This window comes from Nocardia sp. alder85J (assembly GCF_020176955.2).
GTDB lineage: Bacteria > Actinomycetota > Actinomycetes > Mycobacteriales > Mycobacteriaceae > Nocardia.
Genome location: NZ_JAIUCZ020000009.1, coordinates 396,742 through 439,661 on the forward strand (window position 1 = coordinate 396,742; position 42,920 = coordinate 439,661).

At 69.8% G+C, this 42,920-nt stretch carries 41 protein-coding genes, 1 tRNA gene and 1 pseudogene; 21 read left to right on the top strand and 22 right to left on the bottom strand.

Features of this window, described 5'->3' with window-relative positions; translation table 11 throughout:
* Nucleotides 1–65: 65 nt before the first annotated feature.
* On the top strand, nucleotides 66–1,277 hold the full coding sequence (locus LBW94_RS32145; RefSeq protein ID WP_225062046.1) for a hypothetical protein: 1,212 nt from the start codon (nucleotides 66–68) through the stop codon (nucleotides 1,275–1,277).
* 72 nt (nucleotides 1,278–1,349) lie between these two features.
* Here the strand turns inward: LBW94_RS32145 and LBW94_RS32150 are convergent, their stop codons facing one another.
* Nucleotides 1,350–2,156 (bottom strand): serine hydrolase, encoded by an 807-nt coding sequence (locus LBW94_RS32150; RefSeq protein ID WP_225062045.1) that lies wholly within the window; start codon nucleotides 2,154–2,156, stop codon nucleotides 1,350–1,352.
* Nucleotides 2,157–2,477: 321 nt separating this feature from the next.
* On the opposite strand from LBW94_RS32150, the gene LBW94_RS32155 reads away from it, so the two are divergent.
* Nucleotides 2,478–5,963: a serine/threonine-protein kinase gene (locus tag LBW94_RS32155; protein ID WP_225062055.1), complete on the top strand. Its 3,486-nt coding sequence runs from the start codon at nucleotides 2,478–2,480 to the stop codon at nucleotides 5,961–5,963.
* A 126-nt stretch (nucleotides 5,964–6,089) separates the two neighbouring features.
* Here LBW94_RS32155 and speB read toward each other — a convergent pair whose 3' ends face one another.
* Genes speB through LBW94_RS32195 form a run of 8 tightly spaced genes read right to left on the bottom strand, consistent with a single transcriptional unit; the run spans nucleotide 6,090 to nucleotide 13,202 of the window.
* Entirely contained in the window at nucleotides 6,090–7,028 is a 939-nt protein-coding gene (speB, locus tag LBW94_RS32160) for an agmatinase (RefSeq protein ID WP_225062044.1), read from the bottom strand.
* Between the two features lie 34 nt (nucleotides 7,029–7,062).
* Complete coding sequence (locus LBW94_RS32165; protein ID WP_225062043.1) at nucleotides 7,063–7,809, bottom strand: class II aldolase/adducin family protein; 747 nt, start codon at nucleotides 7,807–7,809, stop codon at nucleotides 7,063–7,065.
* Nucleotides 7,806–8,990: an aromatic ring-hydroxylating oxygenase subunit alpha gene (locus LBW94_RS32170; RefSeq protein WP_225062042.1), complete on the bottom strand. Its 1,185-nt coding sequence runs from the start codon at nucleotides 8,988–8,990 to the stop codon at nucleotides 7,806–7,808. The genes LBW94_RS32165 and LBW94_RS32170 overlap by 4 nt, the downstream gene beginning before the upstream one ends.
* The gene (locus LBW94_RS32175; RefSeq protein WP_225062041.1) at nucleotides 8,987–9,871 is read right to left on the bottom strand and encodes a sugar phosphate isomerase/epimerase family protein; all 885 of its coding nucleotides are present in this window, start codon (nucleotides 9,869–9,871) and stop codon (nucleotides 8,987–8,989) included. Before LBW94_RS32175 ends, LBW94_RS32170 begins: the two co-directional genes overlap by 4 nt.
* Entirely contained in the window at nucleotides 9,868–10,821 is a 954-nt protein-coding gene (locus tag LBW94_RS32180) for a C-terminal binding protein (RefSeq protein ID WP_225062040.1), read from the bottom strand. Before LBW94_RS32180 ends, LBW94_RS32175 begins: the two co-directional genes overlap by 4 nt.
* Nucleotides 10,822–10,833: 12 nt before the next feature.
* On the bottom strand, nucleotides 10,834–11,646 hold the full coding sequence (locus LBW94_RS32185) for an amino acid ABC transporter ATP-binding protein (protein WP_225062039.1): 813 nt from the start codon (nucleotides 11,644–11,646) through the stop codon (nucleotides 10,834–10,836).
* Nucleotides 11,643–12,365, bottom strand: coding sequence for an amino acid ABC transporter permease (locus LBW94_RS32190; protein WP_225062038.1), 723 nt, complete (start codon nucleotides 12,363–12,365; stop codon nucleotides 11,643–11,645). Before LBW94_RS32190 ends, LBW94_RS32185 begins: the two co-directional genes overlap by 4 nt.
* Nucleotides 12,366–12,368: 3 nt before the next feature.
* Nucleotides 12,369–13,202 (bottom strand): transporter substrate-binding domain-containing protein, encoded by an 834-nt coding sequence (locus LBW94_RS32195; protein WP_225062037.1) that lies wholly within the window; start codon nucleotides 13,200–13,202, stop codon nucleotides 12,369–12,371.
* Nucleotides 13,203–13,452: 250 nt separating this feature from the next.
* Between LBW94_RS32195 and LBW94_RS32200 the strand changes: the two genes are divergently transcribed.
* From LBW94_RS32200 to LBW94_RS32210, 3 genes are read left to right on the top strand one after another with little or no spacing between them, the layout of a single operon-like run.
* On the top strand, nucleotides 13,453–14,361 hold the full coding sequence (locus tag LBW94_RS32200) for an Lrp/AsnC family transcriptional regulator (RefSeq protein ID WP_225062036.1): 909 nt from the start codon (nucleotides 13,453–13,455) through the stop codon (nucleotides 14,359–14,361).
* A gap of 45 nt (nucleotides 14,362–14,406) precedes the next feature.
* The gene (locus LBW94_RS32205; RefSeq protein ID WP_225062035.1) at nucleotides 14,407–15,066 is read left to right on the top strand and encodes an ATP-binding cassette domain-containing protein; all 660 of its coding nucleotides are present in this window, start codon (nucleotides 14,407–14,409) and stop codon (nucleotides 15,064–15,066) included.
* Entirely contained in the window at nucleotides 15,063–15,866 is an 804-nt protein-coding gene (locus tag LBW94_RS32210; protein WP_225062034.1) for an ABC transporter permease, read from the top strand. The genes LBW94_RS32205 and LBW94_RS32210 overlap by 4 nt, the downstream gene beginning before the upstream one ends.
* Before the next feature lie 240 nt (nucleotides 15,867–16,106).
* Here the strand turns inward: LBW94_RS32210 and LBW94_RS32215 are convergent, their stop codons facing one another.
* Nucleotides 16,107–16,541, bottom strand: a complete 435-nt coding sequence (locus LBW94_RS32215; RefSeq protein ID WP_225062033.1) for a DoxX family protein — start codon at nucleotides 16,539–16,541, stop codon at nucleotides 16,107–16,109.
* Between the two features lie 100 nt (nucleotides 16,542–16,641).
* Between LBW94_RS32215 and LBW94_RS32220 the strand changes: the two genes are divergently transcribed.
* The 3 genes from LBW94_RS32220 (at nucleotide 16,642) to LBW94_RS32230 (ending at nucleotide 19,339) form a co-directional block, all read left to right on the top strand.
* The gene (locus LBW94_RS32220; RefSeq protein ID WP_225062032.1) at nucleotides 16,642–17,202 is read left to right on the top strand and encodes a TetR/AcrR family transcriptional regulator; all 561 of its coding nucleotides are present in this window, start codon (nucleotides 16,642–16,644) and stop codon (nucleotides 17,200–17,202) included.
* 266 nt (nucleotides 17,203–17,468) lie between these two features.
* Complete coding sequence (locus tag LBW94_RS32225) at nucleotides 17,469–18,344, top strand: AraC family transcriptional regulator ligand-binding domain-containing protein (protein WP_225062031.1); 876 nt, start codon at nucleotides 17,469–17,471, stop codon at nucleotides 18,342–18,344.
* Entirely contained in the window at nucleotides 18,341–19,339 is a 999-nt protein-coding gene (locus LBW94_RS32230) for an AraC family transcriptional regulator ligand-binding domain-containing protein (RefSeq protein WP_225062030.1), read from the top strand. The genes LBW94_RS32225 and LBW94_RS32230 overlap by 4 nt, the downstream gene beginning before the upstream one ends.
* A 316-nt stretch (nucleotides 19,340–19,655) precedes the next feature.
* Here LBW94_RS32230 and LBW94_RS32235 read toward each other — a convergent pair whose 3' ends face one another.
* From LBW94_RS32235 to LBW94_RS32245, 3 genes are all read right to left on the bottom strand, one after another.
* Nucleotides 19,656–19,850, bottom strand: coding sequence for a hypothetical protein (locus LBW94_RS32235; RefSeq protein ID WP_225062029.1), 195 nt, complete (start codon nucleotides 19,848–19,850; stop codon nucleotides 19,656–19,658).
* Nucleotides 19,851–20,536: 686 nt separating this feature from the next.
* Nucleotides 20,537–21,262: a PAS and ANTAR domain-containing protein gene (locus tag LBW94_RS32240; protein ID WP_225062028.1), complete on the bottom strand. Its 726-nt coding sequence runs from the start codon at nucleotides 21,260–21,262 to the stop codon at nucleotides 20,537–20,539.
* Nucleotides 21,263–21,438: 176 nt separating this feature from the next.
* Nucleotides 21,439–22,143, bottom strand: a complete 705-nt coding sequence (locus LBW94_RS32245; protein ID WP_225062027.1) for a GAF and ANTAR domain-containing protein — start codon at nucleotides 22,141–22,143, stop codon at nucleotides 21,439–21,441.
* Nucleotides 22,144–22,415: 272 nt separating this feature from the next.
* Between LBW94_RS32245 and LBW94_RS32250 the strand changes: the two genes are divergently transcribed.
* Complete coding sequence (locus tag LBW94_RS32250) at nucleotides 22,416–23,288, top strand: LuxR C-terminal-related transcriptional regulator (protein WP_225062026.1); 873 nt, start codon at nucleotides 22,416–22,418, stop codon at nucleotides 23,286–23,288.
* Between the two features lie 30 nt (nucleotides 23,289–23,318).
* Here LBW94_RS32250 and LBW94_RS32255 read toward each other — a convergent pair whose 3' ends face one another.
* Nucleotides 23,319–23,861, bottom strand: coding sequence for a YceI family protein (locus LBW94_RS32255; protein ID WP_225062025.1), 543 nt, complete (start codon nucleotides 23,859–23,861; stop codon nucleotides 23,319–23,321).
* A gap of 101 nt (nucleotides 23,862–23,962) precedes the next feature.
* On the opposite strand from LBW94_RS32255, the gene LBW94_RS32260 reads away from it, so the two are divergent.
* Entirely contained in the window at nucleotides 23,963–24,784 is an 822-nt protein-coding gene (locus LBW94_RS32260) for a helix-turn-helix transcriptional regulator (RefSeq protein ID WP_225062024.1), read from the top strand.
* A gap of 49 nt (nucleotides 24,785–24,833) precedes the next feature.
* Here the strand turns inward: LBW94_RS32260 and LBW94_RS32265 are convergent, their stop codons facing one another.
* Nucleotides 24,834–25,082, bottom strand: coding sequence for a hypothetical protein (locus LBW94_RS32265; protein WP_225062023.1), 249 nt, complete (start codon nucleotides 25,080–25,082; stop codon nucleotides 24,834–24,836).
* Between the two features lie 292 nt (nucleotides 25,083–25,374).
* Between LBW94_RS32265 and LBW94_RS32270 the strand changes: the two genes are divergently transcribed.
* Genes LBW94_RS32270 through LBW94_RS32280 form a run of 3 tightly spaced genes read left to right on the top strand, consistent with a single transcriptional unit; the run spans nucleotide 25,375 to nucleotide 26,875 of the window.
* A complete protein-coding gene (locus LBW94_RS32270; RefSeq protein WP_225062022.1) occupies nucleotides 25,375–25,737 on the top strand; it encodes an Asp23/Gls24 family envelope stress response protein in 363 nt (120 codons plus the stop codon).
* Nucleotides 25,734–26,300 carry a DUF6286 domain-containing protein gene (locus LBW94_RS32275; RefSeq protein WP_225062021.1) on the top strand — a complete coding sequence of 189 codons (567 nt, stop codon included), beginning with the start codon at nucleotides 25,734–25,736 and terminating at the stop codon, nucleotides 26,298–26,300. The genes LBW94_RS32270 and LBW94_RS32275 overlap by 4 nt, the downstream gene beginning before the upstream one ends.
* Complete coding sequence (locus LBW94_RS32280; RefSeq protein WP_225062020.1) at nucleotides 26,297–26,875, top strand: alkaline shock response membrane anchor protein AmaP; 579 nt, start codon at nucleotides 26,297–26,299, stop codon at nucleotides 26,873–26,875. The genes LBW94_RS32275 and LBW94_RS32280 overlap by 4 nt, the downstream gene beginning before the upstream one ends.
* Here the strand turns inward: LBW94_RS32280 and LBW94_RS32285 are convergent.
* Both LBW94_RS32285 and LBW94_RS32290 read right to left on the bottom strand, forming a co-directional pair.
* Nucleotides 26,856–28,145, bottom strand: a complete 1,290-nt coding sequence (locus LBW94_RS32285; RefSeq protein ID WP_225062019.1) for a D-arabinono-1,4-lactone oxidase — start codon at nucleotides 28,143–28,145, stop codon at nucleotides 26,856–26,858. The genes LBW94_RS32280 and LBW94_RS32285 overlap by 20 nt on opposite strands.
* A gap of 103 nt (nucleotides 28,146–28,248) precedes the next feature.
* Nucleotides 28,249–28,923 carry a TetR/AcrR family transcriptional regulator gene (locus tag LBW94_RS32290; protein ID WP_225062018.1) on the bottom strand — a complete coding sequence of 225 codons (675 nt, stop codon included), beginning with the start codon at nucleotides 28,921–28,923 and terminating at the stop codon, nucleotides 28,249–28,251.
* A 130-nt stretch (nucleotides 28,924–29,053) separates the two neighbouring features.
* Between LBW94_RS32290 and LBW94_RS32295 the strand changes: the two genes are divergently transcribed.
* A complete protein-coding gene (locus LBW94_RS32295; RefSeq protein WP_225062017.1) occupies nucleotides 29,054–30,583 on the top strand; it encodes an MFS transporter in 1,530 nt (509 codons plus the stop codon).
* A 67-nt stretch (nucleotides 30,584–30,650) separates the two neighbouring features.
* Here LBW94_RS32295 and LBW94_RS32300 read toward each other — a convergent pair whose 3' ends face one another.
* Entirely contained in the window at nucleotides 30,651–31,325 is a 675-nt protein-coding gene (locus tag LBW94_RS32300) for a TetR/AcrR family transcriptional regulator (protein ID WP_225062016.1), read from the bottom strand.
* A 372-nt stretch (nucleotides 31,326–31,697) separates the two neighbouring features.
* Between LBW94_RS32300 and pgm the strand changes: the two genes are divergently transcribed.
* The 3 genes from pgm (at nucleotide 31,698) to LBW94_RS32315 (ending at nucleotide 34,812) form a co-directional block, all read left to right on the top strand.
* Complete coding sequence (pgm, locus tag LBW94_RS32305; protein WP_225062015.1) at nucleotides 31,698–33,332, top strand: phosphoglucomutase (alpha-D-glucose-1,6-bisphosphate-dependent); 1,635 nt, start codon at nucleotides 31,698–31,700, stop codon at nucleotides 33,330–33,332.
* 108 nt (nucleotides 33,333–33,440) lie between these two features.
* On the top strand, nucleotides 33,441–34,079 hold the full coding sequence (locus LBW94_RS32310) for a rhomboid family intramembrane serine protease (protein ID WP_225062014.1): 639 nt from the start codon (nucleotides 33,441–33,443) through the stop codon (nucleotides 34,077–34,079).
* On the top strand, nucleotides 34,072–34,812 hold the full coding sequence (locus LBW94_RS32315; protein WP_225062013.1) for a DsbA family protein: 741 nt from the start codon (nucleotides 34,072–34,074) through the stop codon (nucleotides 34,810–34,812). The genes LBW94_RS32310 and LBW94_RS32315 overlap by 8 nt, the downstream gene beginning before the upstream one ends.
* A gap of 82 nt (nucleotides 34,813–34,894) precedes the next feature.
* Here the strand turns inward: LBW94_RS32315 and LBW94_RS32320 are convergent, their stop codons facing one another.
* Both LBW94_RS32320 and LBW94_RS32325 read right to left on the bottom strand, forming a co-directional pair.
* On the bottom strand, nucleotides 34,895–35,194 hold the full coding sequence (locus tag LBW94_RS32320; protein ID WP_225062012.1) for a hypothetical protein: 300 nt from the start codon (nucleotides 35,192–35,194) through the stop codon (nucleotides 34,895–34,897).
* A complete protein-coding gene (locus LBW94_RS32325) occupies nucleotides 35,191–36,546 on the bottom strand; it encodes a DUF222 domain-containing protein (RefSeq protein ID WP_225062011.1) in 1,356 nt (451 codons plus the stop codon). Before LBW94_RS32325 ends, LBW94_RS32320 begins: the two co-directional genes overlap by 4 nt.
* A 135-nt stretch (nucleotides 36,547–36,681) precedes the next feature.
* On the opposite strand from LBW94_RS32325, the gene LBW94_RS32330 reads away from it, so the two are divergent.
* The 3 genes from LBW94_RS32330 (at nucleotide 36,682) to LBW94_RS32340 (ending at nucleotide 39,374) form a co-directional block, all read left to right on the top strand.
* A tRNA-Ala gene (locus LBW94_RS32330) sits at nucleotides 36,682–36,754 on the top strand.
* Between the two features lie 248 nt (nucleotides 36,755–37,002).
* Nucleotides 37,003–38,553, top strand: coding sequence for an IS21 family transposase (istA, locus tag LBW94_RS32335; protein WP_225062762.1), 1,551 nt, complete (start codon nucleotides 37,003–37,005; stop codon nucleotides 38,551–38,553).
* Nucleotides 38,550–39,374, top strand: coding sequence for an ATP-binding protein (locus LBW94_RS32340; protein WP_225062761.1), 825 nt, complete (start codon nucleotides 38,550–38,552; stop codon nucleotides 39,372–39,374). Before istA ends, LBW94_RS32340 begins: the two co-directional genes overlap by 4 nt.
* 135 nt (nucleotides 39,375–39,509) lie before the next feature.
* On the opposite strand, the gene LBW94_RS32345 is transcribed toward LBW94_RS32340, so the two are convergent.
* Nucleotides 39,510–40,049: a site-specific integrase gene (locus tag LBW94_RS32345; protein WP_225062792.1), complete on the bottom strand. Its 540-nt coding sequence runs from the start codon at nucleotides 40,047–40,049 to the stop codon at nucleotides 39,510–39,512.
* A 114-nt stretch (nucleotides 40,050–40,163) separates the two neighbouring features.
* On the opposite strand from LBW94_RS32345, the pseudogene LBW94_RS32350 reads away from it, so the two are divergent.
* A pseudogene (locus tag LBW94_RS32350) lies at nucleotides 40,164–40,973 on the top strand (IS256 family transposase); the annotation flags it as partial.
* A 17-nt stretch (nucleotides 40,974–40,990) separates the two neighbouring features.
* Here LBW94_RS32350 and LBW94_RS32355 read toward each other — a convergent pair.
* On the bottom strand, nucleotides 40,991–42,920 hold a 1,930-nt coding region (locus tag LBW94_RS32355), incomplete at its 5' end, for an ISAzo13 family transposase (protein WP_266272670.1).

The following is a 42,920-nucleotide window of genomic DNA, read 5'->3' on the forward strand; positions in this document are numbered from 1 at the left end:
TAGTCCGTGCCGTTACCACCCGTGATGACTTGGCTGACATCGAATCTCACCAGCCTGGAGGCTAGATGACCATCGAGCACCCCGTCGGGGACGAGGTTACGCATCTGGCGCGGCGGGTCGAGAAGGCCCGCGGGCGGCTCGCGTACCAGTTCGACCCCGCTCTCACCGAGGCCCTGTCCGAGGACGAACTGTCCGCCGAACGCCAACTCGCGGAGAAGATCCGCGTGGAGGAGCGCGAACAGCGCTGGCGGCATGTGCAGGCGCTGTCGGAGGCGTCGAACCACGCACGGAAGACGTCCCAGGAGATCGCCAAGGCCGATATGCGCGATCTCCTGATCGCGCGCAAGGCCATCGCCGCACAGCGGCGGGAATCCAGCCCACACGCGAAACTGGCCTCGCTGTACCGGCATCGGTCGATGTCGCTGCGCGCGCTCGCCGGCGTGGTGGCGGCCGGCATGCTGTGGTCGGCGGTGAACGTGCAGCACAACATCGCGCCCGGCGGGCCCAGCGATCCGCTGTACTGGTTCAGCTACCTGCTCGAGGCGATGATCAGCGTCTGCCTCGTGATCATCATGGTCGGCACCAACAAGGTCGCCGAGTGGGGCATCATCGACAGCCGCAGGCAGGTGGCCTTCGCCGAAGGTGCGCTGCTGGCGCTCACCGTCGGCCTCAACACCTATCCGTACATGAAGCACGGCGACTGGTACGACGTGTCCGTGCACGCGGTGGCCCCGGTGATGATCGGTGTGGCCCTGCTGATCCACCACGCCGCCAGCTCGCGGTACGGCCTCGCCATCGCGCGCGCGACCGAGCAGGTTCGCGACATGCCGGATCCGGCCGACCAGATCCGCCGCTCGATGCCGACCTTCGTGAGCTTCCTGCGGCCCAACGGCGGTTCGGACCCTGCTGCCCAGGAGCGTCCATTAGCGGCGCTACCAGCTGAGGCGACGCCCGCCGAACCCGCCGCCAAGGTGCGCAGCACCCGCAACGACAGCGCGCGGAACTCGGCCCTGCTCGACATGGACGACGAGCCCAACACGGACTCGATCTTCGCCGTCGCGCCGGCGCGCGACACCTCCGGCAAGACCAACGGCAACGGCAACGGCAAGTCCAACGGCGCCAGGCCGAGCAAGCCCGTCGACGACGGCAACCCGTCGACCGACTCGTTCAACATCTACGACACCGGGCAGTTCCGGATCGCGGATTCACTCGAACAGGAACTGGCGGAGCTGCGGGCCGAGCGCCGCAAGGCACGCAAGAACCGCGACGACGACTGAGCGCAAGCGGCACACAACGAGATCCGGCCCGGACCGCAGTGGTCCGGGCCGGATCTCGTCGTTTCCGGTTCCTCAGCGATCCAATCCGAGTACGGTGCGCAGTACCGAGACTCCGGAGGTCAGCGCCGCACCACCGGCGTTCCAGCCGATATCGGCCGGCTGTGAGGTCAGCACCACCACGATGTAGCGCAACGGCTCACCCGGCCGGGCCGCGATCAATCCGGTCGAGTTGAGCGTGGTGGACGAATTCAGCGCCATCCAGCCCGGTTTCACCGCCCAGGCCACGCCGGGCAGCGCGGCCGGGATGCCGAAGAACTGATCGGTGCCGTCGGCGGAGATCTCGTTCACGTGCTCGAGCGCGTCCATGATCACCTGGCGCTCCGCCTCCGGGGCGGTGCTGTCGATGTAGCGGTAGATCGCCACGACATCCCTGGGCGTGGTGCGGGTCTCGCCCCACTGGCCGGGATCGTCGGGCGGCACGGTGCCGGGCAGGCCGATCTGCTGCGCCATCCTGGTGACGATGTCGACCCCGCCGTCGGCGACCCACAGCTCGTCGGCGATGCCGTCGTCGCTGGCGGTCAGCATGTCCCGGACCTGCTGGGTGACTTCGGGATCCGCCTGCGGACTCGCAGGATCGTGACGCTCCATCGCGTCCAGCGCGATCAGCAGCTTCACCACGGAGGCGGTGTAGAACTGCTGATCCGGGTCCAGGCTTGCCAATTCGGCACCGGTGCTGGTGTCGACGACCTCGATGCCGACCTGGCTGCCCGGCGCGGCCAGGTCGATCGCGGATTGCATCTGACCGGCGACCGCAGTCGCCGAGTCGATCAGCAGCCCGGGCGAGGATGTCGTGACCGGAACCACGGTGGGAGGCGCCATGGTCGGCATGAGACCCACGGGATGCGCATCCGCAACCTGAGTCGTCGCCAGAGCCGAAACCCCCACCACCGCACACCAACACGCCAGCCAACGCACCGGGCGCCGACGGATCGGAATCGCGTTCATACCTCTATAGGAACCTTTTCTGACTGTGGAATTCTCGAGGAATGGATAGTAACCGCCTGTCAACCCGTAGCGACAGTCGGAAAGCCTCGATCCGAAGGACACACGGGCGCGACACACCCGGAAAACCGTGGGGCCCATGATCGTCGCGACCGGAATATCCTTGAAGTACTGGTCGAAGGTTGCATCGAGGTGGTCGTGACACACAGCGATCCGCTCTCCACGGAACGTGACCTGATCACGGGGGTCACGGCCGAGCTGCGTGCTGCCGGATTCACGGCGGCGGTCGAGATCGGCAGCGGCGGTTTCGGCGTCGTGTTCCGGTGTCACCAGCCCACGCTCGGCCGTACGGTCGCGGTCAAACTCCTCACCGCCGCACTGGAGCCGGACAACCTCGAGCGATTCGTGCGCGAACAGTTGGCGATGGGCAAGCTGTCCGGTCATCCCAACATCGTCAGCGCCTTCGAGGTCGGCACCAGCGCCTCCGGGCGGCCCTTCCTCGTCATGCCGTACCACCCGCGCGGATCGCTGGAGGCGCACATCCAGGAACTCGGCCCGGTCGGCTGGGCGGAGGCGGTGCACATCGGCGTGAAGATCGCCGGGGCGCTGGAAACCGCGCATCGGGGCGGCACCCTGCACCGGGATGTGAAGCCGGGCAACATCCTGCTCGACGACTACGGGGAGCCGCAGCTGGCGGACTTCGGCATCGCGCGGCTGGCAGGCGGTTTCGTGACCACCGCGGGCACGGTCACCGGGTCGCCGGCGTTCACCGCGCCGGAGGTGCTGCAAGGGCAGCCGCCGGATGCCACCGCGGATGTGTACGGCCTGGCCGCGACGCTGTTCTGTGCCGCCACCGGACACGCGGTCTTCGAGCGGCGCAGCGGGGAGCAGCTGGTGGCCCAGTTCCTGCGCATCACCCGGATGCCGGTGCCGGATCTGGCCGAATTCGGCCTGCCGCCGGATCTGACCGAGGCCATCGAGCGGGCGATGTCGCGGGACAAGTCCGATCGGCCGGCCACCGCTGCCGAATTCGGCGGCCAGCTGCGCGATATCCAGCTGCGCCACGGTCTCCCGCCGGATGAACTGCCGATCCCGCTGCCGGACTCCGACGCCGAAGCGGCCGCTGTGGCAGCGGGCCGCGCCCGCATCCGGACCCCGCGCGGGCGCACCCCCGCCACCGCCACGGTGGCCGTCCGGACCGGTGCGCGGACCGCGCGCACCCCGCCGGTGCCGGCCACCCGGTTCCGGCCCCCGCCGGCGCCGCAGGCGCTGGTGTCGCGGGATCGGCTGATCGAGGTGCTGTGGGCGGGCCGCGGCCGCCGGCTGGCGGTGCTGCACGGCCCCACCGGATTCGGCAAGAGCACGCTGGCCGCGCAGTGGTTCGAACTGCTCGCCGCCCAGGGCACCGCGGTGGCCTGGCTGACCGTCGACCGCGACGACGACAACGTCATCTGGTTCCTGTCGCATCTGATCGAGGCGATCCACACCGTGCGGCCGGCGCTGGCGCGGGAACTGGGCCAGTTGCTCGAGGAGCACGGCGACGAGGCCGAGCGGTACGTGCTCACCTCGCTGATCAACGACATCGACGCCCGCGGTGAGCAACTGGTGGTGGTGATCGACGACTGGCATCGGGTCACCGACCCGGCCACCACCGGCGCGCTGCGCTTCCTGATCGAGAGCGGCGGTCCCGCACTGCATCTGGTGGTGACCAGCCGCAGCCGCGCCGGACTGCCGATGAGCGCCACCCGGGCGCGCGACGAACTGGTCGAGATCGGGGTCGCCGCACTGCGATTCGATCCGGAGGAGGCCCGGACCTTCCTGACCGGGCTGGACGGCCCGGAGCTGGATCCCGAGGACGTCGACGAACTGACCACCGCCACCGAGGGCTGGATCGCCGCGCTGCGGCTGGCGGCGCTGGCTCTGCGCGACAGCGACGATCGCGGCGAGCTGATCGGCCATCTCAGCGGCCGCCATCACCTCATCGGGGAATTCCTGGCCGAGAACGTCCTCGACACTCTGGAACCGGAACTGCTGGACTTCCTGGTCGCCACCGCCGTCACCGAACGGCTGTGCGGCGACCTGGCCGCGGCGCTGACCGGCGTCGCCGACGGGCAGGCGGTGCTGGAGCGCATCGAACAGCGAGATCTGTTCCTGCGCAGGCTCGACGACGGCCACTGGTTCCGATACGACCACCTGTTCGCGGAATTCCTGCGGCAGCGGCTGGAACGCGATCGGCCGCAGCGGATCACCGAACTGCACCGGATCGCCTCGCACTGGTTCGCCGGGCAGCGGCTGGTCGGCGAGGCCGTCGATCACGCGCTGCGGGCCGGCGACGAGGCCGGTGCGGTGGCGCTGGTCGAGGCGGACGGCATGTCCCTGCTCGAACACGGCCACGCCGCCAGCCTGCTGGGCCTGGTCGGCAAGTTGCCGATCGCCGCCGTCGACACCCATCCGCCGCTGCAACTGCTGCTGGCCTGGGCCAATACCCTGCTGCACCGCCCCGATCCGGCCGAACGCGCGCTGCGCCGGGCGGAACGGCTGCTGGGCGGCGTCGCCGGCGACACCACACTGCTGCGCGCGCAGGCGGATGTCGTGCACGCCGTGGTGGCGTTGCGCGCGGACCGCCTGTCCGGCATCGACGACAGCCTGGCGCCGTGCTTCGAGCACGCGGACCGGCTACCGCCCTATGTGGTCGGAATCGCCGCCAACATCGCCACCTACGTCGCGGCCTACCGCTACGACCTCGACGAGGCGCATCGCCGGCAGCAGTGGGCGGCCCCCTACATCCGGCGGAACCGGGGCAAGTACAACGAGATTCACGGTTTGTGCGTCCTCGGCGTGGCCGCCGGTCTGCAACTGGACATCCCGGGTGCGGAGAAGTATTTCCGGCGGGCGCTGCGGGTGGCCCGCCAATCCGGCGGCAGCCAGTCGTATCCGGCGCGGCTGGCGGGCGCGCTGCTCGGCGAACTGCTTTACGAGCGTGGCGAACTGGAGGCCGCCGAACGGCTGCTCGACGACGGCTACAAGCTCGGGCCCACCGCCGGCATCGTCGATTTCAAACTGGCCCGCTATGTGGTGGGCGCCCGGATCAAGGCGCTGCGCGGTGACCGGGCCGCGGCCATCGCCCGGCTCACCGAGGGCGCGCGGGTGGCGCACACCATGCAGCTGCCCCGGCTGCGCGCCGAGGTGGAGAACGAGCGGGTGCGCCTGGGCCTGCCGCCGCATCCGGAATTCGGTGCGCTGCCGGTGGTCGGCTACGCCCACCGGCGGGCGCCGGCCGACCCGGTCGACGAATTCACGGTCCTGTACGAGGAATTCACCGCCATCCGGCTGCTGCTGCCCGAGGATCCGCAGACGGCGTGCCGGTGGGCCCGGGACTGGGTGGACCGGCTGGAGGCCGTCGATCGCCCGCGGGAGGTGCTGAAGGCGCGGCGGCTGCTGATCGGCTGCCTGGCCGCGGCCGGTCGCGGCGACGAGGCGAAGGCGCTCGCGGCCCGGGTGGCCGCGCAGTGCGCGGTGTTCGGTTCCGTCCGTTACCTGCTCGACGGCGGCCCGCATGTGGTGGCGACCCTGGCGGCCCTGCGCGCCGATCAGCGGGCCGGTCGGTGGCTGCCCGAATGGCCGCACGTGCCCGAGGATTTCCTCACCGCGCTGATGACAGCGCCGGTGGCACAGATCATCTGAACCGCGGCGGCGCGGATCCCCCAGGGCGCGGTGGCGTGGATCCGTCGGGTCGCGGTGGCGTGGATTCGTAGGGTCGCGGTGGCGTGGATTCGCCGGGTCGCATCGGCGCACAGCCGGATCGGCCGCTCAGTTCCGGGCCGCCATCGCGGAGATCAGCTCGAAACCGACGTGGGCCGCGGCGATGCCGGTGATCTCGGCATGGTCGTAGGCGGGCGCCACCTCGACGATGTCGGCCCCGACCAGATTCACGGCGCGCAGCGCCCGGAGCATGTGCAGCAGTTCGCGACTGGTCAGGCCGCCGGCCTCCGGGGTGCCGGTGCCCGGCGCGTGCGCCGGATCGAGCACGTCGATGTCGACCGACACGTACACCGGGCGGTCCCCGAGCCGGGCCAGCATCCGCTCGACGGCCGTGGCGACACCGTCGATCTCCAGCTGCGGGGCGGTGACGGTGGCGAACCCGAGCCGCCGATCGTCGGCGAGGTCCTGATCGCTGTAGAGCGGGCCGCGGGTGCCGACGTGCAGGCTGGCCTCCCGGTCGATCAGGCCCTCCTCGGAGGCGCGGCGGAACGGGGTGCCGTGGGTGACGGCGGCGCCGAAATAGGTGTCCCAGGTATCGAGATGGGCATCGAAGTGCACCACCGCGACCGGGCCGTGGCGGCGGGCCACCGAGCGCAGCAGCGGCAGCGCGATGGTGTGATCGCCGCCGAGGGTGAGCAGCCGGGCACCGGCCCCGGTGAGATCGTCGGCGGCCCGTTCGATCGCGGTGACCGCTTCGCCGATATCGAAAGGGTTGCACGGGATGTCGCCGGCGTCGGCGACCTGCAACCGCTGGAACGGGCTGACGTCGAGTTCGGGGTTATACGGGCGCAACAGTTTCGACGAGGCCCGGACATGGCCCGGTCCCATCCGCGCGCCGGGCCGGTAGCTGACCCCGGTGTCGAACGGCACCCCGACCACGGCGATATCGGTGGCGGTGACCTCGTCCAGCCGCGGCAGCCGGGCGAAGGTGGCCGGGCCCGCGTAGCGGGGGACCAGGGTGGCGTCGACGGGTCCGATCGGAGGCATCGGCGGATCCTTTCCGGGAGAGGGGAAGTGCGGCTCAGTCGGCGTAGCCGGGGGCGACGCGATCCAGCAGGCGCAGCAGGGCCGCCCAGGCCAGGTCGTAGGCGTCGGTGTCGGCGTAGTCGTCGCCGGGCGCGGCCCCGCCGGTCAATTGGCGCGCGGTGCGCTCGCAGACCTCCGGCGGCGGCACGGTCACCGGACCCGCGGCGGTGGCCGTCACCTGGATCCGGCAGGCCCGCTCGAGATAGAACATGCGCAGAAAGGCCTGCGCTGCCGTACTTCCCACGGTGAGCAGGCCGTGGTGGCGGAGGAGCAGGGCGGGGTGACCGCCGAGATCGGCGACCAGGCGGCGCTGTTCGTCGCGGCCGAGCGCCACGCCCTCGTAGTCGTGGTAGCCGATCCGCTCGTAGAACTCCATCGAGATCTGGTTCAGCGGAAGCAGTCCCGTCGCGCCGGCCGCCACCGCGCACCCGGCCTGGGTGTGGGTGTGCAGCACGCAGTGCGCGTCGGGCCGGGCCGCGTGCACCGCGGAGTGGATGACGAATCCGGCCGGATTCACCGGCTGCCCGCCGTCGCCGATGGGCCGGCCGGCGGCGTCGACCACCACCAGATTCGAGGCGGTGATCTCCTCGAACAGCAGGCCGTACGGGTTGATCAGGAAACGCGGTTCGGCGCCGGGCAGTCGCAGCGAGATGTGGGTGAAGATCAGATCGGTCATCCCGAAATGGGCGACGAGCCGGTACACCGCCGCCAGTTCCCGGCGTAGTCGCGCCTCGGCGCTCACCGGTAACCCGCCCGGTCGGCGACGCGCTGCTGGAACAGCGCGGTGATCTGGTCCCAGGCGGCGACGAGGTTGGTGGCATCGGCGGCGGGGGAGTGCCGCCCGGCCTGCAACCGCCGCAGGATCGGCAGATCCTGCTCGTTGACCGCGAACAGTGCCCGCGCCAATTGGGTTCGGGTGGCGGTGTATTCGGCCGCGGCGGCGGTCCGGTCCACGAACACCGCCATATGTTCGACGGTGCGATCCGGGGCCAGCGGATCGAAGCCGATCACCTGGAACCAGTCGGCCTCCAGGAACAGCAGGGCGTTGGGGAAGACGCAGAAGATGTCCTGCCGCTCGGTGCGATCGGCGGGCACGTCGCCGAGCCACGGCAGCCGCCGCTCGGTCTTGTCGGCCTTGCCGACCGCGCCGCGCGGATAGCTGCCGCCGACGATGTCCGGCCGCAGCACCAGATCGTCGATGTCCAGCGAGGCGGCCACCGGTCCGACCTGGGGGTGGATGAACGGCAGGTGGTAGAAGTCGAGGAAGTTCTCCACCACCAGCTTCCAATTGGCCTCGATGTCGAAGCGGCGCTCCTCGACCAGGTGCAGCCGGTCGAAGTCGATGTGCGACCAGCGATCCAGCAGCGGCCGCAGCTGTGCGGTGAACTCGGCTGCGCAGACTTCCGGATCCGTCTCGGTGGCAGCGAGATTGACGAACACCAGACCCGCCCACACCTGTGCGGCGACCGGCAGCAGCCGCAACCGCTCGCCCAGTTCGGGATCCACGGCGGAGCCCTTGGAACGGCCGTAATACGGTGCCGCGCACAATGTTCCGTCCAACGCGAAGGACCAGCAGTGGTAGGCGCACTGGATCCGCTTGCGCACCACCGTCGGTTCCTCGGTCAGGGTCATCCCGCGATGCCGGCAGGAGTTGTGGAACACCCGGATCCGGTCCTGCTCGTCGCGGACCAGCAGCAGTGGCTGCCCGGCCACGGTGACCGGATGCACCGCGCCCGGGACGGCGAGCCAGTGCGCGTATCCGGCCCACACCCAGCCGGTCGCGAACACGAGATGTTGTTCGGCCTCGAATTCCGGTGTGCCGGTGTAGGCGCGGGCCGGCAGCAGCGACCGCCCCGACGGCGGCTCGGCCAGCGGTCCCGCGGCGATCCGGTTGCCGGTCTGCGGTTGTGCCGCGGTGGTCACGAGATGCCTCCTGGGGTGAGGGCGAGCCGGTCGCGCGCGGCGGCGAAGGCCGCGACGGCGCGGTCGCGCAGGGTGAGGGTGTCGGCCCAGCGGTCGGACAGTTCGCGGCCGTCGCGGCCGGTGATCGCGTACGGGGTGGTGCCGAGTTCGGTGCAGAACAGCACCGGTTCGGGGTCGCTGCCGCGGTGCCGCAGCACGGCGGTGAAGGCACGGATCCACCAGTGCGAGAACTGCTCCTCCCACTCGCGGTGCTGCGGGAAGCCCAGCGGGATCTGCACCTGGCACCGGGTCGCCACACGGCCCTGGACGGATTCGGCGCGGGCCAGCACGACGTTCAGCAGGGCGTCGAGCTCGGGCGGCACCGGCAGCGGGATCTCGCTGCCGCACACGTAGTGCGAGAGGTCGACGGCCAGCCGGATCGACGGATCGAGCACCTCGAGCAGCGCCACCGTGCGGCGCGGATCCTCGGTCAGGGTGTGCCGGTGCGTCTCCAGCTGCATCGCGACCCCGGCGGCGGCGCAGCGCCGCTGCCAGTGCTCCAGAACGGCGGCCACCCGGCGCGGGTCGTCGTCGAAGACGCGGCCGCACACCACCATTCGATCGGCGTCCACCAGATGCGCGTAACGCAGGGCGGTGTCGAGATCCGCGTCGTCGCCGACGAACGCGAACACCGCGGTCCGCAGCGCCCGCCCGCGCAGCTCGGCGGCCAGCCGCGCCGCCTCCGGCCGCAGACGGGCACCCAGATCGACGGCCAGGCCGTCGAATCCGTTGTGCTCCAGCAGATCCAGCTGCTCGTCCAACCGCCACGGGCGGTCGCCGCCGTAGGGCAGATCTTCCATCGCCCACAGCGAGTTGAACAGCTCCAGGCGCGGCCCGCTCACGACCGCACCGCCGGTTCGGCGACCGGCCACAGCGGCCGGCCGGTGCGCCGCCAGTGCACCACGTTGCGCGCCTGCGTCAGCACGTAGTCGCGCGCGCTGGCATCGGACAGGTAGGCGATGTGCGGGGTGAGCAGTACCCGCGGATGTCCGGCCAGCCGATCACCGGCCGGTGGCGGCTCGGTGTCGAGCACGTCCAGCGCGGCGCCGGCCAGATGACCCGAATCCAGCGCGTCGGCAAGGGCTTCCGCGTCGACGAGGCCGCCGCGGGAGACGTTGACCAGCCAGGCCCCCGGCGGCATGGCGGCCAGCCGCCGCGCGTCGATCAGCCCGGCGGTGGCCGCGGTCAGCGGCAGGTGCAGCGACAGCAGATCCGACCGCGCCACCACCTCGTCCAGGGATGTGGCGGTGACTCCGGCCGGAATCGGGCCGTGGCCGTGGCCGAGGATCCGGCGCACCGAGCCGGCGGCGAGCGCGGCGATGCGGGTTCCGGTGCGGCCCAGCCCGATCAGGCCGAGGGTGAGCTCCGACAGCCGGCGCGGTCCGGCCGCGGGCCGCGCGAGCCAGTCGCGGCGGCCGTGCAGCGCGAAGAAGTCGAGCCGGCGGACCAGCGCCAGCGCCAGTGCCCAGGCGTGGGTGGCGACCTCCTCGGTGGCGGCGTCGCCGACCGACGCCACCCAGACGCCACGCGCGGTGGCGGCGGCCATGTCGACGGTGTCGCTGCCCTGGGACAGCAGCGAGACGATCCGCAACCGTGGCAGCCGATCCAGCAGTTGCGCGCCGACCGGCGCGTATCCGGCCAGCAGGGCGGTGGCGCCGGCGGCCGCCGCGGCGATCTCACCGGGATCGCGGGTGGCCAGCACCCGGACCCGGAAGTCGTTGTCCTCCAGCAGGGTCACACCCGGTGACGGATCGAGATCGTCGATGTCGGTGTAGACGGCGAGTTCCGGCATGTCACTCCGCAATCAGTGCACGTGCGCCAGGAAGGCGCGGGTCAGTTCGTGTTCGGGCTGGCCGAAGAACTGCTCCGGCGGCGCCTGCTCGACGATGACACCGGAGTGGAACAACGCCACCTCGTGCGCCACCCGCCGCGCGAAGCGGGTCTCGTGGGTCACCACGATCATCGTCATCCCTTGTGCGGCAAGATCTTCCATCACCACCAGCACCTCGTTGACCAGTTCCGGGTCGAGGGCGGAGGTGGGTTCGTCGAACAGCATCACCGACGGTTCCAGCACCAGCGCGCGAGCGATCGCCACCCGTTGCTGCTGCCCGCCGGACAGTTCGGAGGGATAGTGCCGCATCCGGTCGGCCATGCCGACGCGTTCCAGCATGGCCTGTGCGCGCTGGGCCGCCTCGCCCCGGTCCAGGCCGCGCACGGCGGTCAGGCCCAGGGTGACGTTGTGCAGCACGTCGAGGTGCGCGAACAGGTTGAACCGCTGGAACACCATGCCGATCTCGGCCCGCTGCCGGGCCAGTTGCCGCTCCGGCATCCGGACGGTGGCGCCGTTGCGGCCGGAGGTCACGCCGATCTCCCTGCCGTGCAGCACGATCGAGCCACCGTCGGCGGGCTCCAGCAGCGACATCAGGCGCAGCATGGTGGACTTGCCCGACCCGGACGGGCCGAGCACCGCCTTCACCGCTCCGGTGTCGATGCTGAAGTCGACGCTGTCCAGGACCACGTTCGGCCCGTAGCATTTGCGCAGGCCGACGGTTTGCAGCAGGGGAGTGCCCACGGTTCGCTCTCCGGGAGATGGTGTGCTGGTGACCGATTCGCTCATCGGGCTGCCACCGCCTGGGGTGCGACGGTAGCCCCGGCGGCCCGCGAGACCCAGCGGTATCGGCGCTCGATCAGCGCCTGCACACCCATCAGCGCGCTCACGATCACCAGGTAGTAGACCAGTGCGGCGCTGTAGTACTCGGCGTAGCGGAAGGTCACCGACACTCCGTTCTGAGCGGTGGTCAGCAACTCGCGCAACGAGATCACCGAGGCCAGCGAGGTGTACTTGAGCAGGGCGATGAGTTCGTTGCCGGTCGGCGGCAACGCCACCTTGATCGCCTGCGGCAGTACCACTTTCAGTAGCACCCGATGCGGCGCCAGCCCGATCGCGCGGGCCGCCAGATGCTGGCCCTCGTCGACGGATTCCAGTGCCGAGCGCAGGATCTCGGCCATGTAGGCGGCCTCCACGACCGCGAATCCGAACAGCACGGCCAGGAACGGGGTGAACCAGTGGTCCCGCAACGCCGGGAACAGCTGCGGCCCGGCGTTCCAGATGATCAGCAGCACCAGCAGCGTGGGAATGGCCCGGAAGAACCAGACGTACGCGCTGCCGATCGCGCGCGGGATCGGCCGGGTGGCGATGCGCAGCAACGCCACTCCGAAACCGATCACCGTCGCCAGCGCCATCGAGACGACGGCCAGCGCCAGCGCCAGCCAGGCGCCGTGCAGGAACTCCGCCGACGTCAGCGCGGACCAGAAGATGTCTCGATCGAAGGTCATGGTCTAGCCCTGGGGAATCCGTGCCGGGTCCAGCCCGTACTTGGTCGCCAGCGCACCGAGCGCGCCGTTCTTCGCGAGGGTGCGGACCGCGTCGGCGGTGGGCCCCGACAGCGGGGAGCCCTTACGGGTGTACACCCCGAAATCGGTTTCGGCGGCGAAGACGTTCGGCACCGCGGTCAGCGCCTTGTTCGACTTCGACACCATATCCACCACGGCCACATCGGTTTCGATGAGCGCGTCGGCCTTGCCGTTGGTGACGGCGGCGACGGTCTCGGCCGTCTTCGGATACGCCTGCACCGTGATGCCGGGCTTGCCTGCGGCGGTGAACTTGTCCGAAAGCTTGTGCAGCGTCTGCTCGTTCACGCCGCCGCCCTGCACCGCGACCGTCTTGCCGGACAGATCGTCGGCGGTGGCGATGCGAGTGTCGTTGCTGCGCACCAGAAGTCCGGGCCCGGTGTGCAGGAAGGCGGCGGCGTCGGCCACCTTGGTGCGGTCCGCGCTGATGTACAGCGCCGACCACAGCACGTCGCAACGCTGGGCCTGTAGCGCCGGCATCAGCCCGTCGAAGGCGGTGATCTGCCAGGTCACCTTCAGTTTCCACAGGTCGGCCAGAGCGCGGGCGGCATCGGAGTCGAAGCCGGTCGGATCGGTGGTGTTGCCCTCCGGGAAGTACTCCATCGGCGGGTATTCCGGGTCGGTGCACACCCGCAACTCGCCGTCCTTCAGCAACCCGGCGGGGGCGGCCCCGTGCGCGCTGCTGCCGGAGGATCCGCTACCGCAGCCGGCGGCGAGCAGGGCGATACCCAGTCCGGCTGCCACCAGCCTCAGCTTTTTCATCACGTCGATCTCCTGTTGGTGCGGTGGCGGTAATGCAAAGTTCCCGCGGTGATTCGTCGCTTTCTCGACTGCGCTGAACCATAGAAATTACGATAGGTTTTGTCCAGGCGTAAGAAGTTGCCTGGCAAGGGGTTTCATCGATGAAATGTAAACAGAAGTTCCCTTCGGCGGCGTTCGTATGCTGCAAAGTTGCAGGAGTGCTGCCGATGTGTAAAACCGAGGTGGACCAGATGTCGATTGTTAAGTTCGGATGACCGCGCCGGCTCCCACCGGCATCCACGACCTGGATGCCCGGATCCTCGACCAGCTCCGCCTGGACGGGCGCATCGGCCGCAACGAGCTGTCGGCCAAGCTCGGCGTCTCGCGGCCCACGGTCGCCAAACGACTGAACGCGCTGCTGGAGTCGGGGCACACCCACGTCGTGGGCATCGTGCATCCGGCGACCGTCGGCCTGGAGGCGCTGGCCCACGTCTCGATCAGCGTGGAACAGCCGGTGCGGCAGGTCGCCGCGCGGGTGGCCACGCTGCCCGAGGTGCCGTACGTCTCGCTGATCAGCGGGCGGTATCCGCTGATCGCCGAGATCCGCACGCACGCCGCGACGGATCTGGCCGCGGTGCTGGATCGGCTGCGCAGTATCGACGGCGTCCGCGACACCAACACGCTGTACTACTCCGATCTGATGATCGATGCCGGTCAGCCGCAGAAGGTCGCCGCGGCCGGGCTGGACGCGCTGGACATGCGGCTACTGGCCCAGTTGCAGGAGGACGGCCGCGCCTCTTACGCGGTGCTGGCCGCCGCGGCCGGCACCACGGCCGGCACCGCCCGCATGCGGGTGATGCGCCTGATCGACGAGGGCATCGTGCGGATCAGCGCGCTGTCCACGCCCGGTCAGGGCGATGCGGAGGTGGCCGTGGGCTTCGGCGTGCGGGCCAGCGGCCGGGTGTCGGGGCTGTCACCGCTGATCGCCGAACTGCCCGGCGTCCGGTTCCTCGCCGCCACCATCGGCCGGTTCGATCTGCTCGGCACGATCTACGCGCCGCGGCTGGACGAGGTGGTCGCGGCGCTGGATCGGCTGCGCGCGCTGCGGCCGGTGCTGGAGGTCGACAACTGGGTCCATCTGGACCTTATGAAAGAGCACTACGGCGCCCCGATGCGCTGACCCCCGGGGATGCGCGGCCGTCGCGGGTAGGGCAGGGTGGGTGGCGTGCACAGCATTGTCCTGGACAAGGTTTCCGTGACCTACGGCCACCGGACGGTGTTCACCGACCTCGACGCCGTGCTGCCGGGCGGTTGCTGCACCGCGCTGGTCGGGCCCAGCGGCATCGGCAAGACCACGCTGCTGCGCCTGCTGAACCGGCTGGCCGAGCCGTCGTCCGGGGTGATCAGTCTCGACGGTGTGCCGCTGACCCAGCTGAACGTGCTGGAGTTGCGCCGCCGGATCGGGCTGGTGCCGCAACAGCCGGTGCTGCTGACCGAGGTCGTGCAGGACGAGGTGCGGGTGGGCCGGCCCGATCTGCTCGAGACGGAGGTGCTGGAACTGCTGGCCCGCGCCGGACTCCCGGAGACCTTCCTGCACCGCCGCTGCGCGGAGCTGTCCGGCGGTGAGGCGCAGCGGGTCTGCCTGGCCCGCGGGCTCGCGGTGCAGCCGGAGGTGCTGCTGCTGGACGAACCCACCTCGGCGCTGGACGAACAGTCCGCCGGGGTGATCGCCGGCCTGATCCGCGGGCACATCGCCGCCGGCGGAACGGTCGTACTGGTCAGCCACGACAGCGTTTTCGTCGGCAGCGTCGCCGACGAGATCCTGCTGCTGGAACAGGGCCGGTTGTCGCAGCTCGGCGACACGGGCGGACGGGAGCTCCGGTGACCACGACCGTCGCGCACGTGCCCACCTGGCTGGGGGTCGCGGCCTCGCTGCTGCTGGTGGCGCTGGCGGCCGGGATCGCCTACCGCCAGCAACTGGGACTGACCCGCGAACTGCTGATCGCCGCGGCGCGGGGCGGGGTGCAGCTGATCGCGGTCGGCGCGATTCTGCTGGTGCTGTTCCGGCACACCGGTCTGCCGGGCGGGCTGGCCTGGGTGGTGCTGATGATCGTGGTCGCCGGGCAGGTGGCCGGTCGGCGCGGCGCCGGACTGCCGCACGCGGTGCAGGCCGCCACCCTCGGCGTCGCCTTCGGTTCGGTGCTGACCCTCGGCGTGCTGCTGCTGTTGCGGGTGATCTCTACCGAGGCCCGGGTGGTGGTGCCGGTCGGCGGCATGATCGTCTCCGGCGCCATGCAGGCCACCGGGGTCGCGCTGCGCCGGGTGCGGGAGGACGCGATCGCCGCCCGCCCGCAGGTGGAGGCCCGGCTGTGCCTCGGCCTGCCCGCCGGGGAGGCGTTCCTGCCCTACCGCCGCTCGGCGCTGCGCACCGCGCTGGTCCCCGTGATCGACTCGACCAAGGTGGTCGGCCTGATCAGCCTGCCCGGCGCGATGACCGGCCTGATCCTCGCCGGCGTCGACCCGCTGGTGGCGATCCGCTACCAGATCGTCGTGATGTACATGCTGCTGTCCGCCGCGGCACTGGCGGCTCTCGCCGCCGCCCGCATCGCCGAACGCCGGCTGTTCGACGACGCCCAGCGACTGGTGGCCGTGGATCTCGAAACCCCTTCTGCCGCAGAGCATTAGCTCGCGGCGGCAGGCGCGGATGGCACCGGGTGGTGTCCGGCGGCGCGGTCGCCACCGCTGACCCCGCACGCGGGCTCAGCGTCCACGATCGCCCCCGCGGCGCCTTCGTGGCCTGGCTGCGCGGCGCGGCATGTGCGAGAAGCTCGTCAGCCGCCGCGGGAGCTTCGGCGCGGCGATCGGTGGTCTTGCCGCGGTGCGTACGGGATGACCGGAGGCGACGCGCCAGGGTGGCTGTCCCGCTCACAGTGTGACGAGCACGCACGCGCCGATGAAGACCACCTGGACAACGGTGCGCAGCGGCAGCGGCATGCTCTTGATACCGAGGTCCGCGCGGGCGGCGCGGATGTTGGCGGGGAACATCACGACCAGCAGCACCGCGAGGCACCCGGCCGCGACCGGCGCTACCGGCGGGATGAGAACGCCTGCGGCGCCGGCCAATTCGAGCACGCCGGTGACGGTGACGAGGGTGGCCGGGGCGGGCAGCCGGGGCGGCACCATGGCGATCAGGCCGTTGCGCCGGGGCTGGGTGAAGTGGGCGATGCCGGTGAGCAGGAACATGGCCGCCAGCCCTGTCCGGGCGGCGTGCGGCCACGAATCCAGCCAGCCGGTCAGGTGCAGCCACCCGGCGAGCCGGGTGACCGCGGTGACGACGAGCAGTACGACGAGAGGTGCCATCGGGGTCTCCTGGGGTGCGCCCGGCTAAATCTTGACACTGGCAAGATTAGGTCGCGGCGGGAAACTTGTCAATGTCAAGATGATGCGTCAGGATCGAACCATGACCAAGAGCGCCTATCACCACGGCGACCTGCGGGCCGCCCTGCTGTCCGCCGCGGCCGAGCAGATCGCGGCCGAGGGGGTCGACGGGTTGTCGCTGCGCGTGCTGGCGCAGCGGGCCGGAGTCTCGCACGCCGCGCCCGCGCACCACTTCGGCAACCGGCAGGGCCTGCTGACCGAGCTGGCGATCACCGGATTCGACCTGCTGGCCGCCGAACTGTCCGCTGCCGCAGGGGATTTCCGCGAGGTGGCGGTGGCCTACATCCGATTCGCCCGGGACCACCCGGGGCATTTCGACATCATGTACCGGCACGACCTGCTGCGCGCCGACGACGAGCGGCTGGCCGCCGCCCGCTTCCGCTCCGGGGCCGAACTGCGTTCCGGCATAGCGGGAATGGGGCTGCCCGCGGCCGCGCGCCGGGCCGCGGAACTCGCGGCCTGGTCACTGGTGCACGGATTCGCGACGCTGTGGCGCGAGGGTGCGCTGGCCGGTGCGGAACTCGGCGGCGATCCGGAGGACCTGGCCCGCCGGATGGTCGCCACCGTCGATTTCGGGGTGTGAGGCGGGCCCTGCCCGGGTGCCGACCCGGCCGACGGTCCACAGGCCGAAGACGAAGTTGTCTGCGGGAGTGGGGGTGTAGCGGTCCGACACGGCCACCTCTCGGCGTATGAACCGGATCGTCCGGAATCGGCGGATTCCGGAACCGTTCCCGTACGGGTGGGCGGCCCGCGACCGATTATCCGGGACCCGCCTTTTCGGATACCGTGTTTCCCAGCGTGGTCATAGCTGTACAAATGTGTTCGCCGCAGAACGAGTACAGGAGGGGCATGGGCACCGATGTGACGTTGTTGCACCGATTCGTGGTGTCCGAACTCGTCACGGCCGGACTGGATCACGGCTGGCTGCTGCACGAGTGCGACATCCCGGACTGGACGCTGCGCGGTCCCGGGGTGCATCTGCCCAGCGCGACCTTCGCCCGGCTCTGGGAGGTCGGGTCCGGGCGGCTCGGCGATCCGGAGGTGCCGCTGCACATCGGTAACCGCTACCGGCTCAAGGCGGCCGAGCTGTTCGACTTCCTGTTCGCCACCGCCGCCACGGTCGGCGCCGGACTGGCCACCTGCGGCCCGTACATCACCGCGGTCAGCACCAACCACAGTGCCGAACTCACCTTCGACGGTGGCGCCGAGGCGACGGTGGCGCTCGACATCATCGACGGCGTCGGCCGCGGCCGGGATCTGGTCCAATTGTGGGGCCTGTCGGCGATGTTGGCGCGCACCCGGCGGGTGGTCGAGGGCCCGCTGGATCCCGTGCGGGTGACGCTGCGGCAGCGCGCCCCCCGCGACACCCGTTGCTACGCCGAGGTATTCGGCACGACGAAGCTGGAATTCGGCGCGGACACCGATGCCATGACCTTCCGTGCCGTGGATCTGGACCGGCCGCTGACCACCGCCGACCCGATGCTGGCGCAGGTGCTGCGCCCGCTGGCCGAAACCCTGCCGCCGCCACCGGAACTCCCGGCCGCCTGGCCGCGGCGGGTGGCGACGGCCCTGCACGAGGCGGTCGCCGACGGCGAGGTATCGCTGGAGGTGGTGGCGCGCCGGCTGGCGATCAGCCCGCGCACCCTGCAGCGCCGGCTCGCCGACGCGGGCACCAGCTGGCGGCACGAACTGGACCGGGCCCACCGCGCGGGAGCGGGCCGATGAGCACCGATGTCACGCTGCTGCACCGTTTCGTCATCGGGGAACTCGCCGCCGCCGGGGTGGATCGCGGTGCGCTGCTGCGGGAATGCGGAATTCCCGCCTGGGCGCTGTCCGGCGGTGCCGTGCACCTGGCCAGCGACACCTTCTCGCGGCTGTGGGAACTGGCCGAGAAACGGCTCGACGAACCGGAAGTCGCGCTGCGGGTCGCCAGCCGCTACCGGCTGCGGGTGCTCGGACTCTACGACTACCTCTTCGCCAGCGCCGCCACCCTCGGCGCCGGGCTGGCCACCTGCGGGCCCTATGTCGGCGCCGTGACCACCAATCACCGCTTCGATCTGGTGCCCGAGAACGACACCGAGACCACGCTGTATCTCCAGATGATCGACGGCGCGGGCCGCGCCCGGGACCTCACCCAGCTGTGGGGGCTGGTCGCGGTGCTGACCCGGGCCCGGGGCACCGTCGCCGCCCCGCTGGATCCGATCCGGGTCCGGTTGCGGCAGCGCGCACCTCGCGACCGGCGCGCCTATCACGAGGTATTCGGCACGACCGCAGTGGAATTCGAGGCGGACATCGACGCGATGACCTTCCGCGCCACCGATATGACACTGCCGCAGGCGACCTCGGATCCGGCGCTGGCGCGGGTGCTGCAACCGCTGGCGGCCGCCCTGCCACCCCCGCCGCCGCTGACGACGGCCTGGCCGCAGCGGGTCGCGGTCGCGCTGGCGGCCGCGCTCGACGACGGTGACGCCTCCCTGATCGCGGTGGCGCGGCGACTGGCGACCAGTCCCCGGACATTGCAGCGCCGACTCGCCGACGCGGGGACCACCTGGCGGCAGGAGTTGGAGCGTGCGCGCCTGACCCGGGCCGGTGCGGCGGGGCCGTTGAGCCCCCGGCGGCAGGCGCGGCTGCTCGGCTATGCCGACGCCGACACCATGCGCAGATCGGAACGGCGCTGGTCGCTGGCCGCCCGGACCTGGCAGGCCGACTCCGCCGAGTGAGGGTGCGCTCGACAGGCGAGTGACAGTGCGCCACACCAGAGAACAGCGGCAATGTGCTGCACGAACGGCCGGTAGTGCGTTGCACAAGCGTCAGTAGTGCGTTGCGTGAACCTGATTAGTGCGTTGCGGCGACGGCCAGCAGTGCGTTGCGTAAACGGCCAGCAGCGTGTTGCGTAAACGGGTGGTAGTGCGTTGCGTACACGGGTGGCAGCGTGTTGCGTGACGGGGCCGGCAGCGCACCGCACAAAGCCGGTAGCGGTGCGCTCTTCGATCGAACAGCCTTGCGCGGCAACGTGATATGCCGGCCCGGTACCGCTCAGGCGCGCAGGTTGCTGGCGGCGATGTTCCAGAAGGTGCCCCGGTCCAGGCACCGGAAATCCCAGGTCTCGGCGACCGCGTAGGTCGTCGCGACGATGGCCGGAACGTCGAAGTCCTCGCGGGTGGCGGTGCCCTTCGCCTCCAGCTCGGCGATCACATACTCGGTCGCGGATTCGCAGGTGTTGTTCAGCACGGTATCTCCTCTCGGTCTCGGGAACGCAGCCGGTGGATCTCGGAAAAGCTTGCCGTGCACGGGCATTCGCGGCGGGCACCGAGCCGGGGGCACGCCGGCTCGGTGCTCCCCGCCCGTCCCGGGTGCGGGGCGGCGGCCCGATCGCGGAGGATTCGAACCCGGGAACGACTGTGGTGCCGATGCGGCACGAGTTCAGTGTTGCGGCTGAAGGACCGGTAGGCCAGCGGAAAACGCGCCACCTCGGGGCAAACGCGCCAAACTGCGGTGGTGCCCCGCAGGCGCACGCCCGGACGCTGCGTGATCGAGTGTACCGCCGCGGGTGCCCGGCGAGTAGAGCCCGCCACCAGGCGAACTCGCCGCAATGCCGCGCAGGCCGAACGGCCCGCCGTGGGAACAGGTCCGGCGCGGTGCGGAGCTGGAAGCACTACGGCACGGAGGTGATCGCCGGGCCAGCCCGGGAGTCTCACGCGGCCGACCGGCCAGGCGAGGACGATACGGGCCCGCGCGTGGGTGATCCGGCCGCCCTGCCGCCTGCCGGGGCCGGGCAGCGGCGCCGGGATTCTCCGTGTACACACCAGTCGCAAGACTCCTACCAGGGGAAACATGGCAGCGGCGCCGAGCTCGACCCTGCTCCAGCGAGACCGTACGCCGGCCTACCGGTGCTGACTACCCCCGAACGGGGGTAGTCAGTGCGGCGGTTCCCCGTCGGCGCCGGGCACCCGCAGATGCGCGGTCAGCAGCAGGTGGTCGAAGGCGCTGATCACCTCCACCGGCACGGCGGGGACGGCGGGCAGATCGCCCAGCAGCCGGGTGGCCAGGAGTTGCAGCCGGGTATTGGTTTCCTGGGACCGCCAGCGCAGCACCTCGAAGGCCTGTTCGGCGCCGATCCGGTACATGGCCATCAGCACGCCCTTGGCCTGTTCGATCTCGGCGCGGGTGCGAATGATCTCCGGTAGTTGCGCGTCGAACATCCGGCGGGCGGAGTCGGCGACCATGCCGTCGAGCTCGATGTAGACGCCCTCGGCGCCGACGATCTGCCCGGCGTCGCCGGTGAGCCGGTCGGCGACCACCATGACGGTGTGGATACCGCCGCTGGTGTCGAGGAATCGATGCCGGCTCGAGAACGGCACGCCACCGGTGACCGAGCGGGTGATCGCCGCGGCGACGTCGTCGCCGTCATCGGGATGCCGGTGCGACAGCAGCAGGGCCGTGGTCGGCCGCACCGCATCGGGGGGATACCCGTGCATCCGGAACATCTCGGGTGACCATTCCCACTGCTGGGTGTCGAACCGGAACCGGAATCGGCCCGCGACCGGGCCCGGCAGCGCGGTCCCGGCGCCCGGGTCGGCCGGGCCCGGAGAAATATGGTCCGGCGTCATCGCCGGGACCCGCCCGCCACTGGCACGCATCATGAAGCCACCCGTCTTACAGAGCTGTTGTTCGTGCTCCGCCGGGGGCTGGGGCGGAATGAGGAGACCGGACCCCGCAGGCGGCCCGGACCGGAGCAAGCCTAGCATCGGCGGCGCTCCGGTCCGGGCAGTGCCCGACGGCGCCCGGTGGGTGTGCGGCCGTGTTGTGCCGCAGCGGGTTAGATGCGCAGGCCGATCTCGATGATCGCGCGGGCGATGGCGTGCAGGGGCGCCCGGTTGGCGCGCGCGTGCTTGCGGATCAGATCGAACGCCTCGTCGGGGGCGATCCCGCGCACCGTCGCGATGATGCCCTTGGCCTGTTCGATCACCACCCTCGACTCCAGGGCCTGTTCCAGCTGCTCGGTGACCTGGCGCTGCTGAATCCGCTTGTTGGCGTTCACGATGTAGCCGGTGGCCACCGAGGCCAGGGTCCGGGCCGCGTCGAGATCCTCCTCGGACCACGGCCGGGGACCGGTGCTGTAGAGGTTCACCGCCCCCAGCCGCTCCTGATCCAGCCACATCGGAATACCCGCCACGGCCAGCACGCCGAGTTCCAGCGCGGTCTCGGTGTAGGTCGGCCAGCGGTCGGCCGATTCGCGCAGATCGCTGACGGCCACCACCTCACCGGTGCGGCTGGCCTCCATGCAGGGGCCCTGCTGGGCGAGTTCCTGCACGCGTTCCAGCGTGGCGACCGGCGCCGCGGTCGCGCTCACGAACCGGAGCACGTCGTCCTCCAGTAACGAGACACCCGCGCCGACCAGGTCGAAGACCTTCGTCACGCTCATACCGAGCTCGTCGAGTGCCGTCTCGACCTTGTAGGGCGTCGGCAACAGCCGGGCGAACCGTGCCAGCGCCTCGACCAATGCCGAACTGTCGTGTGCCATCACCGACCTCCCGATCACGGCGGCCTCCGGACGGCCGCGTCCTCTCTCCGAGCTACCCGGATCGGCCTGTCTCACACAACGCGGGGCGGTCGCCGGCGCGGTGTACGCAGGCCGTACGAGGTATCGGCGGGGCCCGGCGCACCGGACCGGTGGCGCGGTATCGCACCGCCCGGGCACGGCGTATCGGCGGCGCGCGAACCGGCCCGGGGCCCCGGCGGCGCGGCTAGGATCACATCACCGCACTCGGGCTCGATCCTGGAAAGAAGTCCGTGATGGACGTGCTCCGCCCCCGCGACATCGACGCGTTGCGTGCGCAATTGCGCGAGGCCGCAACAACTTCCGGAATGCCGGTGGTCTTCGGTGGCAGTGTCCGGGACGGCACGCTGATCCTCAGCGAATTCCTCGGTACCCGGACGGGCGCGATGCGCGGGCTGATGATTCCGCCCGATTCGGGGCTGGGTGGTTCGGTGGTGGCCGGCGGCCGGCCCTCCGCGGTGGCCGACTATCCGGCCGCGGCCACCATCACCCATCACTACGACGCGCCGGTGGGCGCGGAGGGGTTGCGGGCGGTGCTGGCCGTGCCGGTGGTGGTCGACGGCCGTTCCCGGGCGGTGCTGTACGCGGCCTGCCGCGACGCGGGGCCGATCGGGGCGAGCGCCGCCGAGGCGATGATGCGGGCCGGGCGGCGGCTGGCGCGGGAGCTGGCGATCCGCGACGAGGTCGACCGGCGGCTGCGGTTGCGGGAGTCGGGTGCGGCGCGAGATCGGGAGCCCGGTCGCCCGGACCGGCCGCCGTGGGCGGCGGCACTGGGCGAGGAGTTGCGCGACATCCACGCCGAGATGCGAGGTATCGCACAGTCCGTCGCCGAGGCCGGCGCCCGCGACCGGCTGCGTGATCTGGCCGACCGGCTGGTGCGGCTGGTGACCGGGTCCGGCGCCGTCGTCGCCGCGCCGGCGCTGTCGCCGCGCGAGCTGGACGTGCTCGCCCACATCGCGCTGGGATGCACCAATGCCGAAGCCGCGCACCGGTTGTCGCTGCGCCCGGAGACCGTCAAGGCCTATCTGCGCAGCGCCATGGTCAAACTCGACGCGCACACCCGGCACGAGGCGGTGGTGGTGGCCCGGCGTCTCGGCCTGCTGCCGTGAACCGGGCCCGCCTCCGGGAGACCGCCGGGATCAGCCGGCCGTCGGCTCGATCAGCTGGATGTCCAGCTCGATGGCGATCTTGTCACTGAGGAACGACGACGGGAGCGCGGTGCCGACACCGAAATCGGTGCGCAGCAGGGTGGCGGTGGCGGTGAAGCCGGTGTGCCGCTCGCCCGGCCGGAACTCCTGCACGCCGCCCCACTCGACGGCGAGGGTGATCGGCTTGGTGATCTCACCGAAGGTGAGCTCACCCACGACCTCGAAGTCCTCGGCGGCGCGGATCGGCTCGAGCGCCTTGAACGACAGCGTGGGGTTTTTCTCGGCGTGCAGCAGGTCAGCGCTGCGGACGTGCCCGTCCCGCTGCTCGTTGCCGGTGTCGAAGGATTCGACGTACACGGTCGCGGAGATCAGCGCGTAACCGGACTCGTCCACGACGAACTCGGCGTCGAACTTGTTGAAACGCCCCCGGACCTTGGAGATGCCCAGGTGGCGCACGGTGAAGTTGACCGAGGAGTGGGCGGTGTCCAGTGCCCAGGTACCGGGGCGCAGGGTGGTCTGTTCAGGAGTGGTCATGCCCCGAGAGTAAGTGGACCTCGGTCCGGTTAGCCACACCGCGCTGATCCTGGCACTGGCAGGGCGCGGATAACAGGGCGGGGATCCGGCAGGATGGGGGAGTGACGCAGTCCGAGTTCGCCGAATTCCTGATCGCCCGCCGGGCCCTGTTGCAACCGGAGGAGGTGGGGTTGCCCGCCGGTCGCCGCCGCCGCACCCCGGGGCTGCGCCGTGAGGAGGTGGCCGCGCTGGCGGGGGTGAGCGTGGACTATCTGGCCCGGCTCGAACAGGGCCGTGACACCAATCCCTCCACCGCGGTCCTGGGCGCCCTGGCCGACGCCCTCCGGCTCAACGAGGTCGAGCGGCATCATTTCGGCAAACTGGCCATGGGAATGGAACGCACCTCGACCTGCCCGAACGGCGGGGCGGCGCACGACCAGGTCACGGACACCCTGCAGGCCGTGCTGGACGGGCTGCATCCCACCCCGGCCTTCCTGGTCGGGCGGTGGCTCACGGTGCTGGCCTCCAATGCCGCCTGGCGCGACTTCGGGGAGCCGCTGGGCCTGCTCGATCCCGAGGCCGAGGGCAATCTCGCCTACTACGTCTTCGCGCACCCGCGGGCCGCCGAATACTGGCGGGACTGGCCGGCGGTCGCCGATCTGATGGTGTCGCTGCTGCGGGCCGCCCGCTCACAATGGCCCGAGGACGAGCGGCTCGGCGCGATGATCGACGCCCTGCACCGCTATCCGGAGTTCGTCCGGCGCTGGCGTTCGCATCGGGTGGTGGAGCACAGCCGGGTCACCATGCACCTGGACCATCCGCGCCGCGGCGAGGTCGAGGTCGAGATGGAATTGTTCAGTCCCGCATCGGATCAGACCATGATGGTCTGGCTGGTCGACCGCCGCCGGGCGCCCGCGCGGGGGCTGCGGCTGGTCAACGAGTAGGACGCAGATCGGCCCGCCACAGGCGTGTGGCGGGCCGATCCGGGCTCGGCTAGCGGCCGGCCTTCTGACGCAACTTGTCGGCGGCATTCTTCATGCCGGTCTCGACTCGCTCCCGGTTCTCCTTCATGTCGGCCTCGAGGCGTTCGCGGCCGTGGCGCATGTCGTCGGCCATCTGGCTCGCTCCGCGCTTCATGTCGTCGGCCATGCGCTCGCGTTCGGAGTCCATACGCTCCGGCTGCTGCTTCATCGGCTTCTTGGCTTTCGCGGCCACCTGGCCAGACTTCTTGCGGTCAGACATCTGAACCTTCCTATCGGTCGGTCACGTCCGAAAAGAACCTGCGGTCGGGACGAGCCTCATCCGGCTTGTCCGCCGTGCGGTGGAACGTTGCCGGGCCGACGTGTGATCGCCGTTCCGGCAACCGGGAGAGCACCGCAGCAACTGTGTCGACAACTCGGCTGCGGCCTTCACCATCCTGGCTATTGCCACTCGCGGGTGTCAACCCAAGAATTCGTACCGATGCAGCTAGTGTTGCGCTAACGCAACGAGTCGGGACGCCAGCCGGTCCGCAGACGCCGCTCGGGAGGAATCCATGACGAGTACGGTGACCGACAGCCACACCTGGAGCGACACCGGGAGCGCGGCCGCCACCACTGCCGACAACGACATCACCGGTCCGCCACCCGGCGAGGTGGACACCGCGGCGATTCGCGTCGCCGCCATCGCCGCGGCCCGCGAGATCACCGGTGTGGAAAGGGATGTCGAGGTGCGAGTCAAACTCGCCCGCGGTGAACCGACGCTCGCGCTGCGATTACCGATCCGCTATCCGATGCCGATATGGCAGGTCGCCACCGCGTGCCGCGCGCACGTGCGGCAGCGGGTGCAGGAGCAGCTCGGGGTGCGGATCCGCCGCGTGGACATCGAGGTGACCGACCTACCCCGGAAGTCGCTATGATCCGCCGCCCGCATCGCGCGGTACCCGCGGCCGTGCTGGCGCTGGCGCTGCTGGGGATCAGCACCGCGGTGGCGCTGACCCTGATACCCGGACTGACCGGCGCCCCGGACTATCTGTGGCACGACGTCATCGTCCGTGTCCTGCACGACATCAGCTGGAACGACGCCCGGGTCGCCGCCGCCGGTCTGGCCGCGGTCGCCGGGGGCGTGGCGCTGCTGGCGCTGGCGGTGCTGCCCGACCGGACCACGGTGCTACCGCTGGCCGCCGGCGACGAGATCGCCGCCGGCGTGGTGCGTTCCGGCCTGCATCGGGCCCTGGGCGCGGCGGCGCAGTCCGTCGACGGTGTGCACTCGGTACGAGTCCGGTTGCACCGCAGGAAGATCCGGGTCGTCGCCCGCACCTCGGGGGTACGCTCGCCGGAACTGCGGCAGGCCGTCCGCGATGCCGTCGACGCACAGGTCACCCGGATCGCCCCGGCCCCGTCGCCACGGGTGACGGCCCGGGTCTGCCGCATCGGACTCGGTGCCCGGCAACGGAATTCGCGGCGTGGAGGCAGGCGATGAGCGGCCGTCCGCGCGGCCGGATCCGGCCCAATCGCACGGCGCTGGCCCTGCTGGGCCTGCTGCTGCTGGCGGCGGGCGGCTATCTGCTGACCGCCCATCTCGACGAGCTGAGCTGGGTCGACGCCGCGGATCCGCTGGTGCCCGGCACCGAATTACCGCCCGACTGGGTGTGCTGGGCCATCGCCGCGGTGGCCATCGGCATCGGCCTGGCCAGCCTGCGCTGGGCGGTGGCGCAATGGCCCCGGAACCCGGCGGCGGTGCGCTGGCGGGCCCGCGCGGACTCCGGTGATCTGGCGGTACTCGATTCGGCCCGGATCGCCGCCCCGCTGGTCGCCGATCTGGAGACCTATCCGGGTGTCCGCTCGGCGACCGCCTGGGTCACCGGCTCGGGCCGCCGTCCGCGGGTGCATCTGCTGGTGTCGGCCGCGCCCGATACCGATGTGGTCGCGCTGCGCGCCCGCATCAGCACGCACGCGCTGCCGCGGTTGCGCCAGGCCCTGGAGGTGGCGGCCGTGCCGGTCACCCTCGAACTGCGCCTGGAGGACGGTCCGGTGATCAGCCCAGCACGCGGGTGACGTACGGATTGGCGAAGCGGCCCCGGGGATCCAGCCGGCGGCGGACCTGCTGGAAGCGGTCCCAGTCGGGGTAGCGGTCGCGCAGGGTCTCGGCAGTCTGGAAATGCCGTTTCCCCCAGTGCGGCCGGCCGTGGTAGCGGTCGAAGACCGCCTCGCAGGCGCGGAAGTACGGCTCCCACGCCATGCCCCGGTACTGATGCACTGCGATATAACAGGTTTCGCGCCCGCCGGCGGGGGAGAGGAAGGCGTCGTCGGGCGCGACGAACCGGACCTCGGTCGGCATCGGCGAATCGAATCGGGTGCCGATCTCCGTGATCTCGCGCAGCGCGGCCGCCGCGTATTCGCGCGGGATCGCGTATTCCATCTCGGTGAAGCGGAACAGCCTGGGGGAGGCGAACACTCGATACGAGCGGTCGACCTGGCGACGATAGCTGCCGGCGTAGGCGGCCAGCCGCTGCACCCACGGGATCAGCTGCGGGCGGCGGTGGGTGAGACGGCACAGACCGTCGAAGGTGTAGTTGGACATGGCGATATCGGCGAACCAGTCCACCGCCTTCGGCCGCGGCTGCTCCGGCAACGCCGTGCGGTTGTTGCGCTTGGTCATCGCCAGCGGGCTGTGCGCGAACACGTAGAACTCGAAATGCTCGTTGCCGTCCACGAATTCGTCGAGATCGGCGAGCACCTCCTCGACCGGCACCGGGCGTTCGACCCCCTCGAGCACGAACGACGGCACCAGTTGCAGCGTCACCGCGGTGACCACGCCGAGAGCGCCCAGATTCACCCGGGCCGCGCGCCAGCCGTCCGGATCGGTCTGCTCACTGAGTTCGACCCCGCTGCCGTCGGCGAGCATCAATTCCATCGAATGCAGTGCCGCGGAGATGTTCTGCAACCCGCCCCCGGTGCCGTGGGTGCCGGTGGCGGTGGCGCCGGCGATGGTCTGGACGTCGATGTCACCCAGATTCGGGAAGGCCAGTCCGAGCGGATGCAGATGGGTGCTGATCGCGTTCAGGGTGGCGCCCGCCTCGACCCGGACCAGGCCGGTCGCGGTGTCGACGTGCAGAATACGGTTCAGATTCGACAGCCGCAGCAGGGTGCCGTCGGTCAGCACGGTGTCGTTGAACGAGTGGCCGGAGCCGACCACCCGCACGGTGCGCCCGGCGGATTCCGCGTCCGCCAGCAGTCCGGCCACCTCGCCGGGGGAGCCGGGGGCGGCGACGACAGCGGGCGCGCACTGCTGGTCGCCGGCCCAGTTCACCCATGAGTTGGTCATCTGTCCAACTTTAGGACATAGGTGTGTGCCGCACCACCGGACGGGCGAATTGCCCTGGTCCGTGCCGTTTCCATCGTCGATGTGAGGAATCTCGCGGTGTGCGTTACTTCTTGCGGGCGGCGAACACCGCATGTTTGGCGGCGTGGATCTCGTCCTCGGTGAGCGGATCCACCGGCAGCGGCTGCCGCGGCACGCTGTCGCCCCGGATGCCGTCGAGCAGGATCGCCAGATACCGGCGCCACGCCTCCGGATTGACCGGCCGGGTGAGGGTGGCCATCGACTCGACCATGGTCAGCAGGGCGAAGAAATCCGTGCCGACGATGCCCGGCCGCAGCACGCCGGCCGAAATGGCATGTTCGAGAAGGTGATTCACCGTCGACTCGACGCGGTCACGAACGCAGCCGAGCTGCTGCACCGATTCGGGAACCGACAACATCATCTCGCCCAGGCCGCGGTTGTCCGCCATGTGGCGGCAGGCGAAGTCGCAGAATTCGATCAGCCCGGCCCAGGCGTCCGGATTGGCACCGGCGGCCTCGGCGGCGTCGGCCACCTCCGTCATGCCGGTGGTGAGCACCTCGTTGATCAACTCGTGCTTGTTGGCATACCGCCGGTACACAGTGCCGATGCCCACATTCGCGGCCTCGGCCACATCATCGAGCGTGACCTCGAGCCCGCGCTCGGCGAACAAGTGCCTGGCAGCGGCCAGAATGCGCTGCTGATTGCGAACCGCGTCGGCGCGTAAACGCCTAGGTGGGGCGGGTGTGGTGGCGGGATTCACACTTCCATTCTAGCCCGAAGCAGGATTAAGTGGAGGCAGCTACTCCGTTATGGTGGTAACTTCGTAGAAGTAAGCGGAGGGCGAACCTCCGTTATTGGTAACCTTTCGGCCAACCACTCTTAGGGATCTCATGAACTCCGCTGTCGATACCGACAACCGGCCGGGCGGCGCCCCGTCCCGGCCGGCCGCGCACCGGGCCGACCGCCAGGGTCGGCGCGGCTCGCACGCCGCGCGCTGGTGGGTGCTGGCCGTGCTGGCCGTGGCCCAATTGATGGTCGTGCTGGACGCGACCGTGGTGAACATCGCACTGCCCGAGGCGCAGCGCGCGCTCGGCTTCTCCGACGGTGACCGCCAATGGGTCGTCACCGGTTACGCCCTCGCCTTCGGCAGCCTGCTGCTGCTCGGCGGCCGGCTGTCCGACCTGTTCGGCCGGCGGACCACCTTCATCGTCGGCCTGATCGGCTTCGCGGTGGCCTCGGCCATCGGCGGCGCCGCGAACGGCTTCGACATGCTGGTCGCCGCTCGCGTCGCCCAGGGTGTCTTCGGCGCACTGCTGGCCCCGGCCGCGCTGTCGCTGCTGACGGTGACCTTCACCGAACCGTCCGAGCGCGCAAAGGCATTCGGCATCTTCGGCGCCGTCGCCGGTACCGGCGGCGCGCTGGGCCTGCTGCTCGGCGGCGCGCTCACCGAATGGGCCTCGTGGCGCTGGGTGATGTACGTCAACCTGATCTTCGCCGCCATCGCACTGGTCGGCGCGGTGCTGCTGCTGGCCAGGCACAACTCCACCGAGCGGCCCAAGCTCGACATCCCGGGCACCGTCACGGTGACCGCCTCGCTGTTCGCCATCGTGTACGGCTTCTCGCAGGCCGAGTCGCACGGCTGGGGCAACGGCACCACCCTGGGCTTCCTGATCGGCGGCGCCGTGCTGCTGGTCGTGTTCGTGCTGCTGGAGCTGCGGGTCGCACATCCGCTGCTGCCGCTGCGTGTGGTGCTGGACCGGACCCGCGGCGCGTCCTATCTGGGTGTGTTCGTCATGGGCATCGGGATGTTCGCCACCTTCCTGTTCCTGACCTACTACCTGGAGAACACGCTCGCGTTCTCGCCGATCCGCACCGGCTTGGCCTTCCTGCCGATGGTGGCGGCGATGGTGTTGTCCTCCACCACCAGCCCGTCGGTGCTGCTGCCGCGGGTCGGCCCGAAGGTCACGATGGGCGCGGGCTACCTGCTCGGCGCGCTGTCGATGGGTCTGCTGACCCGGATCGACGTGCACACCTCGTACGCCACCCACGTGCTGCCCTCGCTGATCCTGATGGGCCTGGGTCTCGGCGCGGCGGTGTCGGTGGCCTTCCAGGGCGCGACTTCCGGTGTGCAGCACGAGGATGCGGGTGTGGCCTCGGCCATGGTCAACACCATGCAGCAGGTCGGCGGCTCGATCGGCACCGCGCTGCTGAGCACGCTGGCCGCCAGCGCGGCGACCGACTACGTGCACGGTCACCTGCCCCCGACCCCGGAGGTGGTGGCGGAGGCCGCGATCCACAGCTACGTGACCACGTTCTGGTGGGGCGCAGCGATCTTCGCGGTCGGCGCGGTCCTGGTCGCGGCCATCGTGCCGAACAAGATGCCGGTGCCCGCCGAGGGCGAACCGGTGCTGGTGCACTAGGGAATTCGGCTCGAAGGTGCCCCGGTCCGTGCGAAACGGGCCGGGGCGCCGTCGTTTCCGGATCAGGTCAGCGGCGGCGCACGGCGCAGGAGGCGTCGGCCTTGGCCTTGTCGATCTCGTCCTCGCGCAGCGGAGGCACCGAAAGTTCCTGGCGCGGTTGGCTGTCGCCGCGGATGCCGTCGAGCACGATCGCCAGGTAGCGGCGCCACACGTCGGTGTTCACCGACCGGGAGAACGCGGCGATCGACTCGACCATCCCGATGATCGCGAAGAAGTCGGAGGCCGCGATGCCAGGCCGCAGCACGCCCGCCTCCCGGGCCCGGTCGATCACGGTCGCGACGGCCGGTTTGACCCGATCCCGCATGGACTCGAAACGTTCCATGGCGTCCGGCAATTCGAGCATCACCGCACCGAGCCCGCGGTTGTCGGCGATGTGCCTGCACGCGTACTCCAGCAGCTCCACCAGCCCGGCCCACGGATCCGGATGCGCGTGAGCGGATTCGGCCGCCTCGGCCATCGCGGTGACGTGCCGTTCGAAGACCTCGGCGATCAGCTCCTGCTTGTTGGCGTAGCGCCGGTACACGGTGCCGACACCGACACCGGCCGCCTCCGCCACATCGTCGAGGGTGACGTCCAGACCCCGTTCGGCGAACAGCTGCCGGGCAGCGGTGAGAATCCGCTGCTGGTTGCGGGCGGCGTCCGCTCGCAGCCGTCGCGGCGTCGCGGTGGTGACGGGATCCACTCCATTATGTTAACAACCATCGGCGGGAAGCGGAGCCGTTAACTCCTATTTTCCTGATATCAGCAAATTTTCGGCGATCATTCCCGGCGGCCATGGGCGTGTTCGGTGCCTCGCCGAGACATTCCCCAGGTCACTCCAGCGGTGGGTATCCGGGGGCGCCCGGCGGGTCGCGCCGAGCGGCCGCCCGACGCCACGGGTGGCGATCGCTGGCAGTTAGCATGACAGCCGTGGAATTCCGGATCCGGTAGGAGGTTTCCAGGTGGGTTTGCGAACCAGCGCGGTGGCCGCGCGATTCGCTACCGTATTCCTTCTGGGGCGACGGTGATTCTGATGACGAGCCGCACGCAGACGATACGGAAAGGAGGCCCGAGCATGGCCCACGATCGAGCCGGACGGCCGGCCCGGGCTTCCGACCTGGAGGACATACCGCATCTGGTGACGGCCTACTACAGCCGGATTCCGGACCCGTCGGATCCGGCGCAGTCGGTGGCCTTCGGCACCTCCGGGCACCGGGGGTCCAGCCTGGACGCCGCATTCAACGAGGCGCACATCCTCGCGATCACCCAGGCGATCGTCGAATACCGCGCCACCCGCGGCATCACCGGCCCGGTGTACCTGGCCCGTGACACCCACGCGCTGTCCGAACCGGCCTGGACCACCGCGCTGGAGGTGCTCGCCGCCAACGACGTCACCGCGATCGTCGACGCCCGTGACCGCTACACCCCGACACCGGTGCTCAGCCACGCGGTGTTGCGGCACAATCGCGGCGGCACCCGGCATCAGGCCGACGGCATCGTCGTGACCCCCTCGCACAACCCGCCCCGCGACGGCGGCTTCAAATACAACCCACCCCACGGCGGCCCGGCCGACACGGTTGCCACCGACGCCATCGCCGCGCGCGCCAACGAATTGCTGCGCGCCGGCCTGTCCGGGGTGAAACGCACCACCCTCGCGCACGCGCTGGCGACCAGCGTGCAGCGCTACGACTACCTCGACAACTACATCACCGACCTGCCGAACGTGTTGAACCTGGACGCGATTCGCGGCGCGGGCATCCGGCTCGGCGCCGATCCGATGGGTGGCGCCAGCGTCGACTACTGGGAGGAGATCGGCCAGCGCTACGACCTCGAAATCGAGGTCGTCAACCCGTTCGTCGATCCGACCTGGCGGTTCATGACCCTCGACGGCGACGGCAAGATCCGGATGGACCCGTCGTCGAAGTACGCGATGGCCTCGCTGGTCGCCATCCGCGACGACTACGACATCTCCACCGGCAACGACGCCGACGCCGACCGGCACGGGGTGGTCACCCCCGACGCCGGGCTGATGAACCCCAACCACTATCTGGCCGTCGCGATCGAATACCTGATCGCCAACCGGATGGGCTGGGACGCGCTCACCAAGATCGGGAAGACGGCGGTGACCTCCGCGATGATCGACCGGGTCGTCGGCGTCCTCGGCCGCCAGGTGCACGAGGTGCCCGTCGGCTTCAAATGGTTCGTGCCCGGCCTGTTCTCGGGCTCGCTGGCCTTCGGCGGCGAGGAGAGCGCCGGCGCCTCCTTCCTCCGCATGGACGGCACGGTGTGGACCACCGACAAGGACGGCATCCTGCTGGCCCTGCTGGCCGCCGAGATCACCGCGGTCACCGGCCGCAGCCCGGCGGCCGGCTACGCCGAGCTGGAGAAGCGCTACGGCAGCCCCGCCTACGCCCGCATCGACGCCGTCGCCACCGCCGCCCAGAAGAAGCGGCTGGCCGCGCTCACCCCCGACGACATCACCGCCGGCGAGGTGGCCGGGGAGCCGATCGTCAACATCCAGACCCGCGCCCGCGGCAACGGCGCGGCCCTCGGCGGGGTGAAGGTCTCCACCGAGAACGCCTGGTTCGCCGCGCGCCCGTCCGGTACCGAGGACAAGTACAAGATCTACGCCGAATCCTTCCACGGGCCCGAGCATCTGGCCGAGGTGCAGGCGGCGGCCGAGGAAGTGGTGGGCCGGGCACTCGGCTGAGTGTCCGGGCGTTCGTGGCCGGATCGCCGGTCCGGCATGACTTCTCACCCGGCCGGGACATGACGAACGTCGTGGGTGCGCGGCCGGGCGCAGCCACAGCCTTCTCCCATGGACCCTGCCGATGCCCGGAATCCCTACTCCGCCTTGCTCTCCCGGATCGGTCACCGCCGCCGCCCGGTGACCAACGGCGTCGTGTTCACGGTGACGGCCGCCGTCGGCATCGCACAGCTGGTCCATCCGCGGTTGCTCGGCCTGGGCCGGCGCGACGCGGCCGCGATCGACCGCGGTGAGTGGTGGCGGCTGCTCACCGGGATGTTCCTCCAGGACGGCCGGCTGCCCGGACTGCTGGTCAACCTGGTGGCGCTGGCCCTGGTCGGGACCGCCGCCGAGCGGGTGTTCGGCTGGTGGAAATGGCTGCTGCTGTACTTCGGCTGCGGACTGTTCGGCCAGGCCATGAGCTACCTGTGGCTGCATCCGGACGGCGCCGGAAATTCGATGTGTGTGACCGGGCTGATCGGCGCGCTGGCGACGGTGGTGCTGCTCGCGGCCCGGCGATTCGGGACACCGGTGGCCCGGCAACCGTGGCTGACCGCGCTGGCCGTGCCGGTGCTCGCGGTCGCCGACACCGCCGTCCACGACAACCACGGCCTGCCCGCACTGCTCGGCACTGCGCTCGGTGCGTTGCTGCTCCCCGCCCCTGCGGCGCCGCCGGAAACGCCGGTGCGGCAGAGTGTTGCGCGTGACTGAACGGAGCTCGAAGTACACGCCGCGGCCCATGTCGAGCGTCACCACCTACGCCCTGGGTGGCATCGCGCTACTGGTGGCCGCGCTGATCGTGGTGTTCGTCGTGCGCTGGAACAGCGACCACGGCCTGAAGGTCCGCGACGACGGATACGGCTCGGTGCACAACAGCGAGGTGCACGCGCTGCTGGACTCCGACGGCGCCATCGTGCTGGGCAAGCCCGGTAACGTGCACACCATCGACGCCTTCGAGGACCCGATGTGCCCCTCCTGCGGTGCGATGGAGCACCTGTTCGGCCAGGAGATCGCCCACAGGATCGACGACGGCACGCTGGCCGTCCGGTACCGCCTGGTGAACTTCCTGGATCCGAAGTCCGGCAGCAAGGACTACTCGACCCGCGCGATCGCCGCCAACGAATGTGTGGCCGACACCGGCGACGGCCCGCTGTACGCCAAGTTCCACCAGATGCTGTTCACCACCGACCAGCCCAGCGAGAACGGCGGCGACCTCACCAACGCGCAACTGGCCGACGTCGCCAAGCGGGCCGGCGCGCCCGACACGGTGCAGCAGTGCATCGCCAAGGGCACCCGCGTCGACAATGCCCGCATCCACGCCGACGCCGCGCTGGCGGCCATGAAGTCGGCCCTGGGCGGCAAGGTGGAGACCCCCACGGTGCTCGACAACGGCAAGCAGATCGACGTGAACACCGCCGACTGGGTGACGAAAATCGCCTCGTGACCGGAATCGGCCCGGGTGGTCATCCCCGCCCACCCGGGCCGACTCCCACCGAGCGCGGCGGTCGCCTCGCTCGACGCTGTGGCTATCCATCGGCAACATCCGTGGGATCGTCCCCCAGCAACGCCTCGTACACCCGGTTGCGGGCATCGGCGATGGCATTGACAGTGTCGCGCAACTGCCCGGCCAGCGCCGCGTAATCGCAACCGGCACTGGTCCGATCGAGTTCCGCCTCCAGCCGCCGCCGGAGCTGTTCCAGCGCCGCGATGCGTTCCCGTTCCACCCGGACATCGATGATCGTCGGGGCCGGCGGCCGGTCCGGGTTCTCCATGACGTGCCGTGTCCTCGTGCTCGGAGTGCGAATGGTGTCGATCGTTACGGTCATCGCTGCACCGGCCGTTCGCTCGCCGTATCCTCCGGCGTCGGTGCCGCGAGGTGCCGATGCGTGAGCCGATGCGGCGCGATCGGGTAGGTGAGGTCGAGCCCCGGCTGTGGTGTCCGCGAAACCGTTGCCGCCGTATCGATTCGAACACCGGGAGCCTCGGAATCGAGGTGCGGGAACAGATATCGAGCCCCCTCCCGCACCGTCGTGTGCCGGTCCCCGGTGGGGCTGGTCCACAACACCCGATCGGCATCCAGTCGCCGCACCCGCCACCCGATCGCGGACAACCGCAACCGGCGATGATGCGCACACAACCCGCCTCCCACCCCATCGCGACCCGAATCATCCTGCACACCAACGGTCTTCGGATCGTGGTCGATCACACATTCCGCAGCGGACACGGTGCACCCCGGGAACCGGCACTGCCCGTCCATCGCCCGCCACACCTCCGGGGCCTTCGTCGATTCCGCCGCAGGCTCCGTGATCACTTGTAACCGAGCATGTTCCGCGATCCACCGCACCAGCGCCGCATCGACGGGCCCGTACCCCGCCAGCATCCCCGGATCCTCGGACGACCCCGCCAGCGTCGCGGCGGACACACCGACCTGCACCAGCACCGGCCACGAAACCTCCCCTCCCGCAGCACATTCGCCCCGCCCACAGCCGCACGCCAGCCTCGTCTCACCCGCGGCCAGCGCCACCAGCGCATCGGCCCGCCGCTGCGCCACCGTCCGGGGATCCTCCGCGCACACCCCCGCACTCATGTCACGCAACCGATTGGCAACCACCTGCGCCCCCATCGCCGGCAGCACCCCGTCGAACAACGCCACCCCGTCCTGCAACGCCGAGATCCGCACATCCCGATCCAGCTCGCGCTGCTCCCGCCGCCGCTGCTCACCCCCGGGATCCACCTTCGCGGCCCACCGCCGCGCCGTCTGCCGCAACCGCCCCGGCGTCGACCGCGCCGCCGTCTCCACCATCGTCTGCTCCACCTCCTCCAGCACCTCGACCGGCAGATCCCGCACCGCCTCGACGATGACCTGCGCGCGAGCCAGATCGATCCGCCCCTCCTCGAACGCCTCCGCCGTCCGAGGCAACTCGTCCAGCCCCAGCCCCACATCGATCAACGCCGCAGCAACCTGCTCCCCGACCAGCACCGCCGCCGTCACCTCGGCCCCCGCGAACTCCCCGGCCGCCACCGCCCCCCGCCGCCCGTCCTCCCGCCGCCGCCGATACAACTCCCGCACCGCCCGCACCTCCGCGGCCTGCGCGAACGCCGCCGCCCCATGTGCCCGCCGCAAAGCGTCGACCAGCACCTCATCGCTCATCGCCTGAAGCTCTCCGCTGTCGAACATGTGTTCGAGACTACCTCTCGAACGCCTGTTCCACCAGGCCTGCACCCAGGCGATTTGGTCCCGTAGCGAACGGTGGTGTAACTTCATCGAGGCCAGCGGGGAACACCTCCGAGGGCAGCAACAACTGAACAACCAGGGGCTATGGCGCAGCTGGTAGCGCACCACACTGGCAGTGTGGGGGTCAGGGGTTCGAGTCCCCTTAGCTCCACTTCAAAATCGCAGGTCAAGGCTGGGTTTTAATGTCGGCCAGCTTTCGACATTTACGTCATGTTGCCAAGATCTTGCCAACTGTCGGCTGCCAGGTGGAAGGGACCACCTGGGAGCTGGTTTAGCCAGGAGCATGGGACCACCTGTTAGCCAGTGATGGGACCGCCTGACCGGCAGGTTTTGCCAAGTTATGGGACCACTCCGGTGTGGTAGCTGGGGGTTCCGGTCGCTCGGCCGCTGTATTGGCGGATGAGCTACCGGGAGGTGTCGGTGATCGAGATCAGGGAGATGCTGCGGCTGTGGCTGCAGGGCCGCGGGCTACGGGAGGTAGCGCGGCTGTCGGCGGTCGATCGGAAGACCGCGCGGCGATACATCGAGATGGCCCAGTCGTGCGGGATGGACCGTGACGGCGGCGTCGAGCAACTGACCGACGACCTGCTGGCCACGGTGGTCACCGGGGTCCGCCGGGCCCGCCCGAACGGCAGAAGCGATGCCTGGGAGGCCGTTGCCGGCCAGTCCGAGCAGATCAAGGCGTGGATGGAGCAGGGCCTGACCCTGACCAAGATCCACGTCCTGCTGGGCCGGCACGGGGTGGTGGTGTCGTATCGGACGTTACATCGCTACGCCACAACCGAATTGGGGTTCGGGAAGAAACGCGCGACGGTCCGGGTGGCGGACTGCGAGCCCGGGGCCGAGGTTCAGGTCGACTTCGGCCGCCTCGGGCTGCTCACCGACGCCGAAGGCAAGGGCAGGGTGGTGAAGGGCCTGATCTTCACCGCGGTGTATTCGCGGCACGTGTTCGTCTATCCGACGTTCCGGGAGACGTTGAACGATGTGATCGCCGGGTTCGAAGCGGCGTGGGTGTTCTTCGACGGCGTGTTCGCGGTGGTGATCCCGGACAACATGAAAGCGATTGTCGATCAGGCGGATTCGACTGATCCGAAGTTGAACGACTCGTTCCGCGAATATGCCGAGTCCCGCGGTTTCGTCGTGGATCCGGCGCGGGTCCGTTCCCCGCAGGACAAGCCCCGGATCGAACGCTGCGTTCCTTACGTTCGCTCGAATTTCTTTGCCGGAGAACAGTTCCGGGATCTCGCGGACTGCCGGGATCGGGCGCAGCGGTGGTGCCGGGACACGGCGGGAATGCGGATCCACGGCACGACCCGCCTGCGGCCGGGTGAGGTGTTCGCAGCCGACGAGCATCCGTTGCTGAAACCGTTGCCCGACACCGTGTTCGACATCCCGTCTTGGGTGAACCCGAAGGTCGCACCCGACCGGCACGTCCAGGTCGCCAAGGCCCTCTACAGCGTCCCCGGTGATCTGATCGGGCAGCGCTTGACCGCGCGGGTCGATGCGGCGACGGTGAAGCTCTACTTCCGCGGCGCCCTGATCAAGGTCCACGCCCGCGTCGAGGCCGGGCGGCGGCAGACCGATCCGGCGGACCTGCCCAGCGAGTTGACCGCCTACGCGATGCGGGACCTGAACGCGTTGGGCCGCACAGCGTTCGATCACGGCCCGCATGTCGGCGCCTACGCCGCGGCCGTGCTCGAGCATCCGCTGCCCTGGACGAAGATGCGGCAGGTCTACCGGCTGCTCGGCCTGGTCAACCGGCACGGCGAGCACGCGGTCAACGACGCCTGCCGACGCGCGCTGGACGCCGAAGTCGTCGATGTCGGCCTGATCGACCGCATGCTGACCCGTGGCAGCGCCGCGGGCGGGCAGCTGACGTTGCTGCCGCCGCCGGCACCGTCACGGTTCGTTCGCTCGACCACTGATTTCTCGGTCCGGAGGCCCTCATGACCAGCAGCAGCACACGCCGTCCCGCCGCGGCACCGGCGGCCAAGCCGGTCGAGATCACACCCGAGCTGAAGTCGTTGATGCGCCGGCTCAAGCTTGGTCAGCTGCTGGATACGCTGCCGGAGCGGCTGGCGCTGGCGCGGTCGAATCGGTTGCCGCACCACGATTTCCTGGAGATGCTGTTCGCCGACGAGGTCGCCCGCCGGGACCGGGAGTCGCAGCAGCGCCGCGCGAAGACCGCGCACCTGGACCCGCAGATGCAACTGCAGGCTTGGGACGACACGACCGCGGTCAGCTTCGACCGGGAACTCTGGGCGGAGCTGTGTTCGCTGCGGTTCCTCGCCGACGCCTACAACGTCCTGATCATGGGACCGGTCGGAGTCGGAAAGACGTTCCTGGCCAACGCATTAGGCCACGTCGCCGTCCGCCGCAACCACACGGTTCACACCGAGCGCGCCGACAAACTGTTCAAACGGCTGCGCGGTTCACGCTTGGACGGCTCCTACGAGGACGAGATGCGCAAACTCCACCGCGTCGACCTGCTCATCATCGATGACCTGGCCCTGCACCGCCTGGAGGCGCCCGAGACCAACGACTTCTACGAGCTGATCGTCGAACGGCACCGCAAAGCATCGACGGTGATCACCAGCAACCGGGAACCACCGGAAATCCTCACCATGATGGCCGACCCGCTGCTCGCGCAGTCTGCAATGGACCGCTTGCAGTCCGCAGCCTACGAGCTCGTCGTCGAAGGCGAGTCCTACCGGCAGCGGCAGAAGCCCCACCGGGGCCGCGCGGCCGGCCCAGCCGACGGCTCGGATTGACCGGCAGCCCGGTCATCGGTCACCATCACCACACGGCCCGCGACCGGGCACACCCCGGTCCCATGCTCATGGCTAACCAGTGGTCCCTTCACCCTGGCAGGCGACAGCCAACGGGCGGGACGCCCGATTCCAGGGTCATTCTGAGTTGTCTGTGGTGGTGTCGAACATGACCGCTGCGGCAGTGGTGAGTCCTTCGTCGTAGGTTCGGCCGTAGACGGTGGTGGTCATGCGTACGTCGTGGCCGTGCCAGGCGGCGACAGTTGTCGCGGGGATGCCCGCGTGGAGCATGACCGATACCGAGGTGTGCCGGAGATTGCGCAGTGTGATGCGGGGAAGTCCGGCGGTGAGGCGGATCTGGTGGAACCGGGCGGTGAAGGTCCGGGGGAGTACCGGTGAGCCGTCGGACCGGGAGCAGATGTGCTGTTCGTCGTTCCATGCCCGGCCGAGTGTTATTTGTTCTTGGTTCTGCCGAGTCTTGAGGTCCTGCAATGCGATAGCAACGTTGTGGGGCAGTGACAGTGTGCGGCGGGAGCGCGCTGCCTTGGGTTCGTCTATCGCGTGGGCTTTTCCGGCGATTTCCACGTGTCCTTGTTCGACGCTGAGGGTATCGGCGGCCAGGTCGATGTCGGACCAGCGCAGGCCGCAGACTTCGGAGCGGCGCAGTCCGTAGGACACGAGAAATGATCAAGACCTGTGGATGACGGGAAGGACGCACCTTTCCGGATGATCTACGCAGGAAGCAAGTCTTGATCATGTCGGCGCGCCAACGCCGGCCGGGAAGGTACGTCCGTGCTCACGGTAGTCCAGAACATCGCCACCGAGGGTGGCCAGACCGGTTCGGCCCGGTCGTTGCTCGATGAAATCGTCCGTGACGGGGCCCGGCAGATGCTGGCCGCGGCGTTGAAAGCCGAGGTCGCGGCCTATGTCGCCCAGTTCGCCGACCAACTCGACGACGATGGTCACCGTCTGGTCGTCCGCAACGGCTACCACGACGAACGCGAGATTCTGACCGCCGCCGGCGCGGTCACGGTGAAAGCTCCGCGGGTCAACGACAAGCGCGTCGATCCGGAAACCGGTGAGCGGCAGCGGTTCTCCTCAGCGATCCTGCCCGCCTGGGCGCGTAAGTCCCCGCAGGTCAGCGAAGTGCTGCCGTTGCTGTATCTGCACGGGCTCTCGACCGGGGACTTCGGGCCGGCCGTCGAGCAGTTCCTGGGCTCCGGCGCCGGGTTGTCGGCGTCGTCGATCACCCGGCTGACCGGGCAATGGCAGGACGAGGCCCGCGCTTTCGGTGGCCGTGACCTGTCGGGCACCGATTACGTGTATCTGTGGGTCGACGGCATCCACGTGAAAGTACGCCTCGAGCAGGAGAAACTGTGCCTGCTGGTGATGATCGGGGTAGGCGCCGACGGCCGCAAAGAGCTGGTCGCCCTGTCCGACGGCTATCGTGAATCGACGGAGTCGTGGGCGGATCTGCTGCGCGGCTGCCGCCGCCGCGGGATGACGGCACCGGTGCTGGCTGTCGGTGATGGGGCGCTGGGGTTCTGGCGGGCGTTACGGGATGTGTTCCCGCAAACCCGTGAGCAGCGGTGCTGGTTCCACAGTGGGACTGTAAGGAATCAAGGTGGCGAGTCGGCTGTGTTGGTGTCCGATCGTGGTATCGCGGCGAGAAGCTCTGCGGCGGTGCGGAATCGGGTGGGCGCGGGGGTGATGGTGGTGCCGTCCTGTTCGAGGAGGGGGCTGACCAGGAGGGCCGCGTTGCGTATGGTGCCGCGGCTGACGCCGAACAGTTCGGCGAGGGTCCCGCGGGTGCAGAGTTTGCGGTGCAGCAGCACTGTCGCCAGGACCCGGTCGGCGTCGGTGATCTTCTCGACGAAGACTCCGCCGCGTGCGCCGGGCATGCGTTCGCCGCCGCGGCGCGTGTGCCGGTATCGCTCGGTCACGGCGGCCTGCCGGGGAGCGAGGCGTTCGATGAGGTGGTGGAGTTTCTGCCGGGGCATTCCGGTCAGGGCCGGTTCGGACAGTAGCTCCGACGGCGGCGGGGTGGGTCCGGGTTCAGACCTGTCGTGCAGGAACGCGCGGACGGCCGTGGCGCTGGTGAAGCGCAGTTGTGTGGCCGGGGTGACGCGATGATCGTGCTCGTCGAGGAGTGCGCGGGTTTCGGCGATGATTTCACCGATCGAGTTCGGGTTGACTTCGAGCAGTTCGGACAGCACATTCTGCGAGCAGAGTTGGCGCAGGTAGACGATGGTGATCAGTACGCCCGCCGCATCGCAGAGCAGACGTCTGCCACCGGCTCCGGGCGCGTGGCGACGTCGGCCACCGCGTTGTTCCCAGCGGCGTTGCGCAGCGCGGGCGGCTTGGCCCGGCGCCAGTTGTGCTGACAGTTCGTCCAGTTCGACGCGCGTCATGCCGATCACGCGGGGGTCGGTGAGCAGTTCCAGCACCTCGGTCCGGGCGCGGTCACGATCTTGCACGGGTTCGGAGGCGGTGGCCCCGGTGGGTGCGATGGTGTAGTTCCAGCTGCCGTGCCAACTATGCGGGTGAATCGGGAGCGCTTGGAACTGTTCGGTATTGACCGCGATGCCGGTCGGGTAGTCGCCGGTGTCGAGTTCGGCGTGAACGCGCAGGCCGGTGCGAGTGCGAGTCGAGGCGATGGTGTTGACCACGACCTCGTGGCTGGTCAGGGGCCGGCCCCGCCAGTTCATGGTGATCTGAGAGAACAGCCGATGCTCGATCTTGTTCCATTTGCTGGTGCCGGGCGGGAAGTGGCAGACGGTGATCGCCAGCCCGGTCTCGGCTGCCAGCGCCGCCAGCTCGGCCTTCCACAACCGGTAGCGGTAGCTGTTGGAACCGCCCGCGTCCGCGGTGATCAGCAACTTGCTCGCCCGCGGGTAGTCCAGGCATCCACGGTTGTGCCACCAGCGACGGATCGAGGCCACCGCGAACGCGGAGGTGTCGTGGTCGACCCCGACGTTGACCCAGCCCGCGTCGGCGGCCAGGTCGTAGACGCCATATGGGATCGCTTGCGCCACATCGGGTCCTGTGAAGAAGAAGCTGTGGTCTTCCACCTCTATCGGTTCGCCTTGCGGCCGCCATTCCCGCCCGCCGTTGGGCAGCCGACCCAGTTGCTGTTTCTTCTTCGAATCAACGCTGATCACAGGCTCGCCGGCGCCGAGGTGCTCCTTGACCTGATCGTTGATGTAACGGAATTGCCCGTCCCGGTCCGGATGCTGGCGGCCCTCCAGTGTCTTGGCGTTGGCCTGCATGCTGAAACCGTTGTCCCGCAATAGTTTGCCAACCGTCGGTGCGGAGACTGGATGTCCCTGCCGGGTCAGTTCCTCGGCCAGATGCCGCAGAGATTTGGTCGTCCACCGCAACGGTGACTCCGGATCGCCACGCTCGTCTGGCTCAACGAGTCGCAGCAGCGCCGCCAAGAGCTGCGGATCGACCTCGTCTGCGGGCTTGCGGCCCCCGCCGACGCGTCGCACCCGGCCCTCGGACAACGGCGCCTGGCCGGACTCCAACTCGAAAACGCCCTTGCGGACC

Coding starts and splice junctions, on each gene's coding strand:
- LBW94_RS32250 (WP_225062026.1), top strand. CDS start 22,416: ATGGACGTGCTCCGCCCCCGCGACATCGACGCGTTGCGTGCGCAATTG.
- LBW94_RS32185 (WP_225062039.1), bottom strand. CDS start 11,646: ATGAGCGAATCGGTCACCAGCACACCATCTCCCGGAGAGCGAACCGTG.
- LBW94_RS32285 (WP_225062019.1), bottom strand. CDS start 28,145: ATGACCAACTCATGGGTGAACTGGGCCGGCGACCAGCAGTGCGCGCCC.
- LBW94_RS32150 (WP_225062045.1), bottom strand. CDS start 2,156: ATGGCGCCTCCCACCGTGGTTCCGGTCACGACATCCTCGCCCGGGCTG.
- LBW94_RS32230 (WP_225062030.1), top strand. CDS start 18,341: ATGAGCACCGATGTCACGCTGCTGCACCGTTTCGTCATCGGGGAACTC.
- LBW94_RS32245 (WP_225062027.1), bottom strand. CDS start 22,143: ATGGCACACGACAGTTCGGCATTGGTCGAGGCGCTGGCACGGTTCGCC.
- LBW94_RS32325 (WP_225062011.1), bottom strand. CDS start 36,546: ATGTTCGACAGCGGAGAGCTTCAGGCGATGAGCGATGAGGTGCTGGTC.
- pgm (WP_225062015.1), top strand. CDS start 31,698: ATGGCCCACGATCGAGCCGGACGGCCGGCCCGGGCTTCCGACCTGGAG.
- LBW94_RS32280 (WP_225062020.1), top strand. CDS start 26,297: ATGAGCGGCCGTCCGCGCGGCCGGATCCGGCCCAATCGCACGGCGCTG.
- LBW94_RS32215 (WP_225062033.1), bottom strand. CDS start 16,541: ATGGCACCTCTCGTCGTACTGCTCGTCGTCACCGCGGTCACCCGGCTC.
- LBW94_RS32200 (WP_225062036.1), top strand. CDS start 13,453: ATGACCGCGCCGGCTCCCACCGGCATCCACGACCTGGATGCCCGGATC.
- speB (WP_225062044.1), bottom strand. CDS start 7,028: ATGCCTCCGATCGGACCCGTCGACGCCACCCTGGTCCCCCGCTACGCG.
- LBW94_RS32275 (WP_225062021.1), top strand. CDS start 25,734: ATGATCCGCCGCCCGCATCGCGCGGTACCCGCGGCCGTGCTGGCGCTG.
- LBW94_RS32220 (WP_225062032.1), top strand. CDS start 16,642: ATGACCAAGAGCGCCTATCACCACGGCGACCTGCGGGCCGCCCTGCTG.
- LBW94_RS32190 (WP_225062038.1), bottom strand. CDS start 12,365: ATGACCTTCGATCGAGACATCTTCTGGTCCGCGCTGACGTCGGCGGAG.
- LBW94_RS32320 (WP_225062012.1), bottom strand. CDS start 35,194: ATGACCGTAACGATCGACACCATTCGCACTCCGAGCACGAGGACACGG.
- LBW94_RS32310 (WP_225062014.1), top strand. CDS start 33,441: ATGGACCCTGCCGATGCCCGGAATCCCTACTCCGCCTTGCTCTCCCGG.
- LBW94_RS32180 (WP_225062040.1), bottom strand. CDS start 10,821: ATGCCGGAACTCGCCGTCTACACCGACATCGACGATCTCGATCCGTCA.
- LBW94_RS32240 (WP_225062028.1), bottom strand. CDS start 21,262: ATGATGCGTGCCAGTGGCGGGCGGGTCCCGGCGATGACGCCGGACCAT.
- LBW94_RS32195 (WP_225062037.1), bottom strand. CDS start 13,202: ATGAAAAAGCTGAGGCTGGTGGCAGCCGGACTGGGTATCGCCCTGCTC.
- LBW94_RS32270 (WP_225062022.1), top strand. CDS start 25,375: ATGACGAGTACGGTGACCGACAGCCACACCTGGAGCGACACCGGGAGC.
- LBW94_RS32255 (WP_225062025.1), bottom strand. CDS start 23,861: ATGACCACTCCTGAACAGACCACCCTGCGCCCCGGTACCTGGGCACTG.
- LBW94_RS32225 (WP_225062031.1), top strand. CDS start 17,469: ATGGGCACCGATGTGACGTTGTTGCACCGATTCGTGGTGTCCGAACTC.
- istA (WP_225062762.1), top strand. CDS start 37,003: ATGAGCTACCGGGAGGTGTCGGTGATCGAGATCAGGGAGATGCTGCGG.
- LBW94_RS32340 (WP_225062761.1), top strand. CDS start 38,550: ATGACCAGCAGCAGCACACGCCGTCCCGCCGCGGCACCGGCGGCCAAG.
- LBW94_RS32145 (WP_225062046.1), top strand. CDS start 66: ATGACCATCGAGCACCCCGTCGGGGACGAGGTTACGCATCTGGCGCGG.
- LBW94_RS32265 (WP_225062023.1), bottom strand. CDS start 25,082: ATGTCTGACCGCAAGAAGTCTGGCCAGGTGGCCGCGAAAGCCAAGAAG.
- LBW94_RS32295 (WP_225062017.1), top strand. CDS start 29,054: ATGAACTCCGCTGTCGATACCGACAACCGGCCGGGCGGCGCCCCGTCC.